Source organism: Aeromicrobium sp. SP1 (assembly GCF_055663785.1).
On record NZ_JBQVVK010000001.1, the window covers coordinates 902,605 to 957,975 of the forward strand.

The window sequence follows — 55,371 nt, forward strand, 5'->3', positions numbered from 1 at the left end:
ACCCGGTTGAGTGACGTCTCGGGATCGATCGCGTCGAGGAGCGCCCGCACGCCCGGCGCGCGCCAGTGGCCGAATGCCTCGTGCAGCGGTTTGACGCCCCACGCGCGCTCGTACGGTGTGCCGGGCGGTTGCGGGACGTCGACGAAGAAGTAGAAGCGGTCTCCGGCGATCGGCATCACGGCACAGCGCTTGCCCTCGCCGACATAGGTGGTCCACTGGTCCGCCGGCCCGATCCGCTCGTCCACCGGCACGAGGCCGTTGAAGTTGGTGTAGCCGCAGTACCGGCGCTCGACGCCACCGGTGACCACGTCCCGCACGATCGACCGGGCACCGTCGGCCCCGATCAGCAGGTCGGCGGAGACGGTCTCGCCGTTCTCGAAGGTCGCGACGGCGGCCCCGTCGGTCTGGTCCACCGCGACGAGCCGCATCCCGAACCGGATGCCGTCCAGCCCGAAACGCTCCATCAGCAGGGCCTGCAGGTCGGCGCGCGCGACGGGATAGGGCTGCTGGCCCGTCTGCTCGGTCACCGGAGCGAGGCTGAACTCGCACAGGGACTCGCCGGTGAGGCCGTCGCGGTAGGACATCGTGGCCATGTCACCGCCCAGCGCCGCAACCTCGTGCCCGACGCCCAGCCAGTTGAGCACCTTGACGCCGTTCGACCACAGCGACAGGGCCGCGCCGACGGGGCGGTTCTCGGTCACCTGCTCGTAGATCGTGACCTCGTGCCCGAGCCGCCGCAGGGCGATCCCGGCGCTGGTGCCGCCGATGCCCGCGCCGATGATCGTGACCTTCATGGCACGACGGTAGGAATCGCACGTGACGCAGCCGTTACGGCGACGGACGTCCTGTGTGACATGAGCGTCGCTCGGCGCCGACGGCTCTCGGTAGGGTGGTCGGCAAGAGCGCCACCCAGCCGTAGGGGTCGCCAGTCGCAAAGGGGTTAGCCATGGGTCTGTCCGTGACCGTTTCCGGAACCGCTCAGGAGGTGGACCCCGGGACGAAGGCCTGGCAGCTGTTCGCCGAGCAGACCGACGTGATCGCCGCACGCGTGAACGGCGACCTCGCCGATCTGGCGCGGGAGCTGGCCGACGGCGACGCGGTCGAGCCGGTGCCGATCGACTCGCCCGACGGCCTCGACGTGCTGCGCCACTCGACCGCGCACGTGATGGCCCAGGCCGTGCAGGAGCTCTTCCCCGCAGCGAAGCTGGGCATCGGTCCGCCGATCACCGACGGCTTCTACTACGACTTCGACGTCGAGGTGCCGTTCACCCCGGAGGACCTCGACAAGATCGAGTCGCGCATGCGCAAGATCGTCAAGGAGGGTCAGCGCTTCAGCCGGCGCGAGATCGCCGACGACGACGCCCGCGCCGAGCTGGCCGACGAGCCGTACAAGCTCGAGCTGATCGGCCTGAAGTCCACCGCCGGCGATGCCGCGGAGGGCGCCTCCGTCGAGGTGGGCGAGGGCGGCCTGTCGATCTACGACAACCTCAAGCGTGACGGCTCGCTCGCGTGGAAGGACCTGTGCCGCGGCCCGCACCTGCCGACCACGAAGCGCATCCCGGCGTTCAAGCTCATGCGCTCGGCGGCGGCGTACTGGCGCGGCAACGAGAAGAACAAGCAGCTGCAGCGCATCTACGGGACCGCGTGGCCGAGCAAGGACGACCTCGACGCGCACCTGCACCGCATCGAGGAGGCGCAGCGCCGTGACCACCGCCGGCTCGGCGCCGAGCTGGACCTGTTCAGCTTCCCCGACGAGATCGGCTCGGGCCTCGTGGTGTTCCACCCCAAGGGCGGCGTCATCAAGCGCGAGATGGAGGACTACGTCCGCCAGCGCCACATCGAGGAGGGCTTCGACTACGTCGGCACCCCGCACCTGACGAAGGAGCAGCTGTTCTACGAGTCCGGCCACCTGCCGTACTACGCGGACACGATGTTCCCGCCGATGGAGTTCGAGGGCGCGAACTACATGGTCAAGCCCATGAACTGCCCGATGCACAACCTGATCTTCCGGTCGCGCCAGCGCTCGTACCGCGAGCTGCCGCTGCGTCTGTTCGAGTTCGGGTCCGTGTACCGGTACGAGAAGTCCGGCGTGATCCACGGCCTGACCCGCGTGCGCGGCCTGACCCAGGACGACTCGCACTCCTACGTCACCGCCGAGCAGGCGCCCGGCGAGATCAAGCACCTGCTGAACTTCGTGCTCAGCCTGCTGCGCGACTTCGGCCTCGAGGACTACTACCTCGAGCTGTCGACCCGCGACGACTCCAAGCCGGACAAGTTCGTCGGCTCGGACGAGCAGTGGGAGGTCGCGACCGAGGTGCTGCGCCAGGTCGCCGTCGACTCCGGTCTCGAGCTCGTGCCCGACCCGGGTGGAGCGGCCTTCTACGGTCCGAAGATCTCGGTGCAGATCCGCGACGCGATCGGTCGGACCTGGCAGATGTCGACGATCCAGTACGACTTCAACCAGCCCGCCGGCTTCGGTCTCGAGTACGTCTCGGCCGACGGGTCGCGCCAGCAGCCGGTGATGATCCACTCGGCCAAGTTCGGCTCGCTCGAGCGCTTCTTCGGCGTGCTGACCGAGCACTACGCCGGCGCGTTCCCTCCGTGGCTCGCGCCCGTGCAGGCGGTCGGCATCCCGGTGGCCGAGCGGCACGTCGACTACCTGTACGCGCTCCGGGCCCGGCTCAAGGCCGAGGGGATCCGGTTCGAGGTCGACGACTCCGACGAGCGCATGCAGAAGAAGATCCGCACCGCCCAGACGCAGAAGGTGCCGTTCATGGTGCTGGTCGGCGACAAGGACGTCGAGGCCGATGCGGTGTCGTTCCGCTATCGCAACGGCGAGCAGGAGAACGGCGTGTCCCTCGACGACGCCGTCGCGAAGATCGTCGCGGCGGTGCGCGACCGGGTCCAGGTCTGATGGCCGATCCGGACGGCCTGGAGCGGCTCTGGGCGCCCTACCGGATGGCGTACGTGCGCGATGCGGGCGCCGACGACGACGGCTGCCCGTTCTGCGCGATGGTGGCGGGGGAGCGGCAGGCCGAGCTCCTCGTCGCGCGCGGTGAGCACTGCTTCGTCGCGATGAACCTGTACCCGTACAACCCGGGGCACCTCATGGTGCTGCCGCTGCGCCATGAGCCCGACCTCACGGCGATGTCGGTCGAGGAGACCCACGAGCTCACGGCATTGACCCAGCACGCGATCCGCGCGATCCGCCAGGTCAGCAGCCCGCACGGGTTCAACGTCGGCCTCAACCTCGGCAACGTCGCGGGCGGGTCCATCGCGCAGCACCTGCACCAGCACGTCGTCCCGCGCTGGGGCGGTGACGCGAACTTCATGACGATCGTGGGACGGACCAAGACATTGCCGCAGACGGTGGCCGAATCGGCCGACCTGCTGCGCGAGGTGTGGGAGGCGGTGGCCTGATGCTCGAACGATTCCGGGCCTATTGGAACAAGCTGCTGTCGCCGGTCGCCGACGGCCTGATCAGGATCGGCGTCGGACCCGACATGGTCACGTGGGTCGGCACGATCGGCGTGTGCGTCGGCGCGCTGTGGCTGTTCCCGCAGGGGCAGTTCTTCTGGGGCACGATGTTCGTCACGGCGTTCGTGTTCAGCGACATCGTCGACGGCACGATGGCCCGCAAGCTCGGCCGCTCGTCGAAGTGGGGCGCCTTCCTGGACTCCACGCTCGACCGGATCGGCGACGCGGCCATCTTCGGCGGCATCGCGCTCTGGTACGCGTGGGACGGCGACTCGCGGCTCTACCTGTGCCTGGCGCTGGCCTGCCTCTTGCTGGGCATGCTCACGAGCTACGCCCGGGCTCGCGCCGAGTCACTCGGCATGGAGGCCAAGGGCGGGATCGCTGAGCGCTCCGACCGGCTCGTCGCGATCCTCGTCGCGACCGGCCTGTCGGGTCTGTTCGACCTGCCGATCCTGCAGCAGATCACGCTCTGGGTGTTGGCGATCGCCAGCCTCGTCACGGTCGGCCAGCGCATGCTCATGGTCAAGAAGCAGGCCGACAACCCGCCTGCCGCGTAGTCGTTCACGCGGCGAGGGGTCGGTAGCGCTGGTTGAGTTGCCAGTGCCCCTTCACGAGGAACTCGGGCATCGCGTCGGTGGCGAATCGGATGGGTATGTCGGCGTCGTGCACGAACCGGTGATGATGTCCGCAGAGCAGGACGCCGGTGTCGGTGTTGGTCGGTCCGCCGCGGCTCCAGGGGATCGCGTGGTGGGCCTCGCACCAGCCCGGTGGCCGATCACAGCCCGGGAACGCGCAACCCAGATCTCTTTGGGCGAGGGCGACGCGTTGGGCAGCGGTGTGGTGCCGTTTGGTCCGGCCTTCGTCGAGCACCTGTGAGGTTCCGTTCATCACGACGGGCAGGATTCCGGCGTCGCAGGCGAGCTTGCGGAGTTGTCCGGCCGAGATCCGGGTGCCGTACTCGGTCACCCCGGCCCGATCGGTCTCGCCCCGCAACGTCGACTCGTCGACGGTGACCACCAGGGTCGCGGCGACGCCGCCGTGGTTGCCGTAGCAATCGCGCGGCAGGTGCCGGATCACCTCGGTGAACGCCTCACCGGCCTTCTGCGACGGGGTCAGGCGCTCGTTCTCGGTGGTTGAGCTTGTCGAAACCACGTCCGCCGTCGACTTCTCGGTGATCGCGCGGCGGCGGGGGTTGGTCTTGGACTCGATCACCGCACGCAGCATGTCCGCCGACACGGGGTCGGTCTTGCCGCCGAACGGGACCAGACCGGTCGTCTCGTCGGGCTGACCGATCCAGAACTCGCTCAACTGCCGTTGGGCATGCTCGGCGCGTTCCAGTCGGGCGTTCTCGATCCGATCCGCCCGCTCCCGGTCGATGACCTCCACGGCGCGGGCGGCCTTGCGCCCGAGTTGCTCGACCGACATCGCGGGTGCCGCGTTGGTCAGGTCCGCCTCCACCCGATCCCGGTCCGCAGCGCTCAAGTCGGCGGGCAGGTCGTCGAGCGCGGACGTCACGATGCGTGCCTTGGCCGGAGACATCCCCGGCTTCGCCAAGGCTTCCTTGACCCGCGGAGCCGACTCGAGCCGGTTCGCCAACCGAACCTGCGATGCGGCCTCGCGCGTCGACACGCCCGCCTCCCGGGCAACCAGTGCCGTCAACGACGTCGCGTCCGTGGTCCGGTGGGCGTTCTTGCGATCCGCCGCAGCCAACAGGGCCAAGTTCAGGGCTTGCGCCTCCCGCAGCACCGCCTGCACCACCCGAGTTGCGTCAGCCAGTTCCGCCGGAGTCAGGGCATCCAAGTCGCTCGCACGCGCCGCCGCCAGGACCTGCGGCCCCGACCCGATCTGCGCCAGCAACTGACTCACGATTCCCCCGAATCCCCACGCCAGAACTACGAACTGATGTTCCCATTCTAACCGATTCGGACTGACACAAGAGCGTTGTCCACAGGCCAAATCATTCGTCCTTGACGAGATCGCGGAGTGCACCCAGAGCGTCAACTGACGGGTGATCTCGATACGCCGGCTCGTTCCTCGCCGAGCTACTCGATCACCGGGGCGGGTGCGGCTCGATCACCGGGGCGGGCGCTGCTCGATCGCCGGGGTCGCCGGTGCTCGATTTCCGGGGCGGGCGTTGGCTGGCTGATTTACGCTGGCGGCAGGTACCTCGGACCAGGAGCACGTCATGCGCAAGCCTCAGTTCTCACGCCCGATCGCCATCGTCGGCGCCACCGCGATCCTCGCGGGCGGGTCGGTTCTCGTGGCCACGTCGGCGTTCGGCGAGGACGAGCCCGGTGCGCCGACGACCAGCGCTCCGGCCAAGCACTCCGGCTCGGCGATGATGCTCGGCGGATTCGACGCCGACGCGCTCAGCAGCCGGATCGGCGACCTGCCGCCGGCCCTGCGTGCCGACCTCGCCGAGGTGCTGACGACCGACGACGAGGCGAAGCGCACCGACCTGATCGAGGCGATGAAGGACAAGGCCGCAGCCGGCGACTACGGCGACGACGTCAAGAAGCTCGTGGACCGTGCCGGCAAGGCCGAGAAGCAGTGGCGCGTCCACGCCAAGGGCGCCTGGGCCGACCTGCCGCAGGCGCTCAAGGACGACCTGGCCGCGCTCAGGGACCTCGACCAGGACGAGCGCAAGGCCGCCCTGGAGAAGATCATCGAGAACGCGAAGGCCGGCGACTACGGCGCCGACATCAAGCAGAAGGCCGACCTCCTCGGCCGGTTCGGGCAGGCGTTCGGCGCCTCGTAGACTGGGGTCGTGAGCACCGAGAACACCACCCCCGAGACTTCCGGCACCGGCACGGCGCGCGTCAAGCGCGGCATGGCCGAGATGCTGAAGGGCGGCGTCATCATGGACGTCGTCGACGCTGAGCAGGCCAAGATCGCCGAGGACGCCGGCGCCGTGGCCGTGATGGCCCTCGAGCGGGTGCCCGCCGACATCCGCGCCCAGGGCGGCGTCGCCCGGATGAGCGATCCGGACCTGATCGACGGGATCATCGAGGCCGTCTCGATCCCGGTCATGGCCAAGGCCCGCATCGGTCACTTCGCCGAGGCGCAGGTCCTGCAGAGCCTGGGCGTGGACTACATCGACGAGTCCGAGGTGCTGACCCCGGCCGACTACGCGAACCACATCGACAAGTGGGCGTACACGGTCCCGTTCGTGTGCGGTGCGACGAACCTGGGGGAGGCGCTGCGCCGGATCACCGAGGGCGCGGCGATGATCCGCTCCAAGGGCGAGGCCGGCACCGGTGACGTCTCGAACGCCACCACCCACATGCGCAAGATCCGCGGCGAGCTGCGTCGCCTGCAGACGCTGCCGAAGGACGAGCTGTACGTCGCGGCCAAGGAGCTCCAGGCCCCCTACGACCTCGTCGTCGAGGTCGCCGAGGCCGGCAAACTCCCGGTCGTGCTGTTCACCGCCGGTGGCATCGCCACCCCGGCCGACGCCGCGATGATGATGCAGCTCGGCGCCGAGGGCGTCTTCGTGGGCTCGGGCATCTTCAAGTCCGGCAACCCGGCCGAGCGGGCCGAGGCGATCGTCAAGGCCACGACGTTCTACGACGACCCCGACGTGATCGCCAAGGTCTCGCGTGGGCTCGGCGAGGCGATGGTCGGCATCAACGTCGACGAGATTCCCGAGCCGCACCGCCTCGAGACCCGCGGTTGGTGAACCTCCTGCACCACGCGACGGCCGACCAGCATCCGCTCGTCGGCCGTTCGCATGTCTCAGGAGTCCCGGCTGTCCCTCTGTGACCTGGGACATCATCATTTGTGACCATGCATCCGCATTCTTCGGGCCACTTTGTGACTAAATCCGATGTAACTGACGGTTTCCGCATCAGTTTCCGCGGATCGCCCCGTTAACTCTCCGAAGTCGATCGACAGTCGGTCGGCACTGATGAGGAGAGATTCCGACATGAAGAAGTCCACGAAGGGCGCCCTTGCTGCCGGCGCCGGTGCCGTCCTGCTGCTCGGTGGGGCCGGCTCGCTCGCGTACTGGAATGACAGCGCCACCGTCGACGCCGGTTCGCTGACGTCCGGCTCGCTCGATCTGAGCGACGTGACCTGTGACGACAGCTGGCTCGAGGGCGGCAACGCCGTCGCGAAGATCGTCCCCGGCGACACCGTCACCAAGTCCTGCACCGGCACGCTCACGCTCGTCGGCGACCACATCGGCGCGACCGTCGCGCTCGACAGCGACTCCGTCGCCGACGTCGAGGCCGATTTCAACAACGAGATCGACGTCACCGCCGCGCTGACCGCCCCGTCGGGAGCCATCACGGCGCCCGGCTCGCACACCGTCACCGTCGCCATCACCGTCGCGTTCCCGGGCTCCGCCGCGACGAACGACTCGCAGCAGTCGACCTCCGCGCTGGACGCCCTCGAGCTGACGGCCGTCCAGACGCACGACGCCTCCTGACGTCGGCCGGAATCCTCCACCACACCGAGCAGAGCGGACCACCCATGAGCACCGTCCTCGAGCGCGCGCACGTCGCGTGGCTCTGGCGTGCCCTGGTGTGGTCCGCCCTGCTCGGGGCGGTCGCACTGGTGACGGTGGCCGTCCTGGTGCCGAGGCTGACCGGGTCGACGCCGTACACGATCCTGACCGGCTCGATGCGCACGACGATGCCTCCGGGCACGCTCGTCGTGGTCAAGCCGGTCGACTTCGACGACATCCGTCGAGGTGACGTGATCACGTTCCAGCTCCGCTCGGGGGAGCCGGCGGTGGCCACCCACCGGGTGGTCTCCATCGCGACGGACCTGCAGGGCAACCGCACGGTCCGGACGCAGGGCGACGCCAACCCTGAGCCGGATCCCGAACCCGTCCAGGCCGTCCAGGTGAAGGGTCGGGTGCTGTACTCGGTTCCCCAGCTCGGACGGGTGAGCCTGCTCCTGACCGGTGAGCAGCGCCAGTACGGGATCTACGCCGCCGTGGCCGGGCTCTTCGGCTACGCGGCATGGATGTTCGTCGGGATGGGCCGTGACGCGGTCCGACGTCGGGGGGACGCGTGAAGCGCCTGCTGGCGACGGTCCTCGCGGCCGTGGTCCTCGCGTTCTGCGCGACGTCACCCGCGCACGCCGCCGACGGGATGAGCCTGAGCGACGACGGCACCGTGTGGTCGTCCTCGCTCGGCGGCACGCTGTTCGATCCGGAGTTCCGGTGGGTTCCCGGCGATGACGAGACTCGCTCGTTCTTCGTTCGGAACGACAGCACCGACACCGCATCGCTCGTCGTGGAGGCGAACGGCCTGGACGAGACGCTGTTCGCCTCGGGCGCGCTGACCGTCCGGGTCCGCAGCGGCTCCGGCGCGTGGATCGACCTCGACAGCTCGCAGGCGGTCGTGGAGGACACGCTTCCCGGCGGTGCCTCGCGTGAGCTCAGCGTCAACGTCCGCTTCACCCGCCCGTCCGACGCGAGCATGCAGAACCAGTCGGTACCGCTGTCGTTCCACGTCCTGCTCTCCGGTGACGGAGGACGGGGCGGTGACGACGGCGACACGGACGCCCAGCACGACCAGAACGACGGCAAGACACCCGCGCTGCACGCCGCGACGGGTGATCTCGCCTCCACCGGTGCCGAGGTGCCGCTGTGGTCCATTGCGATCGCCGTGGCGATCATCGGCACCGGCATCGCGATCATCGCGGGCCGCCGGCGCGACGAAGAGAAGAAGGAATCATGAGCCAGACCGAGAACCGCCGCATCCTCCGGACGATGACGTCCACCCGGGCACGCGCGCTCCTGAGCCTGGGCCTCGTCCTGGGCCTCGGCAGCGTCAGCACGCTGGCCGCGTGGAGCGACACCGCGACGATGACCGGTGGGACGATCCAGGCCGGCAAGCTCGACGTCATGCTCGGCGCGAACCTCGCGGGCCAGGGCGGGACGTGGAACAACGCGTCCATGGCGATCTCGTCGATGATCCCCGGTGAGTCGCAGGCCTACGACGTGCAGGTGCGCCGTCCGGCCGACTCGATCCCGTTCACCTACACGGTCTCGGGCAACTCGGCGTCGAGCACCGACCTGTCGCAGTACCTGAAGGTGTTCGTCTACACCGGGGCCGCGAGCAACGCGACGTCCGCGACGAACTTCCGCACCGGCTCGTGCGGCGGCACGCTGCTCTCGACGGCGGGCGGGAACACCCTGACCGCGACGAGCGCCGCCCTGACGTCGGCGCGCAACACCCTCGCCACGACGGCCGACACGGGCACGGTGAAGAACGACGCGCTGTGCATCCGCGTCGAGCTGCCCTCGGGCACGGGCACGGGTGCGATGTCCGCCTCGACGACGCTGACGTTCTCGTTCGCCGCGAACCAGCTGACCTCCTGAGGTGCGCATCTTGACCCGGCGACCGCGCGCGGCGGTGGCGTGGGTGGCCATCGTCCTGGGCGTCGCGTGCCTCGGGTGGGGATCGGCGACCGTCGTGCCGACGCTCGCGGCGTTCTCCGACACGGCGCGGATGGCATCGGACTCGCTGGGGGCCTCGGCCGCACCGGCGCGTCCCACCTCGATCACGTGCACCAACAACAGGAACGGTCTGGGCATCACGGTCTCGGCGACGCTGACCTGGCCGGACGTGGACGCGCGCTACGCCTATCGCGTCCAGGTCGCCGACAACCCGTCGTGGACCAGTCCCGTCACGTCGGTGGTCTCGCCGAGCGCGGCGACCAGCTTCACGATCGACTCGAACAGCGGCGGTTGGTTCAGCAGCACCACCTACTACGTCCGCGTGCAGTCGGCGTTCGTGGACGGCAGCGGCACCATCACGTGGCTGTCGACGTCGTGGCGCTCCTACTCGATCAACCGGGCGCTCGTGACGAGCAACATGAGCTGCGGATCGGTCACCTCGCCGGCCTGAGCCCTCATCCGGGACCTGCGACCCGATCCACTCGGGACCTTCGGCCCCACTTGGCCGACTTCGGAGTCATTTCAGCGGTCCTGCCTCGTTCTCATTAGTGGAACTGGTCGATGGTCGATCAGCCCCTGATGAGGAGTAGTAATGAACAAGACCACCAAGGGTGCCGTTGCCGCCGGAGCTGCCGCTGTGCTGCTCATGGGTGGAGCAGGCTCCCTCGCCTACTGGACCGCCGAGAAGGGCATCGACGCCGGGGACATCACGTCCGGCACCCTGACGCTGGCGCCCGCGGGCACCGCGGCCTGGACGCTCAACGGCAACGAGGTCACCGACATCTCGAGCGTGCTCGTGGTGCCGGGCGACGAGCTCGTCTACACCGCCAACTACACGATCGGCGCCACGGGCGACAACCTGCAGGCCGACGTCACGTTGACGGGTCTGAAGGGCTCGGGCGGTCTCGCGAGCGCCGTGACCGTGACCCCCGGCTTCACCGTCGGCGGCTCGTCCGTCACCCAGGTGACGGACGCCAACGACGGCAACACGCTGTCCGCGGTTGTCAAGGTCGATTTCCCGTTCTCGGCCGACGACACCTCGCAGGACCAGACGCTCGACCTGAGCGACGGGGCGATCACGCTCACGCAGACCGAAGCCCCCACCCCGTGACGCTGGCCTGACACCCCCATCGACCATCGCGAGGAAGGTTCCCGAGAATGACGACCACATCCCAGCCCGCGCGGCACCGCTCGGCGCTGCGGTGGTTGGGCCAGGTACTGGCCTGGATCGTCATTCTCGGGGCCACCTTGATGATCACGGTGGCGGTGCTCATCCCGCGTCTCGCGGGAGCGACGCCGTACACGATCCTGACGAGCTCGATGGAGCCGAACTACCCGGCGGGAACGCTTGTGGTGGTCCGAGAGACGCCGATCGAGGAGATCGGGGTGGGATCGGTCATCACCTTCCAGCTCGAGTCGGGCAAGCCGACCGTCGTCACGCACCGCGTGAACTCGGTCGCCTACGGCGCCGACGGTCAGCCTCAGTTCATCACCAAGGGTGACGCGAACGATGCGGTTGACGCCGAGCCGGTCATGCCCGTCCAGATCAAGGGCGAGCTCTGGTACGACGTGCCGTACATGGGCTGGACGAGCAACATGCTGAACAGCGACCAACGGAACACGGCGGTCTACATCGTCGCCGGGGGTCTGGGGCTCTACGCCGCGACGCAGTTCGCGGGGGCCCTGCGCAACAAGGGGCGTCGCCGACACCACGACGATTCCACCACCCACACGACCGAGACCACCCACCAGCACACCAGGACGTGAGCCGCATGAGCAGCAGGATCGGACGCATCATCGCGCTCGCGGTCGCGCTCGTGCTCGCCCTGCCCGCGACGGCCGCGACTGCCGCGAACCCACCCTCGGACGCGCTGCAGCTGAGCCGTGACGGAGCCTCATGGGGCAGCAGTCTGACCAGTCCGCTCTTCGACCCGAGCCAGCGCTGGGTTTCCGGCGACTCGCACACGAGTGAGTTCCAGGCCCGGAACAACTCGTCCGACGGCGCGGAGTTCCGGCTCCTGGTCGTACCGCAGGTGCAGAGCCTGCTCGCCACGGGTGAGCTCGGCGTCCAGATCCGTCAGGACGACCGCGCCTGGACTCCGTTGACCACGACGTGGACGACCCCGACCTCGCTGGCGTCCGGCGAGTCCACTCGGATCCAGATCCGTGCGTCGCTGCCGTTCGGCGCCTCGACGAACGTGTCGCAGGCCAAGCAGCTCGCCTTCACCGTCCGGACCCAGCTGACCCAGGAGACGGGCGAGGTGGGCGACTCGTCCGCCGAGACGTCACCCGACGGCAGCCTCGCGGGCACGGGAGCCGACCTCCCGCCGTGGCTGCCCGCCGCGGCGATCGGCGTCCTGGGCCTCGGAATCTGGCTCGTCGTCGCCGCCCGGCGCCGGCGCGACGACGAGGAGGGCCCAACGTCCCGCACGAGCCAGGACCTTCGGCCCGTTTCGCCCGGAACCGGGGTCATGTCCAGCCCCCAGCGCCGTTACACAGATGACGGGGAAATTCCCTACGGAGGAGAACGACGATGAGCGCGAAGACACGCAAGATGGGCCGGGTCCTGAAGTCCACCCGGACGCGTGCCTTGTTGAGCCTGGGCATGGTGCTCGGCCTGGCCAGCGTCAGCACCCTCGCGTACTGGACCGACACGGCGACGATGTCGACCGGCACGATCCAGTCGGGCACTCTCGACATCCAGTTGAACAACCTCCAGTCGCACGACGCGACCAACTTCAAAATGTCCGACATGGTGCCGGGTGAGGCGATGGCCTACGGCGTCACCGTGAACCGCGCCGCGAACACCATCCCGTTCACCTACACGATCACCGGTCAGACGTCGGCCACGAACCCCCTCTCCCAGGCGCTCGTGTTCACGGTCCATTCCGGCATCGCCACCTCGTCCACGACGACGAACGGCATCCGCCGGACCGTCTGCACCGGCCCCGACATCTCGAGCGGTGGCAAGTCGCTGAACACGACCGCCCAGGCGCTGGTCACGGGTCGCAACACACTCGCTACACCCGTGGCCGTGAGTTCGACCGTCTACAACGACCCGATCTGTATCCAGGCCAGCCTGCCCACCGCCACGGGCAACGGCGCCCAGGGCCAGAGCACGACCGCCACGTTCAACTTCAACGCGACCCAGCTGCAGTGAGGACCGACACCGACATGACGAACGACAAGCAGAGCACCCGCAAGGGGATCGCGAGCCGCTTCGGCTCGACCCGCACGCGCGCCCTGTTGAGTCTCGGCATCGTCCTGGGCCTCACGAGCCTCAGCACCCTCGCCTTCTGGACTGACGAGGCGACGATGTCGACCGGCACGATCCAGTCGGGCAAGCTCGACATCCAGCTCGACGGCTCCGACAACCTGCCGTCGACGACGAAGCTCGCGATCACGAACCTGGTCCCGGGGGAGAGCGTCGCGGCCTCCGTGAGCGTGCAGCGTGCGGCCAACTCCGTGCCGTTCACGTACACGCTGACGGCCAAGATGAACGAGTCGAACACGCTCGCCTCCGGCCTGCGCTGGCGGGTGTACTCCGGCGGCACCGTCAGCAACACGGCCAATGCCAACGGGATCCGCACGGGCTCCTGCACCGGCGGCACGCTGCTCAGCGCCGACGGTGCCGACCTGAGCTCGCCGGTCACCGTTTTCAGCGGGCGCACCGCACTCGCGACCCCGACAGCGACTCAGCCGACGGCGGTGTCCGAGAACCTGTGCATCACCGCGACGCTCCCGTACGCCTCGGCGGCCAACGACACCCAGAGCAAGTCCGCGACCGCGACCTTCACCTTCAACGCCACCCAGCTGCAGTGAGGAACTGACCGATGATGAAGCGCATGCGTCGCGCGGCCGCTCTGGCCCTCGGCGTCGTCGCGCTCGCCGCCGCAGGCACCCTCGTGACGGTGGAGCCCACGCAGGCCGCCTTCACCGACTCGATCTCCACGGGAAGTTCGGGGGACTTCACGTCGCACACGATGAAGAGCAACGCCCAGCCCGTATGCAGCTCCGAGGGCTTCCTGGTGCTCAAGGACGGGGTCCTCACGTGGCCGCAGGTCGACTCGCGCTACACCTATCTCGTCGAGTTCACCAAGCCGTTCGGCTCGAAATGGACGGAGACGGTCGGTGCGGGGATCGCGAAGGACCAGCCCGTGCGGATGGAGACAGCCGAATTCGCGCTCCTGCAGGAATGGGGTGACTACACCGTGAAGGTCACGGCTCAAATCGCCGGGACCTCGTGGAAGGCGCCGACGTCGACCACGTCGCAAATGAACCGTTCACCTGTCATCGGCTGGAACTGCCCCCGCTGATCGACGCCCCGGCCAACTGCGCCGGTGTCCCAAGTCCACGTGCGCCACAATGGGGCGATGACCTGGAAGCATCGACTGCGCGAGATCGTGCTCTGGGCCGGCGCGGCCCTCGGCCTGCTGTGCATCGTCTGGACGATCGTGATGCTGGCGTTCGGTCTGACCCCCCTCGTGTTCACCTCCGGCTCGATGTCTCCCGCGATCGAGGCCGGTGACCTCGCGTTCGCCAAGACGATCGACGCGGACGAGGTGGAGGTCGGCGACATCGTCAGCGTCCTGAACGAGAAGGGCACCCGCATCACCCACCGCGTCGTCCAGGTCGACCCGACGGAGGACGGCGCCGTGCTCACTCTGAAGGGCGATGCGAACGCCGCGCCCGACGAGGAGGTCTACGAGGTCACGACGGTCGAGAAGGTGCTGTTCCACATCCCGAAGGCCGGGTACGTCGTCAACGCGGTCAGCTCGCCGTTCGGGATGTTCGTCGGGGGCCTGCTCGTCGCGGCCGCGCTCTTCTTCGCCTTCAGTCGACGTGAGCAGGCGAGCCCCGATCCGACTGACGAGTGATGTCCGGGGTGTGAGGTCACTGATCGTCCGATCCGACGATCCGGCCTGACGGTCTGCCTCCGAGGCCGCCTTTCCGTCACAATGATCCGGAAGGGGTTCACGTGGTCGAATCGGACGAGGTCGGAGGAGGACCGGGGCGACGATGGTCGTCGCGGGTCCGGGCCCTGCTGAGCCTCGGCGTCGTCCTCGGAGTCGGTTCTGTCGCCACCCTCGCCGTCTTCACCGACCAGGCGATCATGTCCACGGGCACGGTCAAGGCCGCCATCCTGGACCTCAAGCTCAACGGGGAGGACGCGTGGAGCGCGACGTCCTTCGCCGCGCCGACCGCGCTGCCCGGTGGCACGACCGCGGTGACGGTGCCGGTGCAACGAGCCGTGGGATCGGCCGCCTTCACCTATGGCGCGACAGGGGCGGTTTCGACATCCAACGACCTGAGCAGCAACGCACGGGTCAAGATCTACGTGGGGACGGCGACCTCGAGCACGGCCTGCCCCACGACTACCCAGCTGGCAGGCGGCGCGGCCGGGCTGGCGTTGGGCACAGGCAGCACGACGCTGTTCACGGGCCGCACCGCGCTCGCGACTCCTGCGGCGATTCCCACGGTCCCGCAGACCGACGACCTGTGCATTCTCGTCAGCCTGTTGTCCACCACGCCAGTCACGGCGGCCGGCCAGTCCACGACGTTCACCTTCGCCTTCAGCGCGACGACACCCGGAACGTGAACGGATGGCCACCCACGAGCGTCTCCGCGCCATCCTCGTCGTCGCACTGGTCGCGTTCAGCTCGGGTGTGGCGGCGGTCCTGATGTCCGTGCAAACGACCGAGGCGGCCTTCACCGACGACGCGACGATGACCTCCGGGAAGTTCACCGCGGTGCCCCTGCCGGCCCGGCCCACCTCGATGCAGTGCACGGATGGCGGGATCGGCAAGGCCGACCTGACCGTCCCCAACCCGAACAGCCCCGCCGGGACCCCTTACGCCTACGTGGTCCAGCTCGCCAACAATTCAGCGTGGACCAATCCCGAGACATACGTCCTGCAACCCGCAGCCGGCGCCACGCGGACCTACGTGGTCGATGGAAGGCTGCTTGGCGACCTGTTCAGCGGCATCGAATGGTTCGCTCGGATCTTCGCGGCCTATGTCGACCCGGGAGGCACGGTGACATGGCGGTCCACCGACTACCGTGCGTGGAGCCTCAACCGGGTCATACTCACCAACTGGTTCAGTTGCAAGGCCAACCTCACCCCGTAGCGGCCCGCAGGCGGTGGGGACGACCTCACTAGACTCGGCGGGTGAACTCAGCCCCCACCGTCGGCGTCTTCGCCCTGCAGGGTGACGTGCGCGAGCACCTCGCGGCCCTCGACCGGGCGGGGGTGAACGCCCTGGCGGTCCGCCGGCCCGAGGAGCTGGCGACGTGCCATGCGCTGGTGCTGCCGGGCGGTGAGTCCACCACCATGTACAAGCTCGCGCGGACCTTCGAGCTGTTCGACCCGTTGCAGGAGCGGATCCGCGGCGGCATGCCCACCTTCGGCACGTGCGCCGGGATGATCATGCTGGCCGAGAAGATCGAGGACGGGATCATCGGCCAGGAGACGCTCGGCGGACTCGACATCGTCGTGCGCCGCAACGCCTTCGGACGCCAGGTCGACTCGTTCGAGACCAACCTGGACTTCGCCGGACTCGACGAGCCCCTGCACGCGGTGTTCATCCGCGCGCCGTGGGTCGAGTCGGTCGGCTCGGGGGTCGAGGTCCTCGCCCGCGTTCGCGGGGGAGCGGCCGACGGTAGAATCGTTGCGGTTCGACAACGCAACGTCATGGCCACGTCGTTCCACCCGGAGATGTCGGGCGACGATCGCGTCCACCGCAGCTTCGTCGAGTTCATCGCCCAGTCCTGACCGCTGGGCCGTAGGAGGTAGGGAAGTCATGTCGGGCCACTCCAAATGGGCGACCACCAAGCACAAGAAGGCCGCGATCGACGCCAAGCGCGGCAAGCTGTTCGCCAAGCTCATCAAGAACATCGAGGTCGCGGCTCGCACCGGCGGCGCCGACGTCGAGGGCAACCCCACGCTCTATGACGCGGTCCAGAAGGCCAAGAAGCAGTCCGTCCCGAACGACAACATCGACCGCGCCGTCAAGCGCGGCGGCGGGCTCGACGGCGCGGGCGTCGACTACACGACGATCATGTACGAGGGCTACGGCCCGAACGGCGTCGCGTTCCTCATCGAGTGCCTCACCGACAACAAGAACCGTGCCGCGATGGAGGTCCGCACGGCCATGACCCGCAACGGCGGGACGATGGCCGATCCGGGCTCCGTGTCGTACCTGTTCCACCGCAAGGGCGTCATCATCGTGCCCGCCGAGCAGGAGGGCGGCGCCACGAACGAGGACGACATCCTGATGGCCGTGCTCGACGCCGGCGCCGACGAGGTCAACGACCTCGACGGCTCGTTCGAGGTCGTGTGCGAGCCCACCGACCTGGTCGCGGTGCGTACGGCGCTGCAGGAGGCGGGACTCGACTACGACTCGGCCGACGCCTCGTTCGTGCCGAGCGTCACCGTCGAGGTCGACGCCGACGGCGCCGCCAAGGTCGTCCGGCTGATCGACGCCCTCGAGGACAGCGACGACGTCCAGAACGTCTACGCGAACTTCGACGCCTCCGACGAGGTCATGGCCGAGCTCTGAGCTCGACCTCCCGGGTCCTCCGCGAAATGTGTAGCGGTATCCACACTTTGTGCTCTCATCGGCGCTGAATCCGGTGGATATCGCTACACATCGCGCCCGCGGTCGCGGGATCAGGTGAGTCGCGGGATCAGACGAACAGCAGGCTGATCGCGAGGCCGACGCCGACGGCCACCGCGCACATGATGATCGTCGGGACGATGAACGAGTGGTTCAGGACGTACTTGCCGATCTTCGTCGAGCCGGTCTGGTCGATCTCGACCGCGGCCAGCTGCGTGCCGTTGGCGGGCAGAAGGAACACGCCGCCCATGGCCGGCAGGTAGGCGGCCAGCGCGGGCGTGCCGATGCCCAGGCTCATGCCGAGCGGGATCATCGTGTTGACCGAGGCCGACTGGCTGGTCGTCATGCCGGCGACGATGAACATGCCGATCGCCAGGAACCACGGGGCCTCCTGGGCCACGTCGGTCAGGCCGCCGATGATCGTCTCCTCGTTGTTGGCGATGAACGTGTTCGCGAGCCACGCGATGCCCAGCAGCGCGATGATCGCGGTCAGGCCCGACTTCGTCAGCGGCGCGTCGAGCACCTCGGTCGGCTTGACCTTGCCGACGTACATGACCGCGAGCGCCACGACCAGCATCAGCACGATCAGCAGCGTCGTGAGCGAGAGCTTCGGGTTGTCGGGGTCGACCGCGCCGTAGGGCGGCAGCAGCTCGTCGAACAGGCCCAGCACCACGACGATCACGACGCCGGACAGGAACACGAGCGCGGCGGCCTTCGCGCCAGGGCGCAGGGTCACGTTCGCGGCCGTCTTGCGACCCGGAGGCTGGATGAGGCCCTCCGCGAGGCGGCGCTGGTACTCCTCGTCGTCGTCGAGGTCTTTGCCCCAGCGTGAGTAGATGGCGGCCGAGACGAGCACGGCGATCAGGCCGGACGGCAGCGTGATCGCGAGGATCTGGCCCAGCGAGAGCGCATCGCCCTGCGAGGCGGTCAACCCGACGAACGCCGCCATCGCCGCGGAGACGGGGCTCGCGGCCAGCGCGATGCCCGACGAGGCGACCGACGTGCCGAGGGCGCGCTCGGGCCGGATGCCGCGCTCGTACGCGACCTCGTAGATCACCGGCAGGAGCGGGAAGGCGATGTTGCCGGTGCCGGCTCCCGCGCAGAACAGGAACGTCACGACGGGCGCGAGGAAGTTCACCATCGACGGTCGGGACCGGATGATCCGCTCCGCGACCGTCACGAGGTAGTCGATGCCACCGGCCGCCTGCATCGCCGACGCCGCCGTGATGACCGCGAGGATCACCAGGATGGCGTCGCGCGGGATGTCTCCCGGCGTCGCCTGGAAGACGAACAGCAGGATCAGGACGCCGACGGCGCCCCACAGGCCGAGGCCGATCCCGCCCGTGCGGACGCCCATGTAGATCGCGCCGACGACGACGAGCGCCTCCAGCACCAGCACGACGTTGTCCATGTCAGCTCCCCTCCGCCAAGGCCTGCAGGAGCAACGCCTGGGCCAGTGCCATCTTCTCGATCTCGGTCGGGTCGACGCTCTCGTTCGGTCCGTGGATCGCTGCCCGCTGCTGGTCCTCGGCGCCGAACAGCACGAAGTCGGCGTCGGGGCTCGCATCGCGCAGGGTGTCCAGAAGCGGGATGGACCCGCCCGAGCCCACCGTCGTGACCGGTCGCCCGTACGCCTGCTCGAGGGCGGTCGTCATCGCCGCGAAGGCCGTGCCGTCGGTGCCCTGCGAGAACGGCGGCGAGAGCTTGTCCTCGGTCACCGTGATCCGGACGTTGCCGGGGGCGTGGTCGCACAGGAACTCCACGAGCTTGTCCATCGCGTCGCGCGGGTCCTGGCCCGCGGGGATGCGCATCGCCACCACGGCGGCCGCGTTCGCGTGCAGGACGTTGCTGGCTTCCTTGACCGAGGGCGCGTCGATGCCCAGCACGCTGATCGACGGTTTCGACCACAGCCGCGAGGCGACCGCCCCGCTGCCGACGAGATCGACTCCCGAGAGCACTCCGGCGTTCGCACGCAGCATCTCCTCGGTGAACTCGGCCCCGTCCCACTCTGAGGACGCGATCCCCGGCACGGCGCAGTCGCCGTGCTCGTCGGTCAGCTGGTCGAGCAGCCGGATGAGCGCCAACAGCGCGTCCGGCGCGGCACCGCCGAAGAGTCCGGAATGGATGGGGTCCTCGAGCGTCTCGATCCGGACGATCGCCTTCACATGACCGCGCAGCCTCGTGGTCAGGACGGGCTCGCCGACGACGAGGTTGCCCATGTCGGCCACGAGCATGACGTCGGCCCCGAACCGCTCGGGGTGCTGCTCGACGTGCGCCTCCAGATGACTGACGGTCTCCTCCTCGCCCTCGATCACGAGCCGCACGCCCACCGGCGGCCTGCCGTCGAACGCGGCCAGCGTGGCGAGGTGGATCGCGATGCCGCTCTTGTCGTCGGCGGCGCCGCGACCGTGGATGCGGCCGTCGACCTCGGTGGCGACGAACGGGTCGGTGTCCCAGCCCTGCTCGACGGGGGCCGGCTGGACGTCGTAGTGCGCGTACATCAGGACGGTCGGCGCACCGTCGGGCGCGGGGATCTCGGCACACACCGCGGGGTAGCCGCCCTCGATCGGCTCGAGTCGCGCGTCGACGCCGATCGCGGTGAAGGCGTCGACGGTGCGCTGGGCCATCTGGTGAACGGGGTCGGACGGGAAGCCGGGGAACGCGACCGAGGCGATCGCGACCATCTCCTCGAGCGTCGAACGGACGCTGGGCATCGTCGCGGCGACCGCTGCCGCGAGCTCCTTCTCGGTGGACATCACGACCTCCTCGACGGCGCGGCGTTGCGCCTCGATCAGCACTCTATGGCCGTGGGAGGGTGAGGGCCATGAACCGGCGCGTCTCCACCTCCGACGGGGTGGGCTGGACCGTGAGCGTCGGCCGGCCCCGCCTGCGGTCGGGCAGGGCGGACCTCGCCGTCGGCCACGTCGAGGAGGAGGGCGGCTTCGGCCCGCTGCTGCTGGTCGCTCCGATCGTGCTGCTGCTCCTGCTGACCCCCGTCCTGATCGAGTCCGGTCGCGGGTGGGTCCTGCTGTTCGTGCCCGTCCTGATGGCCGCGGTGTGGGCCCTGTTCGCGCGCTACCCGGTCGAGATCGGACGCGACGGCGCCGACCGTCCCCTGCACCGCACCCTGGTCGCCGGCCGTCGCCGGGCCCGCCGGGTCGCCGACGAGCTGGCGGCCGAGATCGAGCGCACCCCCGACGCGCTGCTCGGCGACTGATCAGCCGATCAGCGAGATCTCGGCGAGGTCCACGGAATCGCTCGGGTACGTCATGACGCGGTCGCGGGCGAGGTCCAGGATGTAGGACTTCGCGCCGTCGTCGGTGCTGAACGCGACCCATCGGTGGTTCGCCTCGACGTCGTCCGCGGCAGCAGCGATCCGGTACGCGCCGTACACGGGGGAGTCGACGAGCAGGTCGTGCCGCTCGCACGTCACGCGCACCCCCTGGTCGGCGAAGGCACAGGCCTCCGCGAGGGTGGCGTCGCGCACGGGCGTGGCCGCGCCACCGTCGAGCGGGACCCGCACGACGTCGTCGGTGTCGGCGAAGTAGACGCCGTCGTCCATGAGGACGGGCCGGGTGTCGTCGGGGACGTCGTCGGCGAGGGTCGTGACGGCTCCGGTCTCGGGATCGCGGGCGACGAGGTCGTCGCCGTCGAGCACGAGGATCTGGGAGCCGTCGGGGGCGTTGCCGGCGTAGACGGCCGGGGCGCCGTCGACGGACTCGGGAGCCTCGACGGCGATCCGGTAGTCCTTGCCCTCGACGAAGGGCGGTGCGCCGGCCAGGTCGACGACCGTCGGCCCGGCGATCGCCGCCTGCGGCGCAGGGTCGCCCGAGGAGCATCCCGCCAACGCCATGACCGTCGCGATCACCGCGATCCACCCCCGTGCCACGCCGACGACCCTAGCGTTCAGTGGCCGCGGGCGATCCAGGCGTCCAGATCGGGGGACTCGGCGCCGATCGTGGTGTCGTCCCCGTGTCCGGTGTGCACGACGGTCTCGGGCGCCAGGGTCAGCAGTCGTTCCCGGATCGAGTCGATGATCGTGTCGAAGCTGGAGAAGCTGCGGCCGGTGGCGCCGGGGCCGCCGGCGAACAGCGTGTCGCCGCTGAACACGACGCCCAGCTCGGGCGCGTGCAGGCACGTGCTGCCGGGGGAGTGACCCGGGGTCGCGAGGGCCCTCAGGGTCGTGCCCGCGACGGTGAGCTCGGTGCCGTCGACGAGGTCGTGATCGGGCGAGGCGTCGCCGTTCTCGGCCTCCCACAGCATCGCGTCCGCCGAGGGGAACCAGATCGGTGCGCCAGTGGCCTCACGCAGGTCGAGGGCGGCGTTGACGTGGTCGTTGTGGCCGTGCGTGAGGACGATCGCCACGACGGTGCGGTCGTCGACCGCGTCGAGGATCGCGGCCGCGTCGTGCGGCGCGTCGATCACGATCACCTCGCGGTCGTCGCCGACGAGCCAGACGTTGTTGTCGACGTCCCACGTGCCGCCGTCGAGGCTGAACTGCCCCGAGGTGACGACCTGCTCCACGCGCGCGCCCATCAGAGCACCACCACGCTGCGCAGCACGGCGCCCTCGTGCATCCGGTCGAACGCGGCCTCGACGTCCTCGATGCCGATCCGCTCGGTCACGAAGGCGTCGAGGTCGAGCCGGCCCTGCCGGTAGAGGTCGACGAGGACGGGGAAGTCGCGGCTGGGCAGGCAGTCGCCGTACCAGCTGGACTTGAGCGCGCCGCCGCGCCCGAACACGTCGATGAGCGGGATCTCGGGGATCACCATGTCGGGTGTCGGCACGCCGACCAGGACGACCGTTCCGGCGAGGTCCCGCGCGTAGAACGCCTGCTTCCACGTCTCGGGCCGGCCGACCGCCTCGATCACGACGTCGGCACCCTCGGCGCCCTCGTAGGTCTCGGCGCAGATCCGCTTGATCTCCTCGACCGGATCGACGGTCGACGAGTCGATCGTGTGCGTCGCGCCCAGCTGCTCGGCCCGGGCCAGCTTCGCCGGGTCGATGTCGACCGCGATGATCGGGCTCGCGCCGGCCAGAGCGGCACCGGCGATCGCGGCGACCCCGACTCCGCCGCACCCGATCACGGCGGCCGACCGGCCTCGGGTCAGGCCGCCGGTGTTGATCGCCGCGCCCAGTCCGGCCATCACGCCGCAGCCGAGCAGGCCGACAGCGGCCGCATCGGCCGACGGGTCGACCTTCGTGCACTGACCGGCCGCGACGAGGGTCTTCTCGATGAACGCCCCGATGCCGAGCGCGGGGGACAGCTCGGTGCCGTCCTCCAACGTCATCCTCTGCTTCGCGTTGTGCGTCGCGAAGCAGTACTGCGGGTCGCCGCGCCGGCACGCGCGGCACTGTCCGCACACGGCTCGCCAGTTCAGGACCACGAAGTCGCCCGGCGCGACCTCGTCGACGCCGTCACCGACGGCCTCGACCACGCCCGCGGCCTCGTGCCCGAGCAGGAAGGGGAACTCGTCGTTGATCCCGCCCTCGCGGTAGTGCAGGTCGGTGTGGCACACCCCGCACGTCTGGATCCGCACGACGGCCTCGCCCGGTCCTGGGTCGGGGACGATCACGTTCTCGAGGGTGACGGGGGCGCCTTTGCTGCGGGCGACGACACCGCGAACTGTCTGGGGCATGACCCCCACGCTAGATGAGTGCCACACCCCGGAACAGCGTGTGCGTCGCACCACCGACGACGACCGTGCCGTCGGCGGCCGTCGAGATCGCGATCCGGCCGTCCCGGTGAAGTCGGCTGCCCTGCGTGACCGAGTAGTTCCCGTCTACCTCGCCGGTGCGCAGGAACCACTGGGCGACGGAGGCGTTCATGCTGCCGCAGACGGGATCCTCCGTGAAGCCGCCGCCGAGCCCCGGCGCGAAGGTGCGCAGCTCGAAGGCGTGCTCCGACCCCGGCGGGTGGGCGCCCACCGCGCCGACCATCGCGTCCGGGATGAGCGAGAGGTCGGGCTCGAGGTCGAGCACCTCACGGGCCGTCGCGAGCCGCACGACGGCCCAGCCGGGCCCGTTGTCCACCCACTGGTGGGCCAGCACCTGCTCGCGCTCGATGCCGAAGGCGTGGACGATCTGGTCCACGTACGCCTCGTCCAGGTTGCCGTCGCGCAGCGTCGGCGGTGCCGTGAAGGCCAGCCCGTGATCGTCGCGTCGGACGTCGACCAGTCCCGCGGCACACTGCTGGACGATGCAGTGCGGATCCCGCGGGACACCGCCGGACTCGAGCCATGCGTGCGCGGAGCCGAGGGTCGGGTGGCCGGCGAACGGGAGCTCGCCCCCGGTCGTGAAGATGCGCAGCCGGTAGTCCGCCGACGGATCGGTGGGCGGCAGGACGAACGTGGTCTCCGACAGGTTCGTCCAGCGTGCGACTCGCTGCATCGACTCGTCGTCCAGGCCCTGCGCGTCGAGGACCACCGCAACCGGGTTGCCGAGATACGGGGTCGTCGAGAACACGTCGACCTGCGAGAACGGGCGAGGGCGGGGCGTCGTCATGGTCTCCACCTTGCCACCGGCGTGGCGTGCGACGGTGCCGCGGCACGGCTCCTAGGATGTCGAACATGCGTTCTGTTCGCGTCCTGGGCATCGACCCCGGGCTCACCCGCTGCGGCGTCGGTGTCGTCGAGGGCAGCGTGGGCCGCCCGCTGCACCTGGTCGACGTCGGGGTCGTGCGCACGCCCGCCGATCTCGAGCTGTCGCGCCGCCTGTTGCGGATCGAGCAGGCCCTCGACGCGCTCGTGGTCCGGCTGCGGCCGGACGTCATGGCGGTCGAGCGCGTCTTCAGCCAGCACAACCTGCGCACCGTGACGGGAACGGCCCAGGCCAGCGGGATCGCGATGCTGGTCGCCGCCCGCCACGGGGTCGACGTCCACCTGCACACCCCGTCGGAGGTCAAGGCCGCCGTCACCGGCAACGGTCGCGCCGACAAGGACCAGGTCGGCGCGATGGTCGCCCGCCTGCTGCGCCTCAGCGCGCCGCCCAAGCCCGCGGACGCCGCGGACGCCCTTGCCCTGGCGATCTGCCACCTGTGGCGCGGTACCGCTCACAACCGGCTCGCCGAGGCCGTCGCGGGAGCCCGCCGGTGATCGCGCACGTGCGCGGCACGGTCACGACCGTGACCCTGAACGCCGCCGTGATCGACATCGGAGGTCTCGGCCACCACGTCATGTGCACGCCGTCGACGATCGCGTCCCTGCGGCTCGGCACGGAGGCCACGCTGTGGACCTCGCTCGTCGTCCGCGAGGACTCGATGACGCTGTACGGCTTCGCCGACGCCGAGGAACGCGACATGTTCGAGCTCGTGCAGACCGCGAGCGGCGTCGGGCCCAAGGTCGCCCAGGCGATGCTCGCCGTGCTGCCGCCCGATCGGCTGCGCACCGCGATCGCCTCGTCCGACCACGCCACCCTCACGAAGGTTCCGGGCATCGGCAGGAAGGGCGCCGAGCGGATCGTCGTCGAGCTCAAGGACCGCGTCGGGTCCGTCGTCACGGCGACGGCCCCGGCGGCCGCCGCGTGGCGTGACCAGGTGCACGAGGCACTCGTCGGTCTGGGCTGGTCGGCCAAGGACGCCGATGCCGCGATCGAGCGCGTCGCGGACGGCGTCGGCGACGCCCCCGACGTCTCGGCGATCCTGCGGGACGCCCTCCGGTCGATGGACCGGTCGCGATGACCGACTTCGACGGTGACTTCGAGTCGATCATCGCCGAGGCGGCCGGACCGGAGGAGCGCGCCTTCGAGCAGGCCCTGCGTCCCCGCACGCTCGACGAGCTGATCGGCCAGGAGCGCGTGCGCGAACAGCTCTCGCTCGTGCTCGACGCCGCCGTCGCCCGCGGCCGCACGCCCGACCACGTGCTGCTGTCCGGTCCGCCCGGACTCGGCAAGACCACGATCGCGATGATCATCGCCCACCAGCTCGCGGCGCCCCTGCGCCTGACCAGCGGTCCGGCGATCCAGCACGCGGGCGACCTCGCCGCGATCCTGTCCGGCGTCAACGAGGGCGACGTCGTGTTCATCGACGAGATCCACCGGATGAGCCGCCCGGCCGAGGAACTGCTCTACATGGCGATGGAGGACTTCCGCGTCGACGTCATCGTCGGCAAGGGACCGGGGGCGACCGCGATCCCGCTGGAGATCCCGCCGTTCACGGTCGTCGGCGCCACGACCCGCGCCGGTCTGCTGCCGGGCCCGCTGCGCGACCGCTTCGGCTTCACTGCCCAGCTCGACTACTACGCCCCCGACGACCTCGACCGGATCGTGCGCCGCTCGGCCGACCTGCTGTCGCTGTCGGTGTCGGCCGACGCCTCCGCCGAGATCGGCTCGCGCTCGCGCGGCACGCCCCGCATCGCCAACCGCCTGCTGCGCCGCGTCCGCGACTACGCCGAGGTCCGCGCCGACGGCGCCGTCGACCACGCGATCGCTCGCGCGGCCCTCGCGCTCTACGAGGTCGACGACCTCGGCCTCGACCGGCTCGACCGTGCCGTCCTGACGGCGCTGTGTGCGAACTTCGGCGGGGGACCGGTCGGCATCTCGACGCTCGCGGTGGCGGTCGGCGAGGAGCGCGAGACGGTCGAGGAGCTGGCCGAGCCGTTCCTCGTCCGGCTGGGGTTCCTCGCCCGCACCCCGCGCGGCCGGATCGCGACCCCGGCGGCGTGGCAGCACCTCGGGCTGAGCGCCCCGACGGGCCCGGCCCAACTGAGCCTGGACGACGCCGCCGACTAGAGTCGTGGCGTGATCGAGACCCTGCTGCCCATCGCGCTTCTCGTCGTCGTCTTCTACCTGCTGATCGTGCGGCCCATGCAGGCCCGCCAGAAGCAGTACGGAGCCCTGAGGAGGATGCAGGACGCGCTCAGACCCGGCGCCCAGGTCATGATCAGCAGCGGCATCCACGGCACGATCACGACCGTCGACGAGGACACAGTCGGTCTCGAGATCGCCCCGAACACCGTCATCACCGTCGCCCGCGCGGCCGTCGCCGAGATCGTCGAGCCCGGGCCCGACGCCGAGCCCGACACCGACGCGCCCGAGACCGAGAGCCCCGAGTGAGCGACTTCGCCGCCCTCGCGGGGCGCCTCATCCGCGCCATCGAGGACTGGCCTGCGCCCGGCGTCACCTTCCGCGACATCACGCCCCTGCTGGCCGACCATGACGGCCTCGTCGCCACCGGGCGTGCGCTGGCCGAGGCCGTGGCGCACCTCGGCCCGATCGACGCGGTCGCCGGCGTCGAGGCGCGCGGCTTCCTGCTGGCCCCGCTGCTCGCAGAGCAGCTCGGCGCGGGACTCATCCCGGTGCGCAAGGCCGGCAAGCTCCCCGCCGACACGATCGCGGAGTCGTACGCGCTCGAGTACGGGGAGGCCACGATCGAGGTGCACCGCGACGCCGTCGCGCCGGGGCAGCGCGTGCTCGTGGTCGATGACGTGCTGGCCACCGGGGGCACCCTCGAGGCGGCCAACCGGCTGTTCGCGCGGCTCGACGCCGAGGTCGTCGCCGATGTGGTCCTGATCGAGCTGCTTGGGCTGGCCGGGCGTGACCGCCTTGCCGGTACGCCGTTGGTCTCACTGCTGGAGTTCTAGACTGACGGGAAGGAGGGACGCGTGGCCGAGCGTACCGAGAAGCCGCCCGTGGAGGCGGTGAGCAAGCCGACGGAGCCGAAGTCGCAGGACTCGGCTCCTGCTTCCGCGCGCGTCCGCAGCCGTCTCTCGCGGATCGGCGGCAGGAGTCCCAGCAGCAATCCAGTCCTCGACCCGCTGATCAAGATCTACCGCGACACCCATCCCAAGGGCGACGTCACGTCGATCCAGAAGGCCTACAAGGTCGCGGCCACGATGCACGAGGGCCAGAAGCGCAAGAGCGGCGACCCGTACATCACCCACCCGCTCGCCGTGGCCACGATCCTGGCCGAGCTCGGCATGACGGCGCCCACGCTGTGCGCCGCGCTGCTGCACGACACCGTCGAGGACACGGCTTACACGTTCGAGGAGCTGCGCAAGGACTTCGGCGACGAGGTCGTGCATCTCGTCGACGGCGTCACGAAGCTCGACAAGGTCAAGTACGGCGACTCGGCGCAGTCCGAGACGATCCGCAAGATGGTCGTCGCGATGGCGCGCGACATCCGGGTCCTGGTCATCAAGCTGTCCGACCGACTGCACAACATGCGGACGCTGCGGTACCTGCGCCAGGACAAGCAGGAGCGGATCGCCCGCGAGACGATCGAGATCTTCGCGCCGCTGGCCCACCGGCTCGGCATGAACACGATCAAGTGGGAGTTGGAGGACCTCGCGTTCGCGACCCTGCACCCCAAGGTCTACGACGAGATCGTGCGGCTCGTCGCCGAGCGCGCACCGTCGCGTGAGGCGTTCCTCGAGCGGGTCATCCGCGACGTCAACTCCGATGTCGGCCACGCCAAGATCAAGGCGAAGGTGACCGGCCGACCCAAGCACTACTTCTCGATCTACCAGAAGATGCTCGTGCGCGGCCGCGAGTTCTCCGACATCTTCGACCTCGTCGGAGTGCGGATCCTCGTCGAGGACGTCGCCGACTGCTACGCCGTCCTGGGCGTGCTGCACGCCCGCTGGAACCCGATTCCCGGCCGCTTCAAGGACTACGTCAGCGTGCCGAAGTTCAACATGTACCAGTCGCTGCACACGACGGTCATCGGTCCGCAGGGCAAGCCCGTCGAGCTGCAGATCCGCACCTTCGCGATGCACCGGCGCGCCGAGTACGGTGTCGCCGCGCACTGGAAGTACAAGGAGGAATCGCTCAAGGGCAGCAGCGCCGGTGGCAGCGAGATGATGTGGCTGCGTGAGCTGGTCGACTGGCAGTCCGAGACCGAGGACTCGACGGACTTCCTGGACTCGTTGCGCTTCGAGATGCAGAACGCCGGCGTCTACGCGTACACGCCGCGCGGTGACGTGATCCAGCTGCCGGCCGAGGCCACCCCCGTCGACTTCGCGTACGCCGTGCACACCGAGGTCGGCCACGCCTGCGTCGGCGCCCGGGTCAACGGACGGCTGGTGTCGTTGGAGTCCGTGCTCGAAACCGGCGACGTCGTGGAGATCTTCACCTCGAAGTCGCCCACAGCCGGTCCCAGCCGCGACTGGCTCGACTTCGTCAAGAGCCCGCGGGCCCGCAACAAGATCCGGCAGTGGTTCACGAAGGAACGCCGCGAGGAGGCCGTCGAGCACGGCAAGGACCTCATCGCCAAGCAGATGCGCAAGGGCGGCCTGCCGATGCACCGCCTGTTCCGGCAGGCGAACCTCGACACCGTCGCCAAGGACCTCGGCCTGGCCGACGTCTCGGCGCTGTACGCCGCGGTGGGCGAGGGCAACGTCGGCGCCCAGAACGTCGTCGACCGCGTGCTCGACCTCGCGGGCGGCCGCGAGGGTGCCGAGGAGGACATCGCCGAGGCCGTCGTCCTGCCGTCGCGGTCACGTCTCGCGCCGGCGCGCGGCGATGCCGGCGTCGAGGTCGCGGGCGTCGACGGCGACGTGCTGGTCAAGCTGGCGCGCTGCTGCACGCCGGTTCCCGGCGACGACATCCGAGGCTTCGTCACTCGTGGCGCTGGCATCTCGGTGCACCGCGCCGACTGTCCGAACTTCATGGCCCTGGCCGACCAGACGGCGCGGCTCGTCGACGTGCAGTGGCTCGCGAACGCGAGGACCACGTACCTGGTCGCGATCCAGGTCGAGGCGCTCGACCGCCCGCACCTGCTGTCGGACATCACGAAGGTCATCTCCGACCAGCACGTCAACATCCTGTCGGCCACGCTCAGCACGGGCCGCGACCGCGTCGCCAAGAGCCGGTTCACCTTCGAGATGGCCGACGCCAAGCACCTCGGCGCCGTCCTGACGGCCGTCGGCGGCGTGCAGGGCGTCTTCGACGTCTACCGCGTCACCCAGTGACCCCCGCGGTGATCTCGATACGCCACCTGCTCGCTTCGCTCGCGGTGGCTACTCGATCACCGTTGGGTGGTCGAGTAGCCGGCGAGCTTGCGAGTCGGCGTATCGAGACCACGTCCGAAATCACCTGTTCCAGTTCTGCTTCTTCGCCAGGCCCGGCAGGGCGTCGTAGTCACCGCGCATGAGTGCCTCGCGCTTGGCTCGCGACCAGCCCTGGATGCGCTTCTCGGCGGCGAAGGCATCGACGACGGAGTCGAACTCGTGGTTCCAGATGAGCTCGACGGGGAGCCGGTGCTTGGTGTACGCGGCTCCGCGCCCCTGCTGGTGCTGGTGGAGTCGCGCCGCGAGGTTGCGGGTGCTGCCGACGTAGTAGGAGCCGTCGGAGCAGCGCAGGATGTAGACGTGGGCCACCGGTTCAGGATGGTCGTGATTCGCGGGGGCGGGATGGTTGTCCCCAGGTGAATCCAGGTGAGGTGATCTCGATACGCCACCCTGCTCGCTTCGCTCGCGGTGGCTACTCGATCACCGGGCGGGGCGGTACTCGATCACCGTGGTCAGGCGGTGCGGTGGATCTGGCGGTGCTGGTCGCTCATCTTCACGAGGGCCGGGCCGACGAGTCCGACGGCGATGAGTCCGATCGCGAGGGCCAGGGCCGAGGCGGCCTCCCACGACGTCCAGTCGACCGCTCCGGTGTTGCAGGCGAGTGCGACGAGCTCGGCGATGCCGATGCCGAACATCGCCTTCATGCCGCTGCCCAGCCGCATCAGGTCGTCCTCGGCGAGCGCACCCAGCAGACCCACGCCGAGACCCAGGCACCAGACGCCGAGGACGCGCGCGTCGACGAGGTTGGTGTCCCACGGGATCCGCTGGCTCCAGAAGGCCGGGGCGCCGATCAGGCCCACGCCGAGTCCGAAGTGCGCCGAGCCGAGGATCGCGACGAGCGGCTTGGTCCAGCCGGGGAACGGCACGAGGACGGCGAGGTCGAGGCGCGGCTCACGGAACTGCGAGACGAGCATCGGGATGGCGAACAGTGCGAGCGCCGTGATGCCGACGAGCCACAGCAGCATGTAGACGGCATTGCGCGGGGCGTCGTCCAGGACGAACGTGCCGATCGTGGTGGTCAGCAGCAGGCCCCACACGATGACGATGACCGGCGCGACGAGCACGCGGGCGTCCTCCCACAGCAGCACGCGAGAGGCCGACACGAGCGCGGGCAGGATGCCGACGAGCGCGGCGCCGACGAGGGCGAGGGTCAGCGGTGACGCGACCTCCCACGGCGACACGTGGTGGTCGAAGAAGCTCGACAGGAACATCGCCGGGCCGGTGAACGACAGCAGCAGCACCACGAACATGAGATACATCGACGTGCCGGGAGCCATCTCGCGGCCGGCGAGGGCCTCGGCGTCGACGGTCGCGGTCTGCGGGCTGTCGGTCATGCGTCACTCCGTTCTCGATGGTTCAGGTTGAACCATCGAGAGTGTGACACACGTGACAGGTGTGTGTCTGGAGAAAACGCCTCAGGAGAAGTCGGAGGCCGTCCGACGCGCGATGTCGAGGAAGGACTGCCGCGACTCGAGGTTCTCCCGCAGCTTCTTCGCCTTCGACGTGTCGCCGGCGGCCTCGGCCTTCGCGAGCGCCTCCTGCGTCTCGGCGATGGCCGTCTCCAGCTTCGAGATCATGTCGTCGGCGCGCGCGGACTTCTCCGGATCGGTGCGCTTCCACTCCTGGTCGCCGGCGTCGCGGATCGCCCGCTCGACCGTGCGGATCCGACCCTCGAGCTCCTTCATGTCGTCGCGGGGGACCTTGCCGGCCGCCTCCCAGCGCTCGGCGATGCCGTGCCACACCTTGCGGGTCGCCTCGAGGTCCTTGATCGGCAGCAGTGCCTCGGCCTCGATCAGCAGTTCGCGCTTGACCGCGGCGTTCTCGGCGAACTCCTGGTCCTGCGCGGCGTTCGCGGACTCGCGGGCGGAGAAGAACACGTCCTGCGCGGCACGGAACCGCTTCCAGAGCTTGTCCTCGACGTTGCGCGGGGCCGAGCCCGCGGCCTTCCAGCGCGTCATCAGGTCGCGGTAGGCGCCGGAGGTGGCGCCCCAGTCGGTCGAGCCGGACAGCGCCTCGGCCTCGGCGATGAGCCGCTCCTTGACCTTCTGCGCGTCCTCGCGACGGGCGTTCTGCTCGCCGAAGTGGGCCTTGCGCTTCTTCGTGTAGGCCGTGCGGGCGCTGGAGAACCGGTGCCACAGCTCGTCGTCGGCCGACTTGCTCAGCCGGGGGAGCGCCTTCCACTCGTCGAGCAGGGCGCGCAGTCGGTCGGCGCCGGCGCGCCAGTCGGTGCCGGCGGCGATCCGCTCGGCCTCGTCGGCGATGCGCGTCTTGGCCTCGGCGGCCTCGGCGGTGCGCTGCTCGCGCTCGGCCTTGCGCTTGGCACGGGCCTCGGCGAGGGCCGGCTCGAGGGCATCGAGACGCGTGGCCAGCGACGCGAGGTCGCCGACCGCCTGGGCGTCGACGAGCTGCTCGCGGACGGTGGTGATCGCCTTCGCGCCGTCGTCGGGGGACAGCGTGCCGGCCTCGAGCCGCTTCTCCAGCAGGTCCACCTCGGTCTCGAGGTTCTCGAAGCGGCGGACGTAGAAGGCGAGTGCTTCAGCAGCGTCCCCTCCGGTCACCCATTGACCGATCAGGCGCTCACCGTCGCCCTCCTTGACGTAGACGTTGCCGTCGGCGTCGACGCGACCCCAGTCACTCATGGCGGTCAGTCTAGGAGGTTCGCGACCGCGGGTCGTCCTCGCGTACCCTGAAAGGCGTGCTTCTCACCGCCTTCCCCGCCGGACCGCTGCAGGCGAACTGCTACTTCGTCGCCTCCGGACCCGGTTCACCGTGCGCGATCGTCGACCCCGGGATGCAGTCGTTCGAGGGCGTGAAGGCCGTCGTCGAGGAGCACGACCTGACCCCCGTGGCGGTGCTCGTGACGCACGGGCACTTCGACCACATGTGGGACGCCACGCAGGTCGCCGACCACTTCGGCTGCCCCGTCTGGATCCACCCGGCCGATCGGCACCTGCTCGCCGACCCGATGGCCGCGATCTCGAACGAGTCCGCCGCGATGCTGCGCCAGCAGCTCGGCGACGTCGACGAGACCGCGTTCCACGAGCCCGCCGAGGTCCGCGACGCCATCGACGAGGCCACGATCGCCGTGGGCGACCTGACGCTGACCGTCGACCACTGCCCCGGGCACACCCCGGGCACGGTGGCCTACCGCGTCGACTACGCGGGCGACGAGCCGGTCTCGCAGGTCATGTTCTCCGGCGACTTCCTGTTCTTCGGCTCGATCGGGCGCACCGACCTCGTCGGCGGCGACCACGCCGAGATGCTGCGCAGCCTGCAGGCCAAGGTGCTGAGCCTGCCCGACGACGTCGTCGTGCTCCCCGGCCACGGCCAGCAGACGTCGATCGGCCGCGAGAAGGCGACCAACCCGTTCCTCGCGGAGCTGACCGCATGAGCAGGTTGTCCGGCTTCCCCGAGTTCCTGCCGGCCGAACGCTCCGTCGAGCTCGCCGTCCTCGACCACCTCCGGCGCGTCTTCGAGCTGCACGGCTTCGGCAACGTCGAGACGCGCGCGATCGAGCCGCTCGAGACGCTGCTGCGAAAGGGCGAGATCGACAAGGAGGTCTACGCCGTCCAGCGCCTGCACGCCGACGAGTCCGAGGCCGCCGACATGGCCCTGCACTTCGACCTCACGGTGCCGTTCGCGCGCTACGTCGTCGAGAACGCCGGCCGCCTGCAGTTCCCGTTCCGTCGCCACCAGATCCAGAAGGTGTGGCGCGGGGAGCGTCCCCAGGCCGGCCGCTTCCGCGAGTTCACGCAGGCCGACATCGACATCGTCGGCGATGGCACCCTGCCGTTCCACTTCGACGTCGAGATCGCACGCGTCATGGCCGAGGCGCTCGGCGGGCTGCCTGTCCCGGGCCTGCAGATGACGCTCCAGGTCAGCAACCGCAAGGTGCTCGAGGGCTTCTACCTCGGCCTGGGGATCGCCGAGCCCACCGCCGTCATGCAGGTCGTCGACAAGATCGACAAGGTGCCCGCGGAGAAGGTCCGGGCGCTGCTGCTCGAGCAGGGCCTCACCGAGTCGCAGGCCGACTCGTGCCTCGCGCTGACCGAGGTCGTCACGACCGACATGTCGTTCGTCGAGCGCGTGCGTGCGCTCGGCGTCGAGCATGCGCTGCTCGACGAGGGGCTCGCCGAGCTCGAGGCCGTGATCGCCGGCTGCGCGAGCGTCACCGGCGTCACCGTCACCGCCGACCTGCGCATCGCACGCGGCCTGGACTACTACACCGGCACGGTCTTCGAGACGCGCGTCGCCGGTCGCGAGGCGCTCGGCTCGGTGTGCTCGGGCGGCCGCTACGACCAGCTCGCGAGCGACGGCCGTCGCACGTTCCCCGGTGTCGGCATCTCGCTCGGCGTCTCGCGGCTGCTCTCGGTGCTGTTCGCCGACGGCCTCACCGCGAGCCGCAGCGTGCCGTCGGCCGTGCTGGTCGCCGTCGACGCCGAGGACTCCCGCCCCGCGAGCGACGCGATCGCCCAGCGCCTGCGCGCCCGCGGCATCGCGTGCGAGGTGGCACCCACCGCCGCGAAGTTCGGCAAGCAGATCCGCGTCGCCGAGCGTCGCGGCATCCCGTTCGTGTGGTTCGCCGCGACGAACGAGGTCAAGGACATCCGTACCGGAGAGCAGGTGTCGGCCGATCCCGACGCCTGGCACCCCGACCCCATCGACCTGCGACCGCAGGTGACCCAGAAGGAGACCACAGCGTGATCCGCACCCATGACGCCGGAAGCCTGACCGCCGCGAACACCGGTGAGCAGGTCACCCTCGCCGGCTGGGTCGCCCGCCGCCGCGACCACGGCGGGGTCGCCTTCATCGACCTGCGCGAGGCCAGTGGCGTCGTCCAGGTCGTCGTCCGCGAGGAAGTCGCGCACCAGCTGCGCAACGAGTTCTGCCTCAAGGTCACCGGCACCGTCGAGAAGCGGCCCGAGGGCAACGAGAACGCGGCGATCCCCACCGGCGAGATCGAGATCATCGCCGACGAGGTCGTCGTGCTGTCGAAGTCCGAGCCGCTGCCGTTCCCCATCGACGACCACGTCGAGGTGGGCGAGGAGGTGCGCCTCAAGCACCGCTACCTCGACCTGCGCCGGTCGGGTCCGGCCGCCGCGATCCGGCTGCGCTCGAAGGTCAACGCCGCCGCCCGCACCGTGCTCGCCGGTCGTGACTTCGTCGAGATCGAGACGCCCACGCTGACCCGCTCGACCCCCGAGGGTGCGCGCGACTTCCTCGTGCCGGCCCGCCTGCGTCCCGGCAGCTGGTACGCGCTGCCGCAGAGCCCGCAGCTGTTCAAGCAGCTGCTGCAGGTCGGCGGCATGGAGCGGTACTACCAGATCGCGCGCTGCTACCGCGACGAGGACTTCCGCGCCGACCGCCAGCCCGAGTTCACCCAGCTCGACATCGAGATGAGCTTCGTCGAGCAGTCCGACGTCATCGCGCTCGGCGAGGAGATCCTCGTCGCGCTGTGGCGCCTCATCGGCCACGAGATCGAGACGCCGATCCCGCACATGACGTACGCCGACGCGATGGCCCGCTACGGCTCGGACAAGCCCGACCTGCGCGTCGACCTCGAGCTCGTCGAGTGCACGGAGTACTTCGCGAACACCCCGTTCCGGGTGTTCCAGGCGCCGTACGTCGGTGCGGTCGTCATGCCCGGAGGCGCCTCGCAGCCTCGCCGCCAGCTCGATGCGTGGCAGGAGTGGGCCAAGCAGCGCGGCGCGAAGGGCCTGGCCTACGTGCTCGTGCAGGAGGACGGCGAGCTCGGCGGTCCGGTCGCGAAGAACCTGTCCGAGGACGAGCGCGCGGGCCTGGCCGCCCACGTCGGCGCGAAGCCGGGGGACTGCGTCTTCTTCGGCGCCGGTCCGGTCAAGTCCACGCGTGCCCTGCTGGGCGCCGCCCGTCTCGAGATCGGCCGCAAGTGCGACCTGATCGACGAGTCGGCGTGGAAGTTCGTCTGGATCGTCGACGCCCCGCTGTTCGAGCCGGCCTCGGACGCCGTCGCGTCCGGTGACGTCGCGGTCGGCTCGGGCGCCTGGACGGCCGTGCACCACGCGTTCACGTCGCCGCAGGACACCGAGGCCTTCTCCGAGGACCCGGGCTCGGCGCTCGCGTGGGCGTACGACATCGTCTGCAACGGCAACGAGATCGGCGGCGGCTCGATCCGTATCCACGACCGCGAGGTCCAGGAGCGGGTCTTCGCGATCATGGGGCTGTCGCAGGACGAGGCGCGCGAGAAGTTCGGCTTCCTGCTCGACGCGTTCAAGTACGGCGCCCCGCCGCACGGCGGCATCGCGTTCGGCTGGGACCGCATCACGGCCCTGCTCGCGGGCACCGACTCGATCCGCGAGGTCATCGCGTTCCCGAAGTCCGGCGGCGGCTACGACCCGCTCACCGCGGCCCCGGCGCCCATCACGCCCGAGCAGCGCGCCGAGGCCGGGGTCGACGCCGAGCCCGAGGGCGACGACGAGGACGAGTGATGTCGTGACGGACGGCCTGTTCGACCTGCCGGACCAGGCGCCGTCCCGCCGGGACTCCGGCGGGACCCTCGCGGGCAATGCGCACTCCAGCGCGCCGCTCGCGGTGCGGATGCGTCCGCGCACGCTCGACGAGCTCGTCGGTCAGCAGCACCTGCTCGCGCAGGGATCGCCGCTGCGCCGGATGATCGAGGGCGATGCGCCGCTGACCGTCCTGCTGTGGGGGCCGCCCGGCACCGGAAAGACGACGCTCGCGAGCCTGATCAGCCACCAGACGGATCGCCGGTTCACGGAGATCTCGGCGGTCAGCGCCGGTGTCAAGGAGGTCCGAGAGGTGATCGTCGGCGCCCGTCAGGCGCTCGCGAACACGGGCCGCGAGACGGTGCTGTTCGTCGACGAGGTGCACCGGTTCAGCAAGGCCCAGCAGGACGCGCTGCTGCCGGGCGTCGAGAACCGCTGGGTCAGCCTCGTCGCCGCGACCACCGAGAACCCGCACTTCAGCGTCATCTCGCCGCTGCTGAGCCGCTCGCTGCTGCTGACGCTGGAGTCGCTCACCGACGACGACATCGCCACGCTGGTCGACCGGGCCGTCGCCGACGAACGGGGGCTGGGAGGCACGGTCGGACTGTCCGACGAGGCGCGGGACCACCTGGTCCGGCTCGCCGGGGGAGACGGACGTCGCGCGCTCACGTACCTCGAGGCGGCCGCCGGCGCGGCCCTGGACCAGGGCCACGCCGAGATCAGCGTCGACGACGCGGCCCTCGCGGTCGACAAGGCCGCCGTGCGGTACGACCGGCAGGGCGACCAGCACTACGACGTGACGAGCGCGTTCATCAAGTCGATCCGCGGCTCGGACGTCGACGCGGCGCTGCACTACCTCGCCCGGATGATCGAGGCCGGCGAGGACCCGCGCTTCATCGCCCGGCGCCTCATGATCCACGCCAGCGAGGACATCGGGATGGCCGATCCGACCGCGTTGCCGCTCGCCACCGCGACCGCCCAGGCCGTCGCGATGATCGGGTTCCCCGAGGCCCGGATCCCGCTCGCGCAGGCGGTCATCCACCTCGCGACGGCGCCCAAGTCGAACGCCGTCGTCCGCGCGATCGACGCCGCGATGGCCGACGTCCGGGCCGGCAAGGTCGGGGCCGTGCCGCCCGCCCTGCGCGACGCCCACTACGCCGGCGCGAAGAAGCTCGGTCACGGCCACGACTACGTGTACGCCCACGACGACCCGCGCGGAGTCGTGTCGCAGCAGTACGCACCCGACGACGTCGACGGCGCCGACTACTACGAGCCCGGCTCGCACGGGGCCGAGGGCGCGATCGCAGAACGGCTGAGTCGTATCCGCGCCATCCTGCGTGACAGGTAACCTCGTTCCCATGTCCCCGCAGGTCCTGCTCCTCCTCGCCACGGCCGTCCTGGCCCTGGTGGCGGTGACGGCTGCGGTGGTCGCCCTGCGCGCGGTCCGCGAACTGCGCCGCGTCGAGGCACCCCCGACACCTCCCGCACCCGTGGAGCTGCACGTTTCAGCCGCCCCGCCGGCCCTTTCCGTGCCGGAACGTGACACCCCATGGGACCCGGCGCCCGCGGCTGAGGTCGTGCGGGTCGTCGAGGGTCGCGTGATCGTGCAGCCGTCGCAGGCGCAGGTCGTGGCGGCGACGATGACCCGGCCGTCGGTGCGCTTCGGCATCCTCGTGTCCGGGGTCGTCCATGCGCTGCGGCCCGAGAGCCGCGACCGCATCGGGGCGCTCATGCGCCGCGAGTACCGCGCGCGCAAGCGTGCCCGCCAGCGCGCGGCCCGCTCCGCCGCCCGTGGAACGGTAGCGCCGTGAGCCGCGCCGTCTGGTTCGTCGCCGGCACCGCCGCCGGCGTCTACGCCAGCGTCAAGGCCCGCCGAGCCGCCTACCGTGTCTCGATGCCCGGTCTCATCGACCAGGCCGCCGCCCTCGGCTCCGGGGTGCGCGCGTTCAGCGCCGAGGTGCGCGAGGGCATGCACGCCAAGGAGCACAAGATCCGTACCCGAACACTTCTTCCCGAACTCACCACCAAGGACGACTCCTGATGGAAACCGCTGAGATCCGGCGCCGATTCCTGTCCCACTTCGAGAACGCCGGCCACACGGTCGTGCCCTCGGCCCCGCTGCTGTTCGACGACCCGAACCTGCTGTTCGTCAACGCCGGCATGGTGCCCTTCAAGCCGTACTTCCTCGGCCAGGAGACGCCGCCGTTCGACCGCGCCACGAGCGTGCAGAAGTGCGTGCGGACCCTCGACATCGAGGAGGTCGGCAAGACCACCCGGCACGGCACGTTCTTCCAGATGAACGGCAACTTCAGCTTCGGCGACTACTTCAAGGAAGGCGCCATCACGCACGCGTGGGACCTGATCACCAAGAGCGTCGACGACGGCGGTCTGGGCTTCGATCCCGAGCTGATCTGGGTCACGGTGCTGCACACCGACACCGAGGCGCGCGAACTGTGGAAGCGGATCGCCGGCCTGCCCGACGAGCGCATCCAGAACCGCGGCCTGCTCGACAACTACTGGCACATGGGCGTCCCCGGCCCCGGCGGTCCGTGCTCGGAGATCTACATCGACCGCGGACCCCAGTACGGGCCCGACGGCGGTCCCGAGGCCGACGAGGACCGGTTCCTGGAGATCTGGAACCTCGTCTTCATGCAGGAGGAGATCACGAACGTGGTCGCCAAGGACCAGTTCGACGTGATCCAGCCCCTGCCCAGCAAGAACATCGACACCGGCATGGGCCTGGAGCGCGTGGCGTACCTGCTGCAGGGCAAGGAGAACCTGTACGAGATCGACGAGGTCTTCCCCGTCATCGAGAAGGCCGCCGAGCTCAGCGGCAAGCGCTACGGCGCCGATCACGTCGACGACGTGCGGTTCCGCGTGATCGCCGACCACGTCCGCAGCGGTCTCATGCTGATCGGCGACGGCGTCACCCCCGGCAACGAGGCGCGCGGCTACGTCCTGCGCCGGCTGCTGCGTCGTGCCGTGCGCTCGATGCGCCTGCTCGGCTTCGAGGACCAGGCTCTGCCTGAGCTGCTCCCGGTGAGCCTCGAGCGGATGAAGCAGTCGTACCCCGAGCTGGAGGCGGACTTCGCCCGGATCAGCCAGGTCGCGTACGCCGAGGAGGAGGCGTTCCGCCAGACCCTCGGCAAGGGCACGCAGATCTTCGACGTCGCGGTGGGCGACATCAAGAGCGACGGCGGCTCGGTGCTGACCGGCAACCAGGCCTTCCAGCTCCACGACACGTACGGCTTCCCGATCGACCTCACGCTCGAGATGGCCGAGGAGCAGGGCCTCACGGTCGACCAGGAGGGCTTCCGGGCGCTCATGGCCGAGCAGAAGGCGCGCGCCAAGGCCGACGCCAAGTCCAAGAAGGGCGTCCACGCCGACACCACGGTGTACCGCGAGACGCTCGACTCGTTCGGCCCGACCGACTGGCTGGCCTACACGAACCTGATCACGGAGTCGACGGCGATCGCGCTGTTGTCCGGCGGGGCGACGGTGCCCGCGCTCGCGGAGGGCCAGGTCGGCGAGGTCGTGCTGGACCGCACCGGCTTCTACGCCGAGTCCGGCGGCCAGAACGCCGACGCGGGCGTCCTGCGCTGGGACGGCGGCGAGGCCGAGGTGCTCGACGTGCAGCGCCCCATCAAGGGCCTCGTCGTGCACCAGGTGCGGGTCACGCACGGCGAGCTCACGGTCGGCACTGCGCTGTCGGCCGAGGTCGACCACGAGTGGCGCCTCGGCGCGCGTCAGGCGCACTCGGGAACGCACGTCGTGCACGCGGCGCTGCGCGAGGTGCTCGGCCCGACCGCGCTGCAGTCCGGCTCCTACAACCGACCGGGCTACCTGCGTCTGGACTTCGGCTGGAACGGCGCCCTCGACCCCGACCAGTTCCGGCGGGTCGAGCACGTCGCGAACCGCGCGCTGCGCGAGGACCTGCAGGTCAGCCAGCACTGGATGACGCTTCCCGAGGCGAAGGAGTTCGGTGCGCTCGCGCTGTTCGGCGAGACGTACGGCGAGCAGGTCCGCGTCGTCGAGATCGGTGGTCCGTGGTCGCGTGAGCTGTGCGGTGGCACGCACGTCGAGCGGTCGAGCCAGATCGGCACCGTCGTCATGACGTCCGACTCCTCGGTCGGTGCGGGCAACCGCCGCGTCGAGGCGCTCGTGGGCATCGAGGGCTTCGAGTACCTCGCGAAGGAGCGCGACCTCGTGCTCCAGCTGACCGACGTGCTCAAGGCCCAGCCCGAGGACGTGCCCGGTCGGGTTCAGGACCTCGTGTCGCGACTGAAGGCCACCGAGAAGGAGCTCGAGAAGCTCCGCGCCGCCGAGCTCCAGGGCGCGGCGGGCGACATCGCCGCGACCGCCAAGGACGTCGACGGCGTCGCGTTCGTCGGCCACCGCGCCGACGGCGTGGGCGGCGGCGACGTGCGCCAGATGGCCCTCGACATCCGCGGCCGGCTGACCGACCGTCCCGCGGTCGTCGTCGTGATCGGCACGGGTGGCGACAAGGCCACCGCGGTCGTCGCGCTCAACCAGGCCGCCCAGGACCGTGGCCTCGCCGCGAACCAGCTGTTCGGCGTGGTCGGCGACAAGATCGCCGGTCGTGGCGGCGGCAAGGCCGACGTCGCGCAGGGCGGTGGCACCGACCTCGGCGGGATCGAGGCGGCCTTCGCCGCGGTCGAGGAGGCCCTGCGCTGATGCGCCGGGGCCGTCGGCTCGGCGTCGATGTCGGCGACGCGCGCATCGGCGTCGCCTCGTGCGACCCCGATGGGCTCATCGCGACGCCGGTCGAGACGGTTCGCGCCGGCGACGGCGCCGTGGCGCGCCTCGTCGCGCTCGCCGAGGAGTACGAGGTGCTCGAGGTCGTCGTCGGCCTGCCGCTCGGCCTGTCCGGGCGAGAGGGCCCGGCGGCGGCCAAGGTCAGGGCGTTCGCGGCGTCGCTGGCCACGGCGCTGTCATGCTCCTCTCATCCGGTTTCGGTACGGTTGATCGATGAACGACTCTCGACCGTGGCGGGCCAGGCCCAGCTCCACGCGAGCGGTCGAGCGGCCAAGTCGTCGAGGTCGGTCATCGACCAGGCGGCGGCCGTGGTGATCCTGCAGTCGGCGGTCGACGCCGAGCGCACGCGCGGCGAGGCGCCGGGCGAGATCGTCACGGCAACGACGGAAGGAACTGAGCGATGAGCGACGGTGGACTCGAGGTGCTGACCGGCGAGGAGGAGCCCCGGCCGACCGCGGGCTCGCGCCGCAAGGCCGAGCCCCCGAAGAAGTCGGGCCTCAAGACGCTGCTGGCGCTCGTGGCGGTCGTCGCGATCCTCATCGGCGGCTACGTCGTCGTGACGCAGGCGATGGACCGACTCGGCGGCGCCGACGACTACAGCGGCCAGGGCACGGGCTCGGTCACGGTCACGGTCCCGTCGGGCGCCAACGGCCTGCAGATCGCGCGGCTGCTCGCCGACGCCGGTGTCGTCAAGTCGTCCGAGGCGTTCTACCAGCTGAGCCTGAGCGACTCGCGCGCCCAGCAGATCCAGGCCGGCACCTACCAGCTGCGCGAGCACATGTCGGCCGACGCCGCGCTCGCCGCCCTCGTCGACCGGGCGAACCTCGTCCAGGACAAGTTCACCGTGCCCGAGGGTGCGCGCGTCGGCCAGATCGTCGAGGCCATCGCGAAGAACACCGACCTCAAGTCCGAGGACCTCCAGGCCGCGCTCGACGACCCGGCCTCGATCGGCCTGCCCGACTTCGCCAACGGCAACCCCGAGGGCTACCTGTACCCCGAGACGTACTTCGTCGAGCCCGGCGAGACGGCCACCGACGTGCTCACCCGGATGGTCAAGCAGACCCTCAAGGTCGCCGATGACCTCGAGATCGGCGAGCGGGCCCCGGCGCTGGGGATGACGGGGGAGCAGATCCTCACGGTCGCCAGCATCCTGGAGTACGAGGGCCAGAAGCCCGAGGACTACGCCAAGATCGCCCGCGTCCTCTACAACCGGATCGACCAGGGCATGCCGCTGCAGCTGGACTCGACCGTCTCGTACGTCAGCGACCGCAAGGGCGACGTGTGGACCACGGCGGAGGAGCGCGCGAACCCGTCGCTGTACAACACGTACCAGCACACGGGTCTGCCGCCCGGACCGATCGGCTCGCCCGGCGAGGCCACGATCGAGGCGGCGCTCAACCCGGCCGAGGGCGACTGGCTGTACTTCTTCGCCAAGAAGGACGGCTCGGTCGTCTACAACTCCGACTTTGCGAAGCACACCGCGGACTGCCAGGCCGAGTACGGGGCCGGATCCTGCGGTGGCTGACCGCTGCGCGGTACTGGGATCGCCCATCGCCCACTCCCTCTCGCCGGCGATGCACCGTGCCGCCTACGCGACGCTCGGCCTGGACTGGACGTACGTGGCGTTCGACGTCGCCGAGGGCGAGCTGACCGAGTTCGTGTCCGAGCACGCCCGCTGGCGCGGGTTCTCGGTCACGGCGCCGCTCAAGCGGGAGGCCGCGACGCTGGCGACCGAACGGGACGCGATCGTCGACGCGCTGGGCGTGGCCAACACGCTCGTGCCCCGCGACGGCGGCTGGTTCGCCGCCAACACCGACGTTCCGGGCGCGATCAGCGCCCTGCGTGGCGTGGGCGTCACCCGGCTGTCCACCGTCCGGATCGTGGGGGCCGGAGCGACCGCGGTGTCGGTGGCGCTCGCGGCGAAGCGGCTCGGCGCGACCCGGGTCGAGCTGCGCGTGCGCGACACCGGCCGTGGGGCGGCCACGGCGCGCGCCATCGAGCGGCTGGGGCTGACGGCCACGGTCGTGCCGCTGAGGGTCGACGTCACCGAGTCGGTCGACCTGCTCGTCTCGACGGTGCCCGGCGATGCCGTCGCGGGTCGTGAGCACGAGTTCGTCGGCTCCGCCGAGACGGTGTTCGACGCCGTCTACGACCCGTGGCCCACCGATCTCATGCTGTCGGCCCAGGGTGACGGGACGGCGCTCGTCACGGGGCTGGACCTGCTGGCCCACCAGGCCGTCCTGCAGGTGGACCTGATGGCCGGCCAGACGGTCGATCCCCAGCTCCTGCTCGGTGCCGCCACGGCCGCGCTCGCGGGTCGCTAGTCTGCCCCTCGTGCTTCCCCCCTTGATCGCCGCCGTCCTGGCCGGCCTGCTCGCGGCGCTCTCGCCGCGACTGCTCGCCCGGCTGCCCGAGCCCGAGCTGGAGCCCGAGCCGGACATGCCCGCGAAGATCCCGTATCCCGAGCTCGCGGCGGAGTCGGGGCTGTGGTGGAAGCTCGCGATCCCGGCCGCCGTGCTCGGCGCGATCGCCGGAGCCACGATCAGCGAGCCCAGGTTGCTTCCCGTGTGGATCCCGATCGCGGCCGCGACCCCCGTGCTCGCGTGGGTCGACTGGAAGGTCCACCTGCTGCCGTACCGGATCGTCGCGCCGCTGTACGTGCTCACCTGGGTGCTGCTCGCGGTGTGCGCCGCGTGGCTGGGGGACTGGCACGTGCTGCTGCTCGCGCTCATCGGGAACCTCGCGGTGTTCGGCTTCTACTTCGTGCTCGGCCTGGTCGGCCCGATGGGCTACGGCGACGTCCGGCTCTCGGCGGTGGTGGGCGCCGCGCTCGGCCCGCTCGGCCTCGTGGCGACGTTCTACGGCGTGTTCTTCGGCATGCTGATCGGCGCGCTCGCGGGGATCGTGCTGGTTCGCGGCCGGCTCGGGAAGGGCACGCCGATCGCCTTCGGGCCGTACCTGCTGCTCGGTGCCTTTGCCGCCCTGTGGGTCTGATGGAGGGGTTTGAGAGGATGTCACCATGCTTCGTTGGTTGACCGCCGGGGAATCCCACGGCCCCGCCCTGGCCGCGACGATCGACGGGATCCCCGCCGGCGTCGAGGTGTCCAGCAAGGAGATCCAGGCGGCGCTCGCGCGACGTCGGCTCGGCTACGGTCGGGGCGCCCGTATGGCGTTCGAGGCCGACGTGCTGGAGATCGTGGGTGGCATCCGCCACGGACGCACCCTCGGCAGCCCCATCGCCCTGCGCATCGGCAACAGCGAGTGGCCGAAGTGGGAGCAGGTCATGGCGGCCGACCCGGTCGACGCCGACGTGCTGGCCGGGCTCAAGCGCAACGCGCCGCTGACCCGCCCGCGTCCCGGTCACGCCGATCTCGCCGGCATGCAGAAGTTCGACTTCGACGAGGCCCGCCCCATCCTCGAGCGCGCGAGTGCGCGCGAGACGGCGGCGCGCGTCGCCCTCGGCGAGATCGCCGCGCAGTTCGTCCGGCAGGCGACCGGCGCCACGATCCTGAGTCACGTCGTCGAGCTCGGCTCGGTCGCGGCGCCCGCGGGCACGCTGCCGGCCTTCAGCGACCTCGAGGCGATCGACGCCGATCCGCTGCGCTGCTTCGATGCGGAGACGTCGAAGGCGATGGTGGCCGAGGTTGACGCGGCCCACAAGGACGGCGACACGCTCGGCGGCGTCGTCGAGGTCGTCGTCGAGGGACTTCCGCCGGGACTCGGCTCGCACACCCACTGGGACCGTCGGCTCGACAGCCGGCTCGCCGCCGCGCTCATGGGCATCCAGGCGATCAAGGGCGTCGAGCTGGGCGACGGCTTCGAGCTCGCCCGCACGCGCGGCTCGCTGGCCCATGACGAGATCGTCCCCACCGACGCGGGGATCCGGCGCGTCTCGGGTCGCTCCGGCGGCACCGAGGGTGGCATGTCGACCGGCGAGGTGCTGCGCGTCCGCGCGGCGATGAAGCCGATCGCGACCGTGCCGCGGGCGCTGCGCACGATCGACGTCCAGACCGGCGAGGAGGCTCGTGCCCACCACCAGCGCTCCGACGTGTGCGCCGTGCCGGCCGCGGGCATCGTCGCCGAGGCGATGGTCGCACTCGTGGTCGCCGAGGCCGTGCTGGAGAAGTTCGGCGGCGACTCCGTCGGCGAGACCTCGCGCAACGTGCAGGGCTACCTCGACCACCTGAGGTACCGGTGACCTCGACCCGACCTCTGGTCGTCCTGGTCGGGCCGCCCGGTGCGGGCAAGACCACGGTGGCCGAGCTGCTCGCCCAGCGGTGGGACGTCGCGGTGCGCGACACCGACCAGGACGTCGAGGCGAGCGAGGGCGAGTCCGTGCAGGACATCTTCGTCGGCCGCGGCGAGCCGGTCTTCCGCGAGCTGGAGGTCGCCGCGGTCGCCACGGCGCTGCAGGAGCACGACGGCGTCCTGGCGCTCGGCGGCGGGGCGGTCATGGACGCACGCACGCGGGCCCTGCTCGCCGACCACACCGTCGTGCACCTGGACGTGGGGCTCGCCCAGGCGGCCCATCGGGTCGGCATGAACTCGGGTCGCCCGCTGCTGCTCGGCAACGTCCGCGGCCAGCTCAAGGCCCTCATGGACGCCCGCCGCCCGCTGTACCGCGAGGTGGCCACGTTCACCATCGCCACGGACGAGCTCGGCCCCGACGAGGTCGTCGACCGCATCGTGCAGGAGATCGACCGGTGACCCGCACGGTGCGCGTCGCCACCGCCCAGCCCTACGACGTCGTCGTCGGCCACGGCGTGCTCGGACGGATCGCGACCCTCCTCCCCGCGGACGCGCTGCGCGTCGCGATCATCCACGCAGGCCCCGTGCTCGGCTTCACCGAGGGACTCGCCCAGCACCTGACCGGGCGTGAGGTCCTGCTGATCGAGGCGCCCGACGGTGAGCAGGCCAAGACGGTCGCCTTCCTCGCGCACTGCTGGGACCAGTTGGGCCTGCACGGCTTCACGCGCTCGGACCTCGTCGTCGGCGTCGGCGGGGGAGCGACCACCGACCTCGCCGGCTTCGTCGCCGCCAGCTGGCTGCGCGGCGTCCGGTTCGTCACGGTGCCGACGACCGTGCTGGGCATGGTCGACGCGGCCGTCGGCGGCAAGACCGGGATCAACGTCGCCGCCGGCAAGAACCTCGTCGGCGCCTTCCACGAGCCGATCGGCGTCCTGTGCGACCTCGGCACGCTCGTCGACCTGCCGGCGCGTGAGCTGCGCGGCGGCCTCGCCGAGGTCGTCAAGTGCGGCTTCATCGCCGATCCGTCGATCCTCGCCGATGTGGAGGCCGACCCCGACCGCGCGCTGGACCCCACCGACGACCTGCTGGCCGACCTCGTCACCCGCGGGATCGCCGTCAAGGCCGCGACCGTCGCGGGCGACCTGCGCGAGACCGGTGCCGACGGCGGCGTCGGGCGCGAGGCGCTCAACTACGGCCACACCCTCGGTCACGCGATCGAACGGCACGAGAAGTACACGCTGCGCCACGGCGAGGCGATCAGCGTCGGGATGGTCTTCGTCGCCGAGCTGGCCCACCGCACGGGGTCGATCGACGACGCGCTGCTGGCCCGGCACCGTTCCGTCCTGGACCTCGTCGGGCTGCCCACGACCTACGGCGGCGCGTCCTTCGAGGACCTGCTCGGCGGGATGCGGTTGGACAAGAAGACCCGCGGCGACCAGTTGCGATTCGTCGTCCTCGACGGACTTGCCCGGCCGACGATCCTCGCCGGCCCCGACGAGTCGCTGCTGCGCGAGTGCTGGGAGGCCGTCCGTGGCTGAGCACCGGATCGCGCGCCTGCAGGAGCTCCTGCGGGAGGAGGGCCACGCCGCGATGTACGTGTCGCACCTCGTGAACGTGCGGTACCTGACGGGGTTCACGGGCTCCAACGCCGCACTGCTCGTCCCCGTCGACGGCGATCCGCTGTTCCTCACCGACGGCCGGTACAAGGACCAGGCCGCCGCGCAGACCGACGGTCTCGAGATCGCGATCACGCGCGACCTGATCGGGGTGGCCATCGGCCGCGCGCCGGCGGACCTCGCGGCCGAGACGCACGTGCTCGACGTCGACTCGTGGCAGCAACTCGACCGGCCCGAACCGTCGGGTCGTCTCGTCGAGCGGCTGCGAGAGGTCAAGGACGACACCGAGATCGCGGCGCTGCGCGAGGCGTGCCGGATCTCGTGCGAGGCCCTCGAGGCACTGCTGATCGGCCCGCTCACGGGTCGCACCGAGCGCGAGGTCGCGCGCGACCTGGAGTGGCGGATGCTCGAGCTCGGCGCCGAGGACAAGGCGTTCGCGACGATCCTCGCCTCGGGGGAGAACACGGCGATCCCGCACCATGACCCCACGGACCGCGTCCTGCGCACCGGCGACCTGCTCAAGATCGACTTCGGCGCCCGCGTCGACGGCTACCACGCGGACTGCACCCGCACGGTCGTGCTCGGTCCCGCGGCGGACTGGCAGCGCGAGATCCACGCGGCCGTGAAGGCGTCGCAGTGGTCCGGGGTCGAGCAGCTGCGCGCCGGGGTCCCCGTCGCCGCGGCGAACACCGCCGCCCGCGCCTCGCTGGAGCGCGACGGCTGGCTGGAGGCCTTCACGACGGGTCTCGGCCACGGCGTCGGCCTGGAGATCCACGAGGACCCGTTCATCGCCTCGACCCATCCCGGTAGACTGGCCAGTCGCACCGTCCTGACGATGGAACCGGGGATCTACCTCCCGGGCCGTGGGGGCGTGCGCATCGAGGACACCGTCCTCGTCACCGACCCCGGCGGTGAGCCCGACGTGCTCACCGACACCACGAGAGAACTCCTGGAGATCGACTGATGGCGACCACGAACGACCTCAAGAACGGCCTGGTGCTCAACATCGACGGAAACCTGTGGTCCGTCGTGGAGTTCCAGCACGTCAAGCCCGGCAAGGGCCCCGCCTTCGTCCGCACGAAGCTCAAGAACATCGAGTCCGGCAAGGTCGTCGACAAGACCTTCAACGCCGGCACGAAGGTCGAGACGGCCAACGTCGACAAGCGCGACATGCAGTACCTGTACAACGACGGCACGAACTACGTCTTCATGGACATCGGCACGTACGACCAGATCGAGGTCACCCCCGAGGTCATGGGCGGCACGGTCGACTACCTGCTGGAGAACCAGAACGCCGTCGTCGCCACGAACGACGGTCGCGTCCTGTACGTCGAGCTGCCCGCGTCGGTCGAGCTCCTCGTCGAGCACACCGATCCGGGTCTGCAGGGCGACCGCTCGAGCGGTGGCACGAAGCCCGCGCGCCTGGAGACCGGCAAGGAGATCCAGGTCCCGCTGTTCCTCACGAGCGGCGAGAAGATCAAGGTCGACACCCGCGACGGCAGCTACCTCGGTCGTGTGAAGGCCTGATGGCCGCCCGCACGAAGTACCGCAAGCGGGCCCTGGACATCCTGTTCGAGTCCGAGACCCGAGGGCTGCCGGCTGACGGCACCCTCGCCGACCGGCTCGAGACGAACGACCCGCCGATCAACCCGTACACGGTCTCGCTCGTCGAGGGCGTGGCAGCGCATGCGGGCCAGATCGACGCGCTGCTCGAGGAGCACTCGCACGCCTGGAGCCTCGACCGGATGCCCGCCGTCGACCGCAACCTGCTGCGGATCGGTGTCTTCGAGATCCTGCACGTCGACGACGTGCCCGACGCCGTCGCGATCAGCGAGGCGGTCGAACTGGCCACCGAGCTGTCGACCGACGAGTCGCCCCGGTTCGTCAACGGGCTGCTGAGCAAGGTCGCCCAGCTCAAGCCGACCCTGACGGACTGACGCTCGACTCGCCGTTCATCTCGCGGCTGCCCATAATGGCCGGATGACAGTCAACGAGGTCCGGCAGAACGACGCGTACCGGCACCTCGTCACGGCGGGACTGGTCGCCTACGGCGTCGTGTTCCTCCTCGTGGCCTGGATCGCCCTCGTGGTGGCCTGGTCCGGCGGAGGCGGCGAGGACGCCTCCCAGACCGGCGCGCTGCACAAGATGGCCAGCACGCCGCTGGGTCCGTACCTGCTCGTGGTCGTCGGGATCGGGTTCCTCGCCCTCGTGGTCTGGCAGGGGCTCGAGGCGGTCCTCGGTCACGGCCGCGTCGCCGAGGAGCACGACACGAAGAAGCGGACACTCAAGCGGATCAGCTCGGCCAGCCGTGCCGTCGTGTACGCGCTGCTGGCCTACAACGCGTTCAGGTTCGCGTTCTCCTCCGGCTCGGGCGGTTCCAGCGACTCCAAGGAGGAGGGCTTCGTCGCCTCGATGATGGGCCACTCCTTCGGGCGGGTGCTCGTGATCGTGATCGGTCTGGTCATCATCGGCGTCGGCGTGCGGCAGATCGTCCGCGGCGTGACGCGCAGCTTCGAGAACGATCTCGTCGGAGGCGTGCCGGACTGGGTGGGCACGCTCGGCGTGGCGGGCTACGTGGCCAAGGGCGTGGCCTTCGGGATCATCGGCGTACTGTTCGCGTGGGCCGCGCTCAGCTACGACCCGGAGAAGGCCGGTGGCCTGGACGATGCGCTGAAGACGTTCCGCGATGCTCCCGCCGGCCCGTGGCTGCTGACGCTGATGGCGGTCGGACTGGGGTGCTTCGGCGTCTACTGCTTCGTGTGGTCGCGCAACGCGAAGATCTAGCGGCGACCTCGGGTCAGGCGAACAGACCCGCCCCGACGGACTCGCCGGCACGGATGCCGCCGGGGATCGCGAAGATCGCCGAGCCGATGTGGCGGATGTACTCGTTCATGGCGTCCGTGGACAGCGAGCGCTGGATGTCGATGAACTGCTGCGGCGAGCGCCCGAAGGCGAGGAAGAACAGGCCCGCGTTGATCTGGCCGAGGTCGTTGTTGCCCTCGACGAAGTTGTAGCCGCGCCGCAGCAGCCGTTGCCCGTGGTTGGCGTCCGGATGGGCGAGCCGCACGTGCGCGGTGACCGGGATCGCCGGGCCGCCGGCGGCGGTGGACACGACGTCGAAGTCGGGCTCGGTGAACTCGGTCCCGCCGGACAGCGGGGCCCCCTCGCCCTTGTCGCGGCCGATGATGGCCTCCTGCTCCTCCAGCCGGGTGCGGTCCCACGACTCGATCGTCATGAGGATCTTGCGGGCCACGAGGAAACTGCCGGCGGCCATCCACGGCTGATCCGCGTCGTCGGCCCAGACCCAACGGTCGAGGTCCTGCGTCTGGTTGCTGAAGATGTTCGCGGTGCCGTCCTTGAAGCCGAACAGGTTCCGCGGCGTGACCTGAGCGTCCGAGGTCGAGGACGTCCGGCCGTAGCCGAGCTGCGTCCACCGGATCTGGGCGCGCCCGAACGCGATCCGCGAGAGGTTGCGGATCGCGTGGACCGCGACCTGGGGGTCGTCGGCGCAGGCCTGGATGCACAGGTCCCCGCCGCTGAAGCGGTCCTCGAGCAGGTCGAACGCGAACGACGGCAACTCGGCCAGTTCGGCGGGCTTGCGACTCGCGAGCGAGAACCGGTCGTCGAACAGGGTGGGCCCGAACCCGAACGTGATCGTGAGGGAGTTCGCCGACAGGTCGAGGGCCTCCCCGGTGTCGTCCGGCGGCTTGTACGGGCCGCCGCCGGTCGCGCCCTCGGGGGAGACCTCCTCGCCGCGCGTGAGGCGTGCCGCGGCGTCCGTCCAGTCCTCCAGCAGCGCCTGGAGGTCGTCGCGGGTCGCCGACGAGGTCATGTCGAACGCGGCGAAGTACAGGTGCTCCTGCATCGAGGTCGTGATCCCGGCCTGGTGCGTGCCGTGGAACGACACGACCTCGGACTTCTCCTCGCTCGCGTCGAGTGCGGCCTTCGCGGCGAAGCCCCCCGCCACGCCGACGGCTCCGGCTCCCAGGAGCCCGAGCGCCTCACGTCGCTTCATGACGCCGAGACGCCGAGCACCGTGTGCGTGAGCTGCGACAGCGGCTCGGAGAGGGCGTTCAGCTGGGCGCCGAGCTCGTTGCGCTGCTCCTGCGCGACGGTGTCGTAGGAGACGAAACCCTTCTCGTAGTCGCCGTAGGTCTTCAGCAGGGCGAACATCGCGGCGAACTGCTTGTCGAGGTCGGTGACGAGCTGCTCGCCCTCGGCGCCCTTGCTCTCGGCGATGTCGTGCACGGACTCGTACGCGACCTTGGCGCCCTCGACGTTGGCGTTGAAGTCGTACAGGTCGGTGTGGCTGAACTCGTCCTCCTCGCCGGGCAGCTTGCCGTCGGGGGCGGCGACCTCGTCGAGCAGGCCGATCGCGCCGTTCGTGATGTCGCCGACCGTCAGCACGAAGTCCTTCGCGTGGACCTTCTCGTAGAGCGCCTGCACGTCGGACTCCAGCTGGTCGCCGACCTCCTTGCGGCCGGCCTCGTCGAGGGCCGTCAGGTCCTCGTCGGGGTAGTTCTTGCGCGCCTCGTCGAGCCACAGGTCCATCTCGATGCGGTGGAAGCCGGTGAACGGGATGCCCTCGGCCTCGGCACCGGGCTTGCGGTAGTCGATCTTCGGGTCGAGGTCGCCGAACTGCTCCGCGGTCGGCTCGATGCGCTCGTAGTTGATGCGCGTGATCGGGAACAGCGCGCGCGCCTTCTCGTCGTCTCCGGACTCGTACGCGTCGACGAACGCCTCCACGTTCGTGACGAGCTCGCCGACCTGGTCCTTCGTGTACGCCGTGTACGAGGCGACCGCCGCGTCGGTGGCCTGCTGGTCGCTCTCGTCGACCTTGACGGAGTCGCCGGTGACCGTGAACGCCGCGTTGCCGACGCCGTCGCCGACCATGCCGGGCTTGCACTCGGTGTAGTACGTGCCCGGCTGCGCCTGGACGGTCAGGTCGCGCGTCGTGCCGGGGGCGATGTTCTCGACCTCGCCGATGATCTGCAGCTTGTCGTCGGCGAGCAGGTAGAACTCCGTGACCTTGTCGCCGTCGTTCTTGACCTGGAAGTTGATCGTCCCGCTGGCGGCCTTGCCGGTCGACACGTCGCAGGCGTCGCTCGAGCTGCTCACCGTGATGGCCTTGTCGTCGTCGGCGTCGCTGTTCTTGACGCAGGCGCCGAGACCGAACGTCGCGGTGACGGCGGCGAGCGCGAGCGCAGCGGTGCGCGAGCGAGGGGTCATGGACGGGCTCCTTCGGGGGTGCGGGTGACGACGCGCCAGTACGCGGTGCCGACGGTGATGAGGTAGGTGGCCCACACGACGAGCTCGAGCTTCGTCATGTCGGGGCTGAAGCCGATCGTGCCCTTGAGCAGGGCGGCGAGCAGACCGGACGGGTCGATCGTTCCGCTGAGCTGGAACGCCCAGGCCTCGGCGCCGGTCCAGGCGCCGCCACCGGAGGTCCACGGGCCAGGCAGCACGCCGGCCTCCTGCAGGTCGTGCACGGCGTACGCGAGGATGCCGGCGGCGACGACGATCAGGAGGGCGCCCGTCCAGGTGAAGAACGTCGCGAGGTTGATGCGGACCATGCCGCGGTAGATCGCCCAGCCGAGGGCGACCGCGGCGAGCAGTCCGAGGACGGCTCCGACCCACGCGAGGGGAGCGTCGCCGCTGGACTGGACCGCGCTCCACAGGAACAGTGCGGTCTCGAGTCCCTCGCGCGCGACCGCGACGAAGCCGATGATCACCAGACCCATGCCGGGACCGTCGAGCCGGACGTCGATCTGGTGCTCCAGCTCGCCCTTGAGGCCCTTGGCCGTGCGGGCCATCCAGAAGATCATCCACGTGACGAGGGCGACGGCCAGGATCGACATCGTGCCGCCGATGATCTCCTGCGCCTTGAACGTCAGGCCGTACGTGCCGAACGTGAGGACCGCGCCGAGGCCGAGGGAGAGCAGCACGGCCAGCGCCACGCCCGCCCAGATCCGCGGGATGACGTCGTCGCGGCCGATCTTGCGGACGTACGCGATGAGGATGCCGACGACCAGCGAGGCCTCCAGGCCCTCGCGCAGGCCGATCAGGAACGTACCGATCACTTCTGCCGCCTCACGACTGAGATTTTGCCGACGATCACGTTAGGCCAGCCTCACCAAGGTACCTCCATCGGGGTCGGGGTGACGCCACCGGGGGCGTGACATCGCTCGCCCCCGGGGCTCATCCGCGTCCACGGTGATGAGTTCTGGCGCCCCGTCCCGTCTTACGGGTGAAGGGTCCACGACGGAGGAGACTGAACAGATGAGCACGGAGACGATGGTCGACGAACCGGAGTTCGCCGCGATGACCGAGCCGCACCGGCGCGAGCTGCACGTGCACTGCTACCGGATGCTCGGCTCGTTCGAGGATGCCGAGGACGCCGTGCAGGAGACGTTCCTGCGGGCGTGGCGGCGCCGTGAGACGTACGAGGGCAGGTCCACCTTCCGGGCCTGGCTGTACCGGATCGCCACGAACGCCTGCCTCGACCTGCTCGCCAAGAGACGTCCCGAGCCGGCGAGCGGGGGCGAGGTGCCCTGGCTGCAGCCCTACCCGGACCGACTGCTCGACGAGCTGCCCGCGGACGACGCGGAGACGCCGGAGGCCGTCGCCCTCGCGCGGGAGACGATCGAGTTGGCCTACCTCGTGGCCGTCCAACACCTGGCGCCGCGACCGCGAGCCGTACTCATCCTGCGGGACGTCGTCGGCTGGCCGGCGAAGGATGTCGCGGAGCTCCTCGGCGACTCCGTGAACTCCGTGAACAGCGCGCTCCAGCGGGCCCGCGCGGGGCTGCGCGAGCACCTGCCCGCGCAACGGCAGGACTGGACCGGAGGCGCGGACGACACCGCGACGCGTGACCTCGTGCGGCGGTACACCGATGCGTGCGTCGCCACGGACATCGATGCGATCGCGACGATGCTGCGCGACGACGTCCGCTGCTCGATGCCGCCCACTCCGGGGCTCAACGTCGGCCGCGACGTGGTGGTCAACGACTGGGTGGAGAGCGGCTTCGAGAGCATGACGGGCCTGCGCGTCGTCCCCGCCGCCGTCAACCGGCAACCGGCCGTCGCCGCCTACCACTGGCAGGAGCAGGAGAACGCGTACCTTCCGCTGACGGTCGACGTCCTGCGGATCGAGTGCGGGCGGATCTCCGAGATCATCACGTTCCACGCCGACCAGTTCCCCCGGCTGGGGCTGCCCGAGCGTCTGGAGGCGGCGTCGTGAGCCGCGTGGTGCAGACCGCTCGGCCGAGCCTCGGCCGGGTGGCCGTCACGGGACTGGCGGCGACGGTTGCCGCGGCAGCCGCGATCACGGTGGGTGCCGCTCTCGCGAGGTCGGCAGGCGTTGACTTCGAGATCCCCGAGGGTGGCGAGGCCATCCCGCTGGGCGGGTTCACCACCGTGACGAGCGTCCTCTCGCTGGTGGGCGTCGCCATCGCGGTGATGCTGGCTCGCTGGAGCGCCGACCCGGCAAAGTGGTTCGTGGGCATCACCGTCCCCCTTGCGGTGGCCTCGCTGGTGCCGCCGCTGGTGGTCGGCGCGAACGCCGCAACCGCGATCACGCTCGTCGCACTGCACCTCGTGGCTGCGACCATGATGATCCCGGTGCTGACGAGAGCCCTCCACGTGCAAAGGTGACCGGATGCGCGCACTCGTCCTCGACGCTGCTCGAGCCCAGCCGGTCGTCCGAGACGTCCCCGAGCCGATCGCACCCGACGGTGGCGTCGTCGTCCGGGTGGTCGCGACGGGCCTGTGCCGCAGCGACTGGCACGCGTGGGCCGGCCATGACGACGGCGTCGTCTTTCCCCACGTGCCGGGCCATGAGTTGGCCGGCGAACTGGTGGAGATCGGTCCCGGAGTGACCCGGTGGAAGGTCGGCGACCGCGTCACGGTCCCGTTCGTCGCCGGCTGCGGGACGTGCCAGTGGTGCCTCGCCGGTGACGCGCAGGTCTGTCCCGACCAGGAGCAGCCCGGCTTCACCTACTGGGGCTCGTTCGCCGAACTCGTGGTCGTGCACGCCGCGGACACCAACCTCGTGCGGATCCCGGAGTCGGTCGAGTTCGGCACCGCAGCCGCCCTGGGCTGCCGGTTCGCGACCGCGTACCGCGCCCTCGTCGGCCGTGCCCGCGTCACCGAGGGCGAGTGGGTCACGGTGGTGGGCGCCGGGGGAGTGGGACTGAGCTCGGTCATGATCGCCCGAGCGCTCGGCGCCCGGGTCATCGCCGTCGACCGGAACCCCGAGGCGCTCGCCGTCGCCGCGAACCTCGGTGCCGAGCACACCCTGCTCGCCGACGGTCGGGACCTTCCCGGGGCGGTCGCTGAGCTCACCGGCGGTGGCAGTCACGTCGCGATCGACGCCGTCGGCAGCGAGCAGACCTGCGCCGAGGCGATCCTCGGCCTCCGCCGCCGTGGTCGGCTCGCCCAGGTGGGCCTGCTCCCGGCTGTCGAAGGGCACCCGCGTGTCCCGATGGAGCGGGTCATCGGGTGGGAGCTCGACCTGCTCGGTAGTCACGGCATGGCGGCCGCGGACTACCCGGGGATGCTGGCGCTGATCGAGCAGGGCGCGCTGCAGCCCGAGCGCCTCATCGAGCGCACCATCGGCCTGGACGACGCCGCGGTCCTGCTGCCGGCCTTCGACCGGGCGAAGGTCGCCGGCATGACAATCATCGACCCTGCAGCTCCTGGGCGAGCATCACGATGATGCCGCTCGGCCCACGGACGT

Annotated in this window: 64 protein-coding genes (2 of these 64 cut by a window edge); 49 read left to right on the forward strand and 15 right to left on the reverse strand. The window is 70.3% G+C overall.

The window, feature by feature from the left end; all coding sequences use genetic code 11:
* Positions 1-794, reverse strand: the 5' portion of a protein-coding gene (gene hpxO, locus ACT26F_RS04405; protein WP_471669273.1) for an FAD-dependent urate hydroxylase HpxO. 376 nt of this gene lie to the left of the window's left edge; the window shows 794 of its 1,170 coding nt (coding positions 1-794); the start codon lies at positions 792-794; its stop codon lies off the left edge, out of view.
* 152 nt (positions 795-946) lie between these two features.
* Between hpxO and thrS the strand changes: the two genes are divergently transcribed.
* The 3 genes from thrS to pgsA are packed head-to-tail and all read left to right on the forward strand — an operon-like array spanning position 947 to position 4,034.
* Positions 947-2,914 carry a threonine--tRNA ligase gene (gene thrS / locus ACT26F_RS04410; protein WP_471669274.1) on the forward strand — a complete coding sequence of 656 codons (1,968 nt, stop codon included), beginning with the start codon at positions 947-949 and terminating at the stop codon, positions 2,912-2,914.
* Entirely contained in the window at positions 2,914-3,420 is a 507-nt protein-coding gene (locus tag ACT26F_RS04415; protein WP_471669275.1) for an HIT family protein, read from the forward strand. The genes thrS and ACT26F_RS04415 overlap by 1 nt, the downstream gene beginning before the upstream one ends.
* Entirely contained in the window at positions 3,420-4,034 is a 615-nt protein-coding gene (pgsA, locus tag ACT26F_RS04420; protein ID WP_471669276.1) for a phosphatidylinositol phosphate synthase, read from the forward strand. The genes ACT26F_RS04415 and pgsA overlap by 1 nt, the downstream gene beginning before the upstream one ends.
* Before the next feature lie 4 nt (positions 4,035-4,038).
* Here pgsA and ACT26F_RS04425 read toward each other — a convergent pair whose 3' ends face one another.
* A complete protein-coding gene (locus ACT26F_RS04425; protein WP_471669277.1) occupies positions 4,039-5,343 on the reverse strand; it encodes an HNH endonuclease signature motif containing protein in 1,305 nt (434 codons plus the stop codon).
* 319 nt (positions 5,344-5,662) lie between these two features.
* Between ACT26F_RS04425 and ACT26F_RS04430 the strand changes: the two genes are divergently transcribed.
* From ACT26F_RS04430 to ACT26F_RS04515, 18 genes are all read left to right on the forward strand, one after another.
* Complete coding sequence (locus ACT26F_RS04430) at positions 5,663-6,235, forward strand: hypothetical protein (RefSeq protein WP_471669278.1); 573 nt, start codon at positions 5,663-5,665, stop codon at positions 6,233-6,235.
* Positions 6,236-6,244: 9 nt separating this feature from the next.
* Positions 6,245-7,156 carry a pyridoxal 5'-phosphate synthase lyase subunit PdxS gene (gene pdxS, locus ACT26F_RS04435; protein ID WP_471669279.1) on the forward strand — a complete coding sequence of 304 codons (912 nt, stop codon included), beginning with the start codon at positions 6,245-6,247 and terminating at the stop codon, positions 7,154-7,156.
* A gap of 246 nt (positions 7,157-7,402) precedes the next feature.
* Positions 7,403-7,906 carry an alternate-type signal peptide domain-containing protein gene (locus ACT26F_RS04440; RefSeq protein WP_471669280.1) on the forward strand — a complete coding sequence of 168 codons (504 nt, stop codon included), beginning with the start codon at positions 7,403-7,405 and terminating at the stop codon, positions 7,904-7,906.
* 44 nt (positions 7,907-7,950) lie between these two features.
* A complete protein-coding gene (locus tag ACT26F_RS04445) occupies positions 7,951-8,499 on the forward strand; it encodes a signal peptidase I (protein ID WP_471669281.1) in 549 nt (182 codons plus the stop codon).
* Entirely contained in the window at positions 8,496-9,167 is a 672-nt protein-coding gene (locus tag ACT26F_RS04450) for a hypothetical protein (RefSeq protein WP_471669282.1), read from the forward strand. The genes ACT26F_RS04445 and ACT26F_RS04450 overlap by 4 nt, the downstream gene beginning before the upstream one ends.
* Entirely contained in the window at positions 9,164-9,811 is a 648-nt protein-coding gene (locus ACT26F_RS04455) for a SipW-dependent-type signal peptide-containing protein (RefSeq protein WP_471669283.1), read from the forward strand. The genes ACT26F_RS04450 and ACT26F_RS04455 overlap by 4 nt, the downstream gene beginning before the upstream one ends.
* A 1-nt stretch (position 9,812) precedes the next feature.
* A complete protein-coding gene (locus ACT26F_RS04460; RefSeq protein WP_471669284.1) occupies positions 9,813-10,340 on the forward strand; it encodes a hypothetical protein in 528 nt (175 codons plus the stop codon).
* 141 nt (positions 10,341-10,481) lie between these two features.
* Positions 10,482-11,000 (forward strand): alternate-type signal peptide domain-containing protein, encoded by a 519-nt coding sequence (locus ACT26F_RS04465; RefSeq protein ID WP_471669285.1) that lies wholly within the window; start codon positions 10,482-10,484, stop codon positions 10,998-11,000.
* 47 nt (positions 11,001-11,047) lie between these two features.
* Positions 11,048-11,656, forward strand: coding sequence for a signal peptidase I (locus ACT26F_RS04470; protein WP_471669286.1), 609 nt, complete (start codon positions 11,048-11,050; stop codon positions 11,654-11,656).
* Between the two features lie 5 nt (positions 11,657-11,661).
* Positions 11,662-12,426, forward strand: coding sequence for a hypothetical protein (locus ACT26F_RS04475; RefSeq protein ID WP_471669287.1), 765 nt, complete (start codon positions 11,662-11,664; stop codon positions 12,424-12,426).
* The gene (locus tag ACT26F_RS04480; protein ID WP_471669288.1) at positions 12,423-13,049 is read left to right on the forward strand and encodes a SipW-dependent-type signal peptide-containing protein; all 627 of its coding nucleotides are present in this window, start codon (positions 12,423-12,425) and stop codon (positions 13,047-13,049) included. The genes ACT26F_RS04475 and ACT26F_RS04480 overlap by 4 nt, the downstream gene beginning before the upstream one ends.
* The gene (locus tag ACT26F_RS04485) at positions 13,046-13,711 is read left to right on the forward strand and encodes a SipW-dependent-type signal peptide-containing protein (protein ID WP_471669289.1); all 666 of its coding nucleotides are present in this window, start codon (positions 13,046-13,048) and stop codon (positions 13,709-13,711) included. Before ACT26F_RS04480 ends, ACT26F_RS04485 begins: the two co-directional genes overlap by 4 nt.
* 11 nt (positions 13,712-13,722) lie before the next feature.
* The gene (locus tag ACT26F_RS04490; RefSeq protein WP_471669290.1) at positions 13,723-14,205 is read left to right on the forward strand and encodes a hypothetical protein; all 483 of its coding nucleotides are present in this window, start codon (positions 13,723-13,725) and stop codon (positions 14,203-14,205) included.
* A gap of 57 nt (positions 14,206-14,262) precedes the next feature.
* A complete protein-coding gene (locus ACT26F_RS04495) occupies positions 14,263-14,766 on the forward strand; it encodes a signal peptidase I (protein WP_471669291.1) in 504 nt (167 codons plus the stop codon).
* A 101-nt stretch (positions 14,767-14,867) separates the two neighbouring features.
* Entirely contained in the window at positions 14,868-15,488 is a 621-nt protein-coding gene (locus ACT26F_RS04500; protein ID WP_471669292.1) for a hypothetical protein, read from the forward strand.
* 4 nt (positions 15,489-15,492) lie between these two features.
* Positions 15,493-16,017 (forward strand): hypothetical protein, encoded by a 525-nt coding sequence (locus ACT26F_RS04505; RefSeq protein WP_471669293.1) that lies wholly within the window; start codon positions 15,493-15,495, stop codon positions 16,015-16,017.
* A gap of 41 nt (positions 16,018-16,058) precedes the next feature.
* Entirely contained in the window at positions 16,059-16,661 is a 603-nt protein-coding gene (gene pdxT, locus ACT26F_RS04510; RefSeq protein ID WP_471669294.1) for a pyridoxal 5'-phosphate synthase glutaminase subunit PdxT, read from the forward strand.
* Positions 16,662-16,689: 28 nt separating this feature from the next.
* Positions 16,690-17,448: a YebC/PmpR family DNA-binding transcriptional regulator gene (locus tag ACT26F_RS04515; RefSeq protein ID WP_471669295.1), complete on the forward strand. Its 759-nt coding sequence runs from the start codon at positions 16,690-16,692 to the stop codon at positions 17,446-17,448.
* 127 nt (positions 17,449-17,575) lie between these two features.
* On the opposite strand, the gene ACT26F_RS04520 is transcribed toward ACT26F_RS04515, so the two are convergent.
* Together ACT26F_RS04520 and ACT26F_RS04525 are read right to left on the reverse strand one after the other, a co-directional pair.
* Positions 17,576-18,916, reverse strand: a complete 1,341-nt coding sequence (locus tag ACT26F_RS04520) for an anaerobic C4-dicarboxylate transporter family protein (RefSeq protein WP_471669296.1) — start codon at positions 18,914-18,916, stop codon at positions 17,576-17,578.
* Position 18,917: 1 nt separating this feature from the next.
* Positions 18,918-20,261, reverse strand: a complete 1,344-nt coding sequence (locus ACT26F_RS04525; protein ID WP_471669297.1) for a M20/M25/M40 family metallo-hydrolase — start codon at positions 20,259-20,261, stop codon at positions 18,918-18,920.
* A gap of 68 nt (positions 20,262-20,329) precedes the next feature.
* Between ACT26F_RS04525 and ACT26F_RS04530 the strand changes: the two genes are divergently transcribed.
* Positions 20,330-20,722, forward strand: coding sequence for a hypothetical protein (locus tag ACT26F_RS04530; protein ID WP_471669298.1), 393 nt, complete (start codon positions 20,330-20,332; stop codon positions 20,720-20,722).
* On the opposite strand, the gene ACT26F_RS04535 is transcribed toward ACT26F_RS04530, so the two are convergent.
* From ACT26F_RS04535 to ACT26F_RS04550, 4 genes are read right to left on the reverse strand one after another with little or no spacing between them, the layout of a single operon-like run.
* Complete coding sequence (locus tag ACT26F_RS04535) at positions 20,723-21,394, reverse strand: TolB-like translocation protein (RefSeq protein ID WP_471669299.1); 672 nt, start codon at positions 21,392-21,394, stop codon at positions 20,723-20,725. It abuts the gene before it with no gap.
* A gap of 17 nt (positions 21,395-21,411) precedes the next feature.
* A complete protein-coding gene (locus tag ACT26F_RS04540) occupies positions 21,412-22,041 on the reverse strand; it encodes an MBL fold metallo-hydrolase (RefSeq protein ID WP_471669300.1) in 630 nt (209 codons plus the stop codon).
* Positions 22,041-23,144: an S-(hydroxymethyl)mycothiol dehydrogenase gene (locus tag ACT26F_RS04545; protein WP_471669301.1), complete on the reverse strand. Its 1,104-nt coding sequence runs from the start codon at positions 23,142-23,144 to the stop codon at positions 22,041-22,043. The genes ACT26F_RS04540 and ACT26F_RS04545 overlap by 1 nt, the downstream gene beginning before the upstream one ends.
* 10 nt (positions 23,145-23,154) lie before the next feature.
* Entirely contained in the window at positions 23,155-24,009 is an 855-nt protein-coding gene (locus tag ACT26F_RS04550; RefSeq protein WP_471669302.1) for a PhzF family phenazine biosynthesis protein, read from the reverse strand.
* An 83-nt stretch (positions 24,010-24,092) separates the two neighbouring features.
* Between ACT26F_RS04550 and ruvC the strand changes: the two genes are divergently transcribed.
* The 6 genes from ruvC to ACT26F_RS04580 are packed head-to-tail and all read left to right on the forward strand — an operon-like array spanning position 24,093 to position 29,411.
* Complete coding sequence (ruvC, locus tag ACT26F_RS04555; protein WP_471671650.1) at positions 24,093-24,599, forward strand: crossover junction endodeoxyribonuclease RuvC; 507 nt, start codon at positions 24,093-24,095, stop codon at positions 24,597-24,599.
* Positions 24,596-25,183 carry a Holliday junction branch migration protein RuvA gene (gene ruvA / locus ACT26F_RS04560; RefSeq protein ID WP_471669303.1) on the forward strand — a complete coding sequence of 196 codons (588 nt, stop codon included), beginning with the start codon at positions 24,596-24,598 and terminating at the stop codon, positions 25,181-25,183. The genes ruvC and ruvA overlap by 4 nt, the downstream gene beginning before the upstream one ends.
* Positions 25,180-26,232 carry a Holliday junction branch migration DNA helicase RuvB gene (ruvB, locus tag ACT26F_RS04565; protein ID WP_471669304.1) on the forward strand — a complete coding sequence of 351 codons (1,053 nt, stop codon included), beginning with the start codon at positions 25,180-25,182 and terminating at the stop codon, positions 26,230-26,232. The genes ruvA and ruvB overlap by 4 nt, the downstream gene beginning before the upstream one ends.
* Positions 26,233-26,241: 9 nt before the next feature.
* Positions 26,242-26,556, forward strand: a complete 315-nt coding sequence (yajC, locus tag ACT26F_RS04570; protein ID WP_471669305.1) for a preprotein translocase subunit YajC — start codon at positions 26,242-26,244, stop codon at positions 26,554-26,556.
* Positions 26,553-27,083: an adenine phosphoribosyltransferase gene (locus ACT26F_RS04575; RefSeq protein ID WP_471669306.1), complete on the forward strand. Its 531-nt coding sequence runs from the start codon at positions 26,553-26,555 to the stop codon at positions 27,081-27,083. The genes yajC and ACT26F_RS04575 overlap by 4 nt, the downstream gene beginning before the upstream one ends.
* A 21-nt stretch (positions 27,084-27,104) precedes the next feature.
* Positions 27,105-29,411 carry a RelA/SpoT family protein gene (locus ACT26F_RS04580; protein WP_471669307.1) on the forward strand — a complete coding sequence of 769 codons (2,307 nt, stop codon included), beginning with the start codon at positions 27,105-27,107 and terminating at the stop codon, positions 29,409-29,411.
* 120 nt (positions 29,412-29,531) lie between these two features.
* Here the strand turns inward: ACT26F_RS04580 and ACT26F_RS04585 are convergent, their stop codons facing one another.
* From ACT26F_RS04585 to ACT26F_RS04595, 3 genes are all read right to left on the reverse strand, one after another.
* On the reverse strand, positions 29,532-29,819 hold the full coding sequence (locus ACT26F_RS04585; protein ID WP_471669308.1) for a GIY-YIG nuclease family protein: 288 nt from the start codon (positions 29,817-29,819) through the stop codon (positions 29,532-29,534).
* 143 nt (positions 29,820-29,962) lie between these two features.
* Positions 29,963-30,844: a hypothetical protein gene (locus tag ACT26F_RS04590; RefSeq protein ID WP_471669309.1), complete on the reverse strand. Its 882-nt coding sequence runs from the start codon at positions 30,842-30,844 to the stop codon at positions 29,963-29,965.
* Positions 30,845-30,925: 81 nt separating this feature from the next.
* Positions 30,926-32,149 carry a DUF349 domain-containing protein gene (locus ACT26F_RS04595; protein WP_471669310.1) on the reverse strand — a complete coding sequence of 408 codons (1,224 nt, stop codon included), beginning with the start codon at positions 32,147-32,149 and terminating at the stop codon, positions 30,926-30,928.
* Between the two features lie 56 nt (positions 32,150-32,205).
* Between ACT26F_RS04595 and ACT26F_RS04600 the strand changes: the two genes are divergently transcribed.
* Genes ACT26F_RS04600 through ACT26F_RS04685 form a run of 18 tightly spaced genes read left to right on the forward strand, consistent with a single transcriptional unit; the run spans position 32,206 to position 49,419 of the window.
* Positions 32,206-32,901 (forward strand): MBL fold metallo-hydrolase, encoded by a 696-nt coding sequence (locus tag ACT26F_RS04600; protein WP_471669312.1) that lies wholly within the window; start codon positions 32,206-32,208, stop codon positions 32,899-32,901.
* Complete coding sequence (hisS, locus tag ACT26F_RS04605; RefSeq protein ID WP_471669313.1) at positions 32,898-34,214, forward strand: histidine--tRNA ligase; 1,317 nt, start codon at positions 32,898-32,900, stop codon at positions 34,212-34,214. Before ACT26F_RS04600 ends, hisS begins: the two co-directional genes overlap by 4 nt.
* Positions 34,211-35,977, forward strand: coding sequence for an aspartate--tRNA ligase (aspS, locus tag ACT26F_RS04610; protein WP_471669314.1), 1,767 nt, complete (start codon positions 34,211-34,213; stop codon positions 35,975-35,977). Before hisS ends, aspS begins: the two co-directional genes overlap by 4 nt.
* A gap of 4 nt (positions 35,978-35,981) precedes the next feature.
* Positions 35,982-37,343 (forward strand): replication-associated recombination protein A, encoded by a 1,362-nt coding sequence (locus tag ACT26F_RS04615; protein WP_471669315.1) that lies wholly within the window; start codon positions 35,982-35,984, stop codon positions 37,341-37,343.
* Positions 37,344-37,353: 10 nt separating this feature from the next.
* Positions 37,354-37,806, forward strand: a complete 453-nt coding sequence (locus ACT26F_RS04620; RefSeq protein WP_471669316.1) for a hypothetical protein — start codon at positions 37,354-37,356, stop codon at positions 37,804-37,806.
* On the forward strand, positions 37,803-38,036 hold the full coding sequence (locus ACT26F_RS04625; protein ID WP_471669317.1) for a DUF6167 family protein: 234 nt from the start codon (positions 37,803-37,805) through the stop codon (positions 38,034-38,036). Before ACT26F_RS04620 ends, ACT26F_RS04625 begins: the two co-directional genes overlap by 4 nt.
* Positions 38,036-40,690, forward strand: coding sequence for an alanine--tRNA ligase (gene alaS / locus ACT26F_RS04630; protein ID WP_471669318.1), 2,655 nt, complete (start codon positions 38,036-38,038; stop codon positions 40,688-40,690). The genes ACT26F_RS04625 and alaS overlap by 1 nt, the downstream gene beginning before the upstream one ends.
* Positions 40,690-41,175, forward strand: a complete 486-nt coding sequence (ruvX, locus tag ACT26F_RS04635; RefSeq protein ID WP_471669320.1) for a Holliday junction resolvase RuvX — start codon at positions 40,690-40,692, stop codon at positions 41,173-41,175. Before alaS ends, ruvX begins: the two co-directional genes overlap by 1 nt.
* The gene (mltG, locus tag ACT26F_RS04640) at positions 41,172-42,296 is read left to right on the forward strand and encodes an endolytic transglycosylase MltG (RefSeq protein ID WP_471669321.1); all 1,125 of its coding nucleotides are present in this window, start codon (positions 41,172-41,174) and stop codon (positions 42,294-42,296) included. The genes ruvX and mltG overlap by 4 nt, the downstream gene beginning before the upstream one ends.
* Positions 42,289-43,095, forward strand: coding sequence for a shikimate dehydrogenase family protein (locus ACT26F_RS04645; protein ID WP_471669322.1), 807 nt, complete (start codon positions 42,289-42,291; stop codon positions 43,093-43,095). Before mltG ends, ACT26F_RS04645 begins: the two co-directional genes overlap by 8 nt.
* 10 nt (positions 43,096-43,105) lie before the next feature.
* A complete protein-coding gene (locus ACT26F_RS04650) occupies positions 43,106-43,765 on the forward strand; it encodes a prepilin peptidase (protein WP_471669323.1) in 660 nt (219 codons plus the stop codon).
* Between the two features lie 25 nt (positions 43,766-43,790).
* Entirely contained in the window at positions 43,791-44,969 is a 1,179-nt protein-coding gene (aroC, locus tag ACT26F_RS04655) for a chorismate synthase (protein ID WP_471669324.1), read from the forward strand.
* Positions 44,966-45,478: a shikimate kinase gene (locus tag ACT26F_RS04660; RefSeq protein ID WP_471669325.1), complete on the forward strand. Its 513-nt coding sequence runs from the start codon at positions 44,966-44,968 to the stop codon at positions 45,476-45,478. Before aroC ends, ACT26F_RS04660 begins: the two co-directional genes overlap by 4 nt.
* Positions 45,475-46,557 (forward strand): 3-dehydroquinate synthase, encoded by a 1,083-nt coding sequence (gene aroB / locus ACT26F_RS04665; protein ID WP_471669326.1) that lies wholly within the window; start codon positions 45,475-45,477, stop codon positions 46,555-46,557. Before ACT26F_RS04660 ends, aroB begins: the two co-directional genes overlap by 4 nt.
* The gene (locus ACT26F_RS04670; RefSeq protein WP_471669327.1) at positions 46,550-47,599 is read left to right on the forward strand and encodes a M24 family metallopeptidase; all 1,050 of its coding nucleotides are present in this window, start codon (positions 46,550-46,552) and stop codon (positions 47,597-47,599) included. The genes aroB and ACT26F_RS04670 overlap by 8 nt, the downstream gene beginning before the upstream one ends.
* Positions 47,599-48,162, forward strand: a complete 564-nt coding sequence (efp, locus tag ACT26F_RS04675; RefSeq protein ID WP_471669328.1) for an elongation factor P — start codon at positions 47,599-47,601, stop codon at positions 48,160-48,162. The genes ACT26F_RS04670 and efp overlap by 1 nt, the downstream gene beginning before the upstream one ends.
* Entirely contained in the window at positions 48,162-48,572 is a 411-nt protein-coding gene (gene nusB, locus ACT26F_RS04680) for a transcription antitermination factor NusB (protein ID WP_471669329.1), read from the forward strand. The genes efp and nusB overlap by 1 nt, the downstream gene beginning before the upstream one ends.
* 43 nt (positions 48,573-48,615) lie before the next feature.
* Entirely contained in the window at positions 48,616-49,419 is an 804-nt protein-coding gene (locus ACT26F_RS04685) for a DUF1206 domain-containing protein (protein WP_471669330.1), read from the forward strand.
* Positions 49,420-49,432: 13 nt separating this feature from the next.
* Here ACT26F_RS04685 and efeB read toward each other — a convergent pair whose 3' ends face one another.
* The 3 genes from efeB to efeU are packed head-to-tail and all read right to left on the reverse strand — an operon-like array spanning position 49,433 to position 52,715.
* Complete coding sequence (gene efeB / locus ACT26F_RS04690; protein ID WP_471669331.1) at positions 49,433-50,650, reverse strand: iron uptake transporter deferrochelatase/peroxidase subunit; 1,218 nt, start codon at positions 50,648-50,650, stop codon at positions 49,433-49,435.
* Positions 50,647-51,864: an iron uptake system protein EfeO gene (efeO, locus tag ACT26F_RS04695; protein WP_471669332.1), complete on the reverse strand. Its 1,218-nt coding sequence runs from the start codon at positions 51,862-51,864 to the stop codon at positions 50,647-50,649. The genes efeB and efeO overlap by 4 nt, the downstream gene beginning before the upstream one ends.
* Positions 51,861-52,715, reverse strand: a complete 855-nt coding sequence (efeU, locus tag ACT26F_RS04700; protein WP_471669333.1) for an iron uptake transporter permease EfeU — start codon at positions 52,713-52,715, stop codon at positions 51,861-51,863. Before efeU ends, efeO begins: the two co-directional genes overlap by 4 nt.
* Before the next feature lie 136 nt (positions 52,716-52,851).
* Between efeU and ACT26F_RS04705 the strand changes: the two genes are divergently transcribed.
* From ACT26F_RS04705 to ACT26F_RS04715, 3 genes are read left to right on the forward strand one after another with little or no spacing between them, the layout of a single operon-like run.
* Entirely contained in the window at positions 52,852-53,874 is a 1,023-nt protein-coding gene (locus ACT26F_RS04705; RefSeq protein WP_471669334.1) for an RNA polymerase subunit sigma-70, read from the forward strand.
* Entirely contained in the window at positions 53,871-54,287 is a 417-nt protein-coding gene (locus tag ACT26F_RS04710) for a DUF6069 family protein (protein WP_471669335.1), read from the forward strand. Before ACT26F_RS04705 ends, ACT26F_RS04710 begins: the two co-directional genes overlap by 4 nt.
* A gap of 4 nt (positions 54,288-54,291) precedes the next feature.
* The gene (locus ACT26F_RS04715; protein WP_471669336.1) at positions 54,292-55,350 is read left to right on the forward strand and encodes an alcohol dehydrogenase catalytic domain-containing protein; all 1,059 of its coding nucleotides are present in this window, start codon (positions 54,292-54,294) and stop codon (positions 55,348-55,350) included.
* On the opposite strand, the gene ACT26F_RS04720 is transcribed toward ACT26F_RS04715, so the two are convergent.
* Positions 55,313-55,371 carry the 3' portion of a VOC family protein gene (locus tag ACT26F_RS04720; protein ID WP_471669337.1) on the reverse strand. 379 nt of this gene lie beyond the right edge of the window, so the window shows 59 of its 438 coding nt (coding positions 380-438); its start codon lies off the right edge, out of view — the gene reads right to left on this strand; it ends in the stop codon at positions 55,313-55,315. The two genes, ACT26F_RS04715 and ACT26F_RS04720, sit on opposite strands and share 38 nt — an antisense overlap.

Bases quoted from the DNA above. Each gene is read 5' to 3' on its own strand.
- thrS (WP_471669274.1), top strand. From the start codon at position 947: ATGGGTCTGTCCGTGACCGTTTCCGGAACCGCTCAGGAGGTGGACCCC.
- efeO (WP_471669332.1), bottom strand. From the start codon at position 51,864: ATGACCCCTCGCTCGCGCACCGCTGCGCTCGCGCTCGCCGCCGTCACC.
- ruvX (WP_471669320.1), top strand. From the start codon at position 40,690: ATGCGCCGGGGCCGTCGGCTCGGCGTCGATGTCGGCGACGCGCGCATC.
- ACT26F_RS04530 (WP_471669298.1), top strand. From the start codon at position 20,330: ATGAACCGGCGCGTCTCCACCTCCGACGGGGTGGGCTGGACCGTGAGC.
- ACT26F_RS04470 (WP_471669286.1), top strand. From the start codon at position 11,048: ATGACGACCACATCCCAGCCCGCGCGGCACCGCTCGGCGCTGCGGTGG.
- ACT26F_RS04515 (WP_471669295.1), top strand. From the start codon at position 16,690: ATGTCGGGCCACTCCAAATGGGCGACCACCAAGCACAAGAAGGCCGCG.
- ACT26F_RS04480 (WP_471669288.1), top strand. From the start codon at position 12,423: ATGAGCGCGAAGACACGCAAGATGGGCCGGGTCCTGAAGTCCACCCGG.
- ACT26F_RS04465 (WP_471669285.1), top strand. From the start codon at position 10,482: ATGAACAAGACCACCAAGGGTGCCGTTGCCGCCGGAGCTGCCGCTGTG.
- ACT26F_RS04550 (WP_471669302.1), bottom strand. From the start codon at position 24,009: ATGACGACGCCCCGCCCTCGCCCGTTCTCGCAGGTCGACGTGTTCTCG.
- ACT26F_RS04545 (WP_471669301.1), bottom strand. From the start codon at position 23,144: ATGCCCCAGACAGTTCGCGGTGTCGTCGCCCGCAGCAAAGGCGCCCCC.
- hisS (WP_471669313.1), top strand. From the start codon at position 32,898: ATGAGCAGGTTGTCCGGCTTCCCCGAGTTCCTGCCGGCCGAACGCTCC.
- ACT26F_RS04430 (WP_471669278.1), top strand. From the start codon at position 5,663: ATGCGCAAGCCTCAGTTCTCACGCCCGATCGCCATCGTCGGCGCCACC.
- ACT26F_RS04475 (WP_471669287.1), top strand. From the start codon at position 11,662: ATGAGCAGCAGGATCGGACGCATCATCGCGCTCGCGGTCGCGCTCGTG.
- efp (WP_471669328.1), top strand. From the start codon at position 47,599: ATGGCGACCACGAACGACCTCAAGAACGGCCTGGTGCTCAACATCGAC.
- ACT26F_RS04685 (WP_471669330.1), top strand. From the start codon at position 48,616: ATGACAGTCAACGAGGTCCGGCAGAACGACGCGTACCGGCACCTCGTC.
- ACT26F_RS04490 (WP_471669290.1), top strand. From the start codon at position 13,723: ATGATGAAGCGCATGCGTCGCGCGGCCGCTCTGGCCCTCGGCGTCGTC.
- ACT26F_RS04415 (WP_471669275.1), top strand. From the start codon at position 2,914: ATGGCCGATCCGGACGGCCTGGAGCGGCTCTGGGCGCCCTACCGGATG.
- alaS (WP_471669318.1), top strand. From the start codon at position 38,036: ATGGAAACCGCTGAGATCCGGCGCCGATTCCTGTCCCACTTCGAGAAC.
- ruvB (WP_471669304.1), top strand. From the start codon at position 25,180: ATGACCGACTTCGACGGTGACTTCGAGTCGATCATCGCCGAGGCGGCC.
- ACT26F_RS04590 (WP_471669309.1), bottom strand. From the start codon at position 30,844: ATGACCGACAGCCCGCAGACCGCGACCGTCGACGCCGAGGCCCTCGCC.
- ACT26F_RS04705 (WP_471669334.1), top strand. From the start codon at position 52,852: ATGAGTTCTGGCGCCCCGTCCCGTCTTACGGGTGAAGGGTCCACGACG.
- ACT26F_RS04505 (WP_471669293.1), top strand. From the start codon at position 15,493: ATGGCCACCCACGAGCGTCTCCGCGCCATCCTCGTCGTCGCACTGGTC.
- efeB (WP_471669331.1), bottom strand. From the start codon at position 50,650: ATGAAGCGACGTGAGGCGCTCGGGCTCCTGGGAGCCGGAGCCGTCGGC.
- ACT26F_RS04595 (WP_471669310.1), bottom strand. From the start codon at position 32,149: ATGAGTGACTGGGGTCGCGTCGACGCCGACGGCAACGTCTACGTCAAG.
- pgsA (WP_471669276.1), top strand. From the start codon at position 3,420: ATGCTCGAACGATTCCGGGCCTATTGGAACAAGCTGCTGTCGCCGGTC.
- ACT26F_RS04440 (WP_471669280.1), top strand. From the start codon at position 7,403: ATGAAGAAGTCCACGAAGGGCGCCCTTGCTGCCGGCGCCGGTGCCGTC.
- ACT26F_RS04620 (WP_471669316.1), top strand. From the start codon at position 37,354: ATGTCCCCGCAGGTCCTGCTCCTCCTCGCCACGGCCGTCCTGGCCCTG.
- ACT26F_RS04455 (WP_471669283.1), top strand. From the start codon at position 9,164: ATGAGCCAGACCGAGAACCGCCGCATCCTCCGGACGATGACGTCCACC.
- aroC (WP_471669324.1), top strand. From the start codon at position 43,791: ATGCTTCGTTGGTTGACCGCCGGGGAATCCCACGGCCCCGCCCTGGCC.
- mltG (WP_471669321.1), top strand. From the start codon at position 41,172: ATGAGCGACGGTGGACTCGAGGTGCTGACCGGCGAGGAGGAGCCCCGG.
- ACT26F_RS04520 (WP_471669296.1), bottom strand. From the start codon at position 18,916: ATGGACAACGTCGTGCTGGTGCTGGAGGCGCTCGTCGTCGTCGGCGCG.
- nusB (WP_471669329.1), top strand. From the start codon at position 48,162: ATGGCCGCCCGCACGAAGTACCGCAAGCGGGCCCTGGACATCCTGTTC.
- ACT26F_RS04495 (WP_471669291.1), top strand. From the start codon at position 14,263: ATGACCTGGAAGCATCGACTGCGCGAGATCGTGCTCTGGGCCGGCGCG.
- ACT26F_RS04525 (WP_471669297.1), bottom strand. From the start codon at position 20,261: ATGTCCACCGAGAAGGAGCTCGCGGCAGCGGTCGCCGCGACGATGCCC.
- ACT26F_RS04715 (WP_471669336.1), top strand. From the start codon at position 54,292: ATGCGCGCACTCGTCCTCGACGCTGCTCGAGCCCAGCCGGTCGTCCGA.
- ACT26F_RS04540 (WP_471669300.1), bottom strand. From the start codon at position 22,041: ATGGGCGCGCGCGTGGAGCAGGTCGTCACCTCGGGGCAGTTCAGCCTC.
- ACT26F_RS04445 (WP_471669281.1), top strand. From the start codon at position 7,951: ATGAGCACCGTCCTCGAGCGCGCGCACGTCGCGTGGCTCTGGCGTGCC.